Below are 57,124 nucleotides of genomic sequence, written 5' to 3'. Positions count from 1 at the left end.
GACACCTACCTGCGGCTCAAGGCCCTCGGTCAGCTCTGATCCGACCGGAGCACCCCGGGCCGGCCCGGACCCGGACCCGGACCGGCGAGCGGCTAACCGAGGACCTGGCCGGCCGCGAACGATCTCGATGTCGGATACTTGCTGATCACGCGCGCCGTCGTCGCCGCCGGGCGGTACGGCGCGTCCGACCGAGGGACCTGGGAATCATCGTGCGCAAGCTCGTGTACTACGTCGCCGCCACCATCGACGGTTTCATCGCCGGCCCGGACGGTGCCGATCCGACCGGCCCGGGTGGCTTCTGGCAGATCCCGGAGGACTACCTCCGCCATCTCGTCTCCGAGTACCCGGAGACGCTGCCGCAGGCGGCCCGTACCGCGCTGTCCGTCACCGCCGAGGGCACGCATTTCGACACCGTCCTTGAGGGACGGCTCAGCTACGAGATCGGCCTGCGGGTCGGCGTCACCGACGCCTTTCCGCACCTGCGCCACCTGGTGTTCTCCCGGACGCTGTCCGAGAGCCCGGACCCGGCCGTCGAGGTGGTGAGCGGTGACCCGGTCGCGAAGGTGCGGGAGCTGAAGCGCGAGGCGGGTAAGGACATCTGGCTCATCGGCGGCGGTGAGCTGGCCGGTGCGCTCTACCCGGAGATCGACCAACTGATCGTCAAGCTGGCCCCGTTGACGATCGGTACCGGAATTCCGCTGTTCGGTCGCCGGGCCGAGTTCGACCCGCGCAACTGGCAACTCACCGACCACGTCGTGCTGGGCAGCGGAGCGGCCTACCTCACCTACACCCGCACGCCCACCGAGTAGCCACCGCAGTTCACGATCAGGCACTCGATTCGGTGGCGGATTCCTCGGCTACGGCCGCGCGGTGGCCGAACCAGCAGACGTAGCCGAGGAAGCCGAGCCAGCCGAGTACGCCGATCCCGACCCGGATCCCGGTGGGTACCGCCGCCGGGGTGACGAAGGCCTCGATGAGCCCGGCGACCGCGAAGAGCCCCACCAGGCCGACCGCGACCAGGACGCCGGAGCGGCCGGCCCGGGCCACCGCCTGGCCCCGGGTCAGGTCGCGCGGCGGCGCGATCCAGGCCCAGCCGATCCGCAGGCCGACACCGGCCGCCACGAAGATCCCGGTCAGCTCCAGCAGGCCGTGCGGCGTGATCATGCTGAAGAAGACGTCGGTACGGTCGTAGGCGGCGAGTACCCCGCCGGTCACGCCGATGTTGAGGGCGTTGTGCCAGAGCAGGTAGAAGACCGGCAGGATCAGGATGCCGGAGGCGAGGCAGCGGGCGGCGACCCAGGCGTTGTGGGTCCACAGCTGGAACGCGAAGCTCGGTGCCGAGTATTCGCTGTAGTAGCCGACGAACCGGGCCTCGAACGCCTCGGCCGCCGCCTCCTCGCCGATCAGTGCCACGGCGTTCTCCGGATGCTCGGCGATCCAGTACATCAGGAAGCCCGCGACCAGGACGAACCCGACGCCGACGGCGGTCCACCACGGCCAGGCCCGGTAGACGGCCAGCGGGAAGCCGACGGAGAAGAACCGGCGGACGGTCGCCCAGGAGAAACCGGACCGGCCGGCGAGCCGGCCCCGGGCGGCCAGCACCAGCTGGGAGAGCTGGGCGACGAGTACCGGATCGGGCGACCGGCTGCGTACCACCGACAGGTGCGTGGCCACCCGCTGGTAGAGCGCGACCAGCTCGTCGGCCTCGTCCGCGCCGAGCCGTCGCCGCCCGGTCAGCTCGGCCAGCCGTCGCCATTCCCGGTCGTGCTCGGCCGTGTACGCGTCGAGATCCAACTCAGCTCCCCAGGGTTCGCGACCATAGTGTTCACTGTGCTGGTGACAGCGCAACCACCGAGGTCCGCTCCGGCCCGGCCGGCGCCCTCCGTCGGGTACGGTGCGGACGCCGGACTGGTCAGCGGCGAGGCGGTCGAGTTGGACGTCCGGGCCGCCCGGCTCGGCTCCCGGGTGCTGGCGCTGCTGATCGACATCCTGACGCAGCTCACCCTGGCGGTGGTGCTGCTGATGTGCGCGGGGATCCTGCTCACCTCGCTGGTCGGCCCCGGCGCCTTCGACGGGGCGACCCTGCGCGGCCTACAGACCGTCGGCGTGGTGCTGGTCCTGGTCGGCTACCCGGTGGCCTGCGAGACCCTCAACTCCGGCCGTACGGTCGGCAAGCTCGCCGTCGGGCTGCGGGTGGTACGCGCCGACGGTGGCCGGGTCGGCTTCCGGCAGGCGCTGACCCGCAGCCTGGTCGGCGTCGCGGTGGAGTGGCCGGGTCTGGTGCTGCCGCTGCTGACCTGGGCGGTGGGGGTGACCGTGATGCTCACCGATCCCCGGGGGCGGCGACTCGGTGACCTGGCCGCCGGCACGCTGGTGATCCACGACCGGAGTCCAGCCGGCACCGGGTACGTCCCGACCATGGTTCCGCCGCTGGCCGGCTGGGCGGCCACCCTGGACCTGACCCGGCTGGACGACGGCCTGGCGCTGGCCGTACGCCAACTGCTGAGCCGGACCTCGACGTTGACCCGGGAGGCGCGGCGCGGGCTGACCCGGTCACTCTGGGCGGAGGTGGCGGCGGTGACCTCGCCACCGCCCCCGCCGGGCCTGCCCGAGTGGGCGTACCTGGCCGCCGTACTGGCCGAGCGGCACATGCGGGCCCGGCAGCGGCTCGCGGCCACCCGGTCGGTGACCTCGACCCTCTGGCCGGAACTCGCCCCGCCGGCCGCCGAGCCCGCCGGGGCGGCACCGCTCCGGCCGGCGGTGCCGGCGCCCGCACAGCCGGCGGTGCCGCAGCCCGGGATGGTCCGCCCCGTGGTGGCCGGCTCCGGCACGCCGAACGGGTCGGCCCGGTGAAGGCGTTCCTGCCCTGGCTGCTGGTCCTGGCGGTGGTGATCGCCCTGAACGCGCTGCGGCTGCGGCCGCTCGCCACCGCGGTCGCGGTCGCCTGGCTCGGCTACTGCCTCTGGACCTGGTTCCGGCCCCGACCCCGATGACTTGACCGGCACCAGACGGGCGAGCCCGGAACGGCAGGGCTGCCGTCCCGGGCTCGTCGGTCGATGCTCAGCTCGTCGGTCGAGGGCTCAGCTCGTCGGTCGATGCTCAGTAGCGGTAGTGCTCGGGCTTGTACGGCCCCTCGACCGGGATGCCGAGGTAGCTGGCCTGCTCCTTGGTCAGCTCGGTCAGCTTGGCGCCGAGCGCGTCCAGGTGCAGCCGGGCGACCTTCTCGTCCAGGTGCTTCGGCAGGGTGTAGACGCCGACCGGGTACTCCTCACGCTTGGTGAAGAGTTCGATCTGCGCGATCGTCTGGTTGGCGAAGGAGTTCGACATCACGAAGCTCGGGTGACCGGTGGCGTTGCCCAGGTTGAGCAGCCGCCCCTCGGAGAGCACGATGATCGAGTGGCCGTCGTCGAACTGCCAGACGTCCACCTGCGGCTTGATGTTGATCCGCTGCACGTCGGAGCGCTTCGCCAGCCCGGCCATGTCGATCTCGTTGTCGAAGTGGCCGATGTTGCCGACGATCGCCTGGTGCTTCATCCGGGCCATGTGCTCGTTGCGGATGACGTCGAAGCAGCCGGTCGCGGTGATGAAGATGTCGGCGGTCTCCACCACGTCGTCCAGGGTGGCGACCTGGTAGCCGTCCATCGCCGCCTGGAGAGCGCAGATCGGGTCGACCTCGGTGACGATGACCCGGGCGCCCTGGCCGCGCAGCGACTCGGCGCAGCCCTTGCCGACGTCGCCGTAACCGAGCACGACAGCGGTCTTGCCGCCGATCAGCACGTCGGTGGCCCGGTTGATGCCGTCGATCAGCGAGTGGCGGCAGCCGTACTTGTTGTCGAACTTGCTCTTCGTCACCGAGTCGTTGACGTTGATCGCCGGGAAGAGCAGCGTGCCGTTCTGCTGCATCTCGTAGAGCCGGTGCACACCGGTGGTGGTCTCCTCGGTCACGCCCTTGATGCCGGCGGCGACCCGGGTCCAGCGCTGGCCGTCCACGGCGAGCGAGCGGTGCAGCAGGCCGAGGATGACCGCGTACTCCTCGGAGTCGGCGCTCTCCACCGGCGGTACCGCGCCGGCCTTCTCGAACTGGGCACCCCGGTGCACCAGCAGGGTGGCGTCGCCACCGTCGTCGAGGATCATGTTCGGCCCCTGGCCGTCCGGCCAGAGCAGCACCTGCTCGGTGCACCACCAGTACTCTTCGAGCGTCTCGCCCTTCCAGGCGTAGACCGGGACCCCGGACGGGGCGTCGGGGGTGCCGTCCGGCCCGACCACGATGGCGGCAGCGGCGTGGTCCTGGGTGGAGAAAATGTTGCACGAGGCCCAGCGGACCTGGGCGCCGAGCGCCACGAGGGTCTCGATGAGCACCGCGGTCTGGATCGTCATGTGCAGCGAGCCGGTGATCCGGGCACCGCGCAGCGGCTGCTCGGCGGCGTATTCGCGACGGATCGACATCAGGCCGGGCATCTCGTGCTCGGCGAGTCGGATCTCCTTGCGCCCGAACTCGGCGAGGGATAGGTCCGCCACCTTGTAGTCGCCCTCGGCGACGGTGCCGGGCCGGGGCGCGGCGGACGAACCACCCGTGGGTGCCGGGAGAGTGCTGGTCATGAAGGCTCCTGTCGTACGGGTCTGCGGCGCGACCCTCCACGTTACGCCCCGGGCCTACCGCGACGGATTCCGGCCGGGTCGCAATCCGGACAGTACGGGTCGGGTCGGGGGCTGCCCGAACCGGGCGGGACGTCGCCGGACCGACGGCCGGACAGCGCGCGGGGCGGTCGGTCCCGAACGGTTTCCCGCCCAGTCTCCGGCCGCCCCGCGCATCCCCCCGGTTTGGTTCCCCGCGCGTGTCTCGGACCTGCGTCGCGATAACGCTGCGTACCCATAGCGTCACACTGAGCAAAGGAGGTGTCAAGCCGATCCGCAAATTTCCGTTTCGTGCCGACTCGCGTTTGGCGGTGCACCGTGCCGGAACGCGGGGTGAAGCGTGCCGGAACGCGGGGCGAACCGTGCCGGAACGCGGGGACGGACGGCTCAGGAGAGTCCGACCGAGGCGACGTAGAGTTCGCCGTCGCCGCTGACCGTCAGCGGCCCGCCGTCGGCCCGGCCGATCGCCGCCGCACCGGGGCCGAGCAGCGCCGACCCGGCGCCGTCCGCCACGGTGACCTCCCCGGCCAGGCAGAGCGCGATCCGGGGCCCCCGCAGCTCCAGCCGGGCCGATCCGACCCGCCCGTCGAGGCGTACGCCGTGCAGGGCGAAGTCGTCCACCGGCACCGGCCAGGTGACCACCCCGGGACTCACCGGCACCGGGTTGACCACCGGATCGGCCAGTACCTCGAAGCGGAGCACCCGGAGCAGCTCGCGCACGTCCACGTGCTTCGGGGTCAACCCGCCCCGCAGCACGTTGTCGCTGGCCGCCAGGATCTCCACCCCGGCGCCGTAGAGATAGGCGTGCAGGTTGCCGGCCGGCATCCAGATCGCCTCGCCGGGGGCCAGGTTGACGTGGTTGAGCAGCAGCGCCACCAGTACGCCCGGATCCGCCGGATAGCGTCCGGCCAGCTCGCGGGCCAGCGCGGCCGAGGCGGCGAACTGCTCGCCGACCTCCGCCGCCACCACCGCCGCGACCAGCTCGGCACGCTCCGCCGACGGCCAGGTGAGCAGGGTACGCACCGCGTCCGGCAGCCCGTCGGTGCCGGCCCGCAGCGCGGCGACCACCGGATCGAGCACGGCCAGCCCGAACGCGTCGAGCAGGTCCGCCGAGTGCTTCGGATCGCGGAACCCGCAGAGCGCCCGGAACGGCGAGACCGCGACCAGCATCTCCGGCTTGTGGTACGGGTCGACGTAGTTGCGGTGGGTCAGCTCCGGGTCGGTCGTCTCCGCCGCGTACCCGGCCCGGGCCTGCTCGGCGTCCGGATGCGCCTGCAACGACAGCGGCGCCTCCGGGGCGAGCACCTTGAGCAGGAACGGCAGCCGCTGGCCGAACCGGTCGATCACGTCGGCGCCGAGCCAGCGCCCCGGATCCTCGGCGAAGGCGTCGACCAGGCTCAGCGGCGCCCCACCCCGGTGCAGCATGCTCGGGTCACCGGGATGGGCGCCCAGCCACAGCTCCGCCTCCGGTCCGTCGCTCGGCACGGGACGGCCCTGCAACTGCGCGAGGACGGTCCGCGACCCCCATGCGTAGTCGCGGATCCGGCCGTGCAGCGGTTCCACCGCTCAGGCCCCCTTCAGTTCCGGTACCCCGTCCGCGGGCTGCTCCACCTGGCGGTAGATGTCCGGCTCCAGATAGATCACCCGGGCGATCGGTACGGAGTTGCGGATCCGCGCTTCTACCGAGTTGATCCCCTCGGCCAGCTCGGCCGCCGTCTCGTACGGCCGCACCGCGACCTTCGCCGCGACCAGCAGCTCCTCCGGCCCCAGGTGCAGGGTCTTCATGTGGATGATCCGCTCGACCTCGGAACCCGAGGTGATCGCCTCCTCGATCTGCCGGACGTCCTCCGGAGTGGCCGACTCGCCGAGCAGCAGGCTCTTGGTCTCCAGCGCCAGGATCACCGCGATGGCCACCAGCAGGATGCCGATCGCCGCGGTGCCGGCCGCGTCCCAGTAGCCGTTGTCGGTGATCAGGGTCATCGAGACGCCGATCAGGGCGAAGACCAGACCGAGCAGCGCGCCCAGGTCCTCCAGCAGCACCACCGGCAGCTCCGGCGCCTTGGCCCGGCGGACGAACTCCTTCCAGGAGGCCTTGCCCCGGATCGCGTTCGACTCGACGATCGCGGTCCGGAAGGAGAACGACTCCAGGATGATCGCGACCACCAGCACGACGATCGGCAGCCACTGCCAGCTCTCGATCCCGCCCGGGTGCACCTGCTGCTCGTGCCACTTGTGGTACGCCTCGTAGAGCGCGAAGAGGCCACCGAGGCTGAACAGCACGATGGAGACGATGAACGCGAAGATGTAGCGCTCGCGGCCGTACCCGAAGGGGTGTTGCGGGGTCGCCCGGCGCCGCGCCCGACGCCCGCCGAGCAGCAGCAGCGCCTGGTTGCCGGAGTCGGCCACCGAGTGGATCGACTCGGCGAGCATCGACGACGACCCGCTCAGCGCGAACGCGACGAACTTGGTGACCGCGATGCCCAGGTTGGCCAGCAGGGCCGCGACGATCGCCCTGGTACCGCCACCCGCGCTCACGACCGGCCCTCCGCCGCGTCGGCCGGGGTCCGGGCCACGGCGGAGCCGCCCCGGGTGATCTGCTCGGTCACTGGTTGGACAGCTCCTTCATCTCGGTGATCGCCGGTACGGCCATCGGGTCGAGTCCGTGCGCCAGCGCCAGGTAGATCGAGGCGAAGTCGGGCACCGCGGTCAGCGAGGCGAGCCGTTCCAGCGCCGATCCGCCCTCGGCGGTCACCACGTCGCAGCGCACCCCGCGCCGCTCGGCGAGGGTCTGCACGGCGTCGGCCCGGCGCTCCTCCACCACCAGCGGCTCGTCGGTGTCGTCCTCGGCGTTCAGGCCGCCGTCCCGGAGCAGCACCAGCCGCAGCCGGGTACCGGTCGCCTCGTCCTCGGGGTCGGCGAAGATGTCCCGGCTCGACTCGCCGAGGCCGCCGAAGACGCCGTCGAGCAGGCCGACCCGGCCCCGCCCCGCCTCGCCGAGGGCACCGGCCACCACCGGGTAGCGGGCGTTCGCCGAGAGGGTGTCGCCGAACCGCCGGGCCGCCACGGTGGCCAGCGGCGACGAGCCCCAGACGATCGGCACCGAGCCGGCCAGGCCCAGCGCCAGCGACTTGGCCGGGTTGACGAAGGACTCGGCGGACGGGCGGCACCGGTCGGCCTCCGCGTCCAGCCGGGCCGCCGTCTCGGCCAGGTCCGCCTCGTTCACCTTGACCAGGCCGAGCGCGCGGGCGGCGAGCAGCACCGGCACGGTGAGCGCCCAGAGGCTGGCCCGGGCCGGCGCCCGGCGGGGCACCGGGACGAACGGCGCCCGGACCCCCTCGGCCACCGACTGGAGCTGCGAGTCCGGCGCACCGACCGCGACCAGCCGGGCGCCGCGCCGGGCGGCGGCCTCGGCCGCGCCGAGCGCCTCGGGGCTGCGCCCGGAGGCGCTGACCGCGATGACCACGTCCGCCGCGCCCACCCAGCCGGGCACCCCGGCGCTGCGGTGCTGGATCACGGGTACGGGGCAGCGCGGGCCGGCGACGGTGGCCAGCACCTCACCGGTACGCGCGGCGGTGCCGATGCCGGCGATCACGACCGCCCGGGGGCGGCCCTCGTCGGCCAGCACCCCGAGGTTGGCCTCGGCGGCCAGCGCGGCCGTCTCCCGGACCTGCGCACCGGCCGCGGCGGTGTGCCGGAGCATCCCGCCCGGATCGTTCTCGTTCATCGCGGCGACGTCGTCGAGCATCCCCTCGTCGGGGACCGGGCGGCCGCGCAGACCGGCCGTACCGTCCATCATCGCTGGTCCGCGCTGCCGCCGGGGGTCGCACCCGGACCGGCCGCCGGGCCGCCGCGCGCCTCGTCCAGCAGCAGGACCGGTACGTCGTCGCGCACCTCGAAGATCCGCGCGCACTCGGTGCAGGTCAGGGTCTGCGCCGCCGGGTCGTAGTCCAGCGGTGCGTGATGGGTGTCCGGGCAGGCCAGGATCTCCAGCAACTGCGGGTCGAGGGCCACGGTGCGGCTCCTTCCACTCCTCGTGCGGTAGGTCGGGTACGGCGGGTCTCCGACCAGCGCGATGGATCTTATCGGCGAACCAGTCCGAGCACCTCGTCGCGGAGTGCCACCATCCGTTCCGGGGTGGGCGCCTCGACGTTGAGCCGGAGCAGCGGCTCGGTGTTGGACGGGCGCAGGTTGACCCAGGCGCCGTCCGGGAAGCGCAGGGTCAGCCCGTCCAGCTCGTCGGTCTCGGCGTCCGGGTAGGCGGCCCGGACCTCGGCGAGCTTGGCCCGCTGGTCCGGTACGGTCGAGTTGATCTCGCCGGAGGAGGCGTACCGCTCGTACGCCCGGCCGAGTTCCGACAGCGGGCCGTCCTGCTCGCCGAGCGCCGCCAGCAGGTGCATCGCGGCGAGCATCCCGGTGTCGGCGAACCAGAAGTCCCGGAAGTAGTAGTGCGCCGAGTGCTCGCCGCCGAAGGCCGCGTTGGTGCGGGCCATCTCGGCCTTGATGAAGGAGTGGCCGACCCGGCTGCGCACCGGCTCGCCGCCGTGCTCACGGACGATCTCCGGCACGGCGCTCGACGTGATCAGGTTGTGGATGATCGCCGCGCCGGGGTGCTTGGCCAGCTCGCGTACGGCCACCAGGGCGGTGATCGCCGACGGGGAGACCGGTTCGCCCCGCTCGTCGACCACGAAGCAGCGGTCGGCGTCGCCGTCGAAGGCGAGCCCGAGGTCGGCCCGGTGCTCGCGTACGGCCGCCTGGAGGTCGACCAGGTTCGCCGGGTCCAGCGGGTTCGCCTCGTGGTTCGGGAACGAGCCGTCGAGTTCGAAATAGAGCGGCACGATCTCCAGCGGCAGCGCCGGCAGGGCGGCGTCGCCGAGCACGGCCGGTACGGTGTGCCCGCCCATGCCGTTGCCCGCGTCGATCACCACCTTGAGCGGGCGGATCCCGGTCAGGTCGACCAGGGTGCGCAGGTGGGCCGCGTACGCGGGCAGCAGGTCCCGGTGTTCCAGCGGCGGCAGCGGCTCGTCCAGCGGCCGGGTCTCGCCCTTGTCCAGCAGCGCCTGCGCCCGGTCACGCAGCTCGGTCAGCCCGGTGTCCTGGCCGATCGGCCGGGCCCCGCCGCGACACATCTTGATCCCGTTGTAGGCGGCCGGGTTGTGGCTGGCGGTGAACATCGCACCGGGCAGGTCGAGGCTGCCGGAGGCGTAGTAGAGCAGGTCGGTGCTGCCGAGGCCGAGGTGGAGCACGCCGAGCCCCTCGGAGCGGACCCCGGCGGTGAAGGCGGCGGCGAGGCCGGGTGACGACTCCCGCATGTCGTGGGCGACGGCTACGGTCCCGGCCGGCTCCCCGGAGGTACGGAGAAGCTGGGCGAAGGCCGCGCCCAACGCCTCGGCGGCCCGCTCGTCCCACTGCTCGGGAACGGTGCCCCGGACGTCGTACGCCTTGACGATAGCGGACAAATCAGACAAGATCTCGCCCCTCAGCCGGACATTCGGTCAACGGCCTGAGCGTATCGGAGCCGGACGCCACGCCCCGCCCCAAGGCGATCCACCGGCAAGCGAACAGCCGCTGTCAGCCCTGTTCGGCGAGGGCGGGCCGACCCCGACACGCCCGGCTGGCAGCGGCATCGGCGGACTACCGCTGGGGACGCCGGGACGGCGGCAGGATCAGGGTCGCGTCGGGTCCGCCGGCCGGGGGCTGCTCCGGCGGTACGGATCCGTCCGGCCGGGGCGGCACACCCTCCGGTCGGGCCGGCGCAGTCTCCGGTCGGGCCGGCGCAGTCTCCGGTCGGGCCGGCACCTCGCCGGGGGTCGCCGAACCGGTTCCGGCCGGCGGCACCACCTGGGCCGGGAGCGTTCCCGGCTGCCGGGGCGGCGTCGAGGTGGCCGGTCGCGGCAGAACCGCGCCGGAGGCGGGCAGGATCAGGGTCTGGTCACCGACCGCCGACACGCCACCCGGCGCCGCACCGACCCCGTCGACCGGCCCGACCCCGCCGACCGGCCCGACCCCGCCGACCGGCTGCGTGCCGGGCAGGGGTCCGGCGGCGCCGACCGGACCGGCACCGTCACCCGGGGCACGGCCGGCACCGGCAGCACTGCGGAAGACCGGGCCCACCGGCGCGTTCCGGGCCGTCGGGTCCGCCGGGGGAATCCGGGTGGTCCGCTCCGCGCCGAGCACGATGATCCGGGCGGTCTTCTCCGCATCGTCCCCGGACGCCACGGCCACCCGGCCACGCTCCGCCCGGCTCCGCCGGATCAGGAGCACCATCAGGGCGATCCCGATCCCGACCATCACGATGCCGACCACCATCACCATGCCGCCCAGCCCGAGCGACCCGCCGGACTCGTCCTCGGCGGCGACCGGCTGCGCCGGCAGGGCCGCCGCGACCTCCTCGGTGGCCGGTGCGGCCGGCTCCTCGGTGGCCTGCGGCGTCGCCGACGGGATCACCAGCTCGGGAGTACGCTGCGTCGCCGGGGCGTCTCCGGTCCGGCCGGTCAGCCGGGCCGAGTCGGTGTCCCGGCCGAGCAGCCGGCCACCCGCCCCGTACGCCTCGGCGAGCAGGGTCACCCGGCCGGCGGGCGCGCCCTCGGCCAGGCTCACCCGGTACCGGCTGGAGACGCTCTTCCGGGCGCAGAGTTCGGGCTTGTCCGGTGCGGTGCGCTCCCCGACGACCAGCCCGTTCGCGCCCTCCGAGACCGGCACCCGGCGCCAGTCACCGTCGGCGGCGACCCGCACCTCGACCCGGTCGGCGGTCAACCCCGGCAGGTGCACCCCGAGCACGGTACGGACGTTCACACAGCCGCCGCCGCGCATCGAGACGTTCACCGTCACCGAGGCCGGCGAGCCGCCCGCGCTGATCGAACTCGGCGCGCGGACGCGTACCGATTCGCCCTCGGCCACGGCCGGGGCGGCGGCGAGTGACACCGTCGTACCGACCAGCAGACCGACGGTTCCCAGCCAGGTCGCGCCACGCCGTACCGACATGATCACCTCGCTCGTCGCAGTGCAGATCCGGGCACAGGCTACCGGTGCAGCGGCAACCGTCCTCTCTCATGCCCGGCCGGCGCCGCGCCGAATCCTCCGGCTGCCGGAGCCGACCCCATCGGCACAGGAAGCGGGCGGACGGCTCCCGCCGTCACACCCCGGCGAACCTGCGCAGTTCGGCCCGGCAGAGCCGGTCCGCCTGCCGGGTGGTCTCCGGCAACCGGTAGGCCGGGGTGAGCCGGAGCACCTGGGCGCAGGCGTTGTCCAGGTCCATCCGGTGCCCCACCGAGACGAAGACCGGCCGCACGTCGTCCCGGGTCCGCAACACCCGGCCGACCTGCTCGGCACCGTCGACCAGCGGCGCCCAGGACCCGCGCCGCCGGTCCGGCCCGCTCCACGTCCCGACCAGCGGCGTCTTGCCGACGCCGATCGCCGGCCGGTCGGTGAGCACGCCCAGGTGACAGGCGAGCCCGAACCGGCGCGGGTGGGCGAGCCCGTGCCCGTCGCAGACCAGCAGCTCCGGCTCGACGGTCAGCCGGGCGAGCGCGGTCAGCAGGGCGGGCAGCTCCCGAAAGGCGAAGAGCCCGGGTACGTAGTCGAAGGCGGCCCGGCCGGTGGCCACCGCCGTGTCCAGCACCTCCAGGGTGGCCGGGTCCAGCACGGTCACCGCGGCGGCGAGCCGGTCGCCGTCCTCGGCGTACGCCACGTCGAGCCCGGCCACCGTGCGGGGTGCGGCCGGCCCCGGCCCGGTCAGGTCGACCAGCGGGCGCAGCCGGTCCTGCACCGCCTCCGCCTCGGCGACCGTGCCCGGGATCTCGATCGCGGCGGAGACGGTGGAGAACTCCGGCGGCCGCGCTACCACTCGATCCCGCCCAGCACCATCACCCGGGACTCGGTGTAGTCCTCCATCGCGCTGCGTACCCCCTCCCGGCCGACGCCGCTGCCCTTCACCCCGCCGTACGGCATCTGGTCGGCCCGGTACGACGGCACGTCGCCGACGATCACGCCACCTACCCGCAACGTCCGGTACGCCGCGAACGCGGTCCGCAGGTCGTGCGTGAAGACCCCGGCCTGCAACCCGTACGCCGAGTCGTTGACCGCGGCGAACGCGGCCGCGTCGTCCGGCACCGGCGCCACCACCAGGACCGGCCCGAAGACCTCCTCGGTGTTGACCCGGCACTCCGGTCGTACCCCGGTCAACACCGTCGGCGTGTAGTGCGGGCCGTCCCGGCGGCCGCCCAGCTCGACGGTGGCACCGGCCGCCACCGCCTCGTCCACCCAGCTCTCGACGCGCCGGGCCGCGGCCTCGTCGATCAGCGGCCCGACCTCGGTCGCCTCGTCGGCCGGATCCCCGGTGTGCAATGCGGCGACCGCCGCGACCAGCCGGGGCAGGAAGCCGTCGAGCAGCCACTCGTGCACGAAGACCCGCTGTACCGCGATGCAGCTCTGCCCCGCCTGGTAGTTGCCGAAGGTGGCGATCCGGCGCGCGGCGTGGTCGAGGTCGTCGGTGCTGGCCCAGTCCGCGCAGACCACCGCGGCGGCGTTGCCGCCCAGCTCCAGCGTGACGTGCTTCTCCGGCACCGACCGCCGGATCGCCGCACCGACCGGCCCGGAGCCGGTGAACGACACCACCGGCAGCCGGGGATCCCGGACCAGTTCACCGGCCCGGTCGTTCGGCAGCGGCAACACCGAGCACATCCCGGCCGGCAGGCCGCTGCCCGGGCCGTCCGGCTCGGTCACCTCGGCCAGCAGCTCGCCGAGGAGCAGCGCGGTCAGCGGGGTCGCCGGGGCCGGCTTGACCACGATCGGCGCCCCGACCGCGAGCGCGGGGGCGACCTTGTGCGCGACCAGGTTCAGCGGAAAGTTGAACGGCGTGATGCCGAGCACCGGGCCCCGGGGCAGCCGGCGGACAAGCGCGACCCGCCCCTCCCCGGCCGGCTCGGTGTCCAACCGCTGCAGCTCGCCGGACCAGCGCCGGGCCTCCTCGGCGCCCCACCGGAAGGTGGCGACCGCGCGGGCCACCTCGACCCGCGCCCACCTGACCGGCTTGCCGCTCTCGGCCGTGATCAGCCGGGCGATCTCCTCGGCCCGCTCGGCGAGCCGGCGCGACACGTGCGCCAGGGCGTCGGCCCGGACGTGCGCCGGCAGGGCGGCTGCCCGCTCCGCCACCTCGGCGGCGGCGGCCACCGCCGCCTCGACCTGCTCCGGGTCGGCGTGACTGGTCCGGCCGACCTCGCGACCGTCGGGATGCCGGACCACGAGCGGATCGCCGCCCCGGGTCGGCCGGCCGGCGACGAGGAACGGCACGGATTCCACGTCCGGCAGCCTAACCCTCCGGTACCGGCCGCCGGATCGCCGCTCGCCTCCTCTTACCCGGGCACGCTGCTCAGGTGGCTGGCTCGTCACTCTCGCCCTGTGCGATGCCCAGGTAGTCGTGCAGCCGGCTCGACCCCTCCAGCATCGCGGTGGCCCGCTCGGTCAGCTCCAGCCGGCGGCGCTGCACCGCGGCCCGCAGCGCCGCCGTACTCCCGGTGCGGCGCAGACCGTCGAGGATCGGCCGGATCTGCGGCAGCAGGTAGCGGCTCCGCCGGAGCATGCTGATCATCTGGGCGTCCCGGATCTCGGCCGGGCCGAACCGGCGGTACCCGGTACCCGGTTCCCGCTCCGGTACGAGCAGGCCGGCGGCCTCCCAGACCCGCAGCGCCGACGTACGCACACCCAGTCGGGCCGCCAGCTCGCCGATCCGCAGCGTCAGCCGGGACACCGTCGCCGGCTCGGTCTGCTGCCCGGCGACCGTCTCCAGCGCGGTGGCGGCCTCGGCGAGCGCACGGCGCTCCTCGTGCAGCCCGGCATGACTGGCGTCGACCAGGGCGAGCGCGGACGGCAGGTCCCCGGCGTGCACCGCGTGCATGATCGACCGGGCGACGTCCCAGCCGTACCCCCGGGCCAGCGCCCGGTAGGTCAGCAGCGCCCGGCGGTGCCGCTCGTCGAACTGGCGGTATCCCGAGGCGCTCCGGGGTGCCGGGGGCAGCACCCCGGCGTCGAGATAGTTGCGGACCTGCTGGGTGGAGATGCCGGCCAGCCGGGCGAGATCGACGGGGCGGAGCCTCCGTTCCGGCCGGCTCACCGGGCCGGGACCGCCGAGTTGAGGGTTGTCAGGCGCATCCGCCCAGGATAAGCCCGGAGGTGGCCACAACCCTCAAGGCGTTTCGGAGCAGCGCTGAAAGGCGGGCCGGCTGCTCGCCGGCCGTACCGTCGAGCGGTTTCCCGGGCGATGCGGACCTGCCGGCGAGGTTGTCCGGCAACAGCGCCCGGGTTCAGCCGGCGGCCTGGAACGCCCGGCCCACGGCCGTCGGCTGGTCGCCGCCGCGGAACAGCCCGGTGCGGTCCCGGTCGGTGGCGGGCAGCCCGAACCAGGCGTACCGGTGCAGATAGGAGAGCCCGCCGAGCATCCTGGTGGCGGCGGTCAGGAAGGCGGCCTGCTGCTGCTCGCCGGGGAACCGGGTACCGCCGTTGGAGAAGTCGATCAGGGCGAACTCGGTGAGCCAGATCGGCAACCGGTAACGCTGGTACACCGCCTGGAGATACTGCCTGAGCTGGTTCACCGCGTTCGCGGTGACGAAGTCTCCCCCGTACCAGTGCAGGGCGATGAAGTCGACCCGGTAGCCGCGCGCCCTGGCGCCGGAGATGAACCGGTCGAGCCAGCCGCCGGGGGTTGCCCCGCCGAAGGCGACCGCCGGGCTGCCCAGGGTGGCACCGGTCGCCTGCAACCTGGGCCAGAGCCGCAGCGCCTCGTCCACGCTCATGTCGGCCTGGCCGGCCATGTCCGGCTCGTTGAACCCCAGCAGGTACGGCCCGGCCGCCTTCGCCTGGGCCAGGGTGCCGCTGTCGACGTTGTCCCGACCCCAGATCATCGGTACGAACTCCGCGCCCCGGGGCGTCTCGACCCCCTGGTGGTGACTGGCCCAGGTGTAGTACCAGCTCGCCTTCGAGTTCGCCAGCGCCGGGCTGACGCCGGGGAAGTTCCAGACCGCCACGCCCTTCTTGTCGGAAGTGCGCGCCGGACCACCCGCCGGTGCGGCCGGCCGGATCGACGTACGCGGCTTCGGCGTCGGCGTGCCCCGGCGCGGCGTCGGGGTGCCCCCGGTGACCGTGGGCGTGACGGTGGCGGTGGTGGCGACGACAGGTGCTCCGGCGAGGTCGGCGGTGGCGACGTCCGGAGTGGATGGTTCGGCCTGTTCGGTCAGCCGCACCGCCACCAGCACCGCCGCCACCAGTACGGCGAGCGCCGCCGCGACCGCGACCGGCCCGACCAACCGCCGTGCTCCGGCCGCCGGGGACCGGCCCGACGAGCGGGCCGGAACGGCCGCCGGACGGTTCGAGCCGGCACCCGGACCGGCACCGGGAACGGCACCCGGAACGGCGGCGCGGCCCGGGCCGAGGCCACCGGTGTCGGCTCCACTGTGGCCGGTTCCGGACATACTGGCTTCCTCCCATCGGTCGGCGTACCCGTGCGAGGGCACCGGGGACGCCAGTCGCCCGCTCAGCAGACCGGGCCACTGCCAGCGGATTACGGATTTTTCCCGCCGTCGGTTCACCGGCGTTGACGGCGACGACCGAGGGCTTCTATGGTTCTTCGGTAGAGTAAAGAACCCAAGAAGCAGGTTGACATGTTCGACGACCGGAGCCCGATCTACCGCCAGATCGCCAGCCGGATCAAGGCCGACGTGCTCAGCGGCACGCTGAAGGCCGACGACCAGGTCATGTCGACCAACCAGTACGCCGCCTTCTACCGGATCAACCCCGCGACCGCCGCCAAGGCCTTCCAACAACTGGTCGAGGAGGGCGTCCTCTACAAGAAGCGAGGTATCGGCATGTTCGTCAGCCCGGACGCCCGGGACACGCTCCGGGCCCAGCGCCGCGAAGGGTTCTTCGCAGACGTGGTCGAACCGATGATCGCCGAGGCCAGGGCGATCGGCATCCCGCTGCGCGACGTGATCCGCCGCATCGAGGAGCGGGACGGGCGATGAGGATCGACGTCGAGGAGCTGGTGCTGCGCTACGGCCACACCACCGCGCTGGACGGTCTCACCTTCAGCCTGGCCGGCGGGAAGATCTACGGGCTGCTCGGCCGCAGCGGCTCGGGCAAGACGAGTCTGCTCTCCGTGCTGGCCGCCTTCCGCCGGGAGTCCGCCGGCCGGGTCCGGATCGACGGCCGGCCCGTCTTCGAGAACGCCGCCGTCACCCGACAGATCGTCATGATCCGGGACGGCGGCGAGACGACCCGGATCGGCACCGTGGCGGACGCGATCTACTTCGCCGAGTGGCTCCGCCCCACCTGGGACGGCGAGTACGCCCGCAGCCTGCTCGACCGGTTCGCACTGAAGCCGAAGGCGCGGGTCGGCGAGATGTCCAGGGGGCAGCGCTCGGCACTGGGCGTCGTCGTCGGGCTGGCCAGCCGGGCCCCGCTGACCATCTTCGACGAGTCGTACCTCGGCATGGACGTGCCGTCCCGGTACGCCTTCTACGAGGCGCTGCTCGCCGACTACATGCGGCATCCGCGCACCATCGTCCTCTCCGCGCACCTGATCGAGGAGGTCGCCCCGCTCCTGGAGGAGGTCGTCATCATCGACCGGGGCCGGCTGGTGGTGCACGAGGAGACCGAGAGCCTGCTCGCCCGGGGCAGCGCCGTCACCGGACCCGCCGGGCAGGTCGACACCTTCACCGCCGGACTGACCGTGCTCGGCAGCCGGGAACTCGGGCCGACCAAGTCGGCGATGGTCTACGGCGAACTGGACGAGACCCAGCGCCGCGCCGCCGCCGAAGCCGGGCTGGAACTCGAACCCATCGCCATGCAGGACCTGTTCGTGCACCTGACCGGAGGGCCCCGATGAGATTCCCCAGCCGCCTGCTGGCCAGCACCATGGTGCACGCCTCGATGCTCTGGGCAGGCTTCCTCGCCGTGGTCGCGGTGATCGTGCTGGGCATCGCCGTCTTCGGCCGGGTGACCGCAAGCGCCTGGGAGAAGGCCGCGGTGTTGCCGCGCTGGTACGTGCTCTTCGTCGGCATCGCGCTCATCCGCGAGTTCCTGCCGCTGTACGTGGCGCACGGGCAGACCCGACGCCGGTTCGGCGTACACGCGGCCGTCACGGTGACCCTGCTGGCCCCGTTCCTCTCCGCCCTGCTGGTGGTCGGCTACCTGATCGAGACCGGGGTCTACTCGCTCGCCGGCTGGGAGCAGGCGCTGGACCGGACCCACCTGTTCGGCGAGCCGACCCAACTGCACCTGGTCTTCCTGGAGTACGCCCTGGAGTTCCTGGTCTGGCTGGCCGGCGGGGCGTTCATCGGTGCCGCCTACTACCGGTGGGAGGCCGGCGGCCTGCTGATCGGCATCCCGGTGGGTGCCGGGCTGATCCTGCTCACCCAGGCCATGATCGGCGCCGACTTCGGGCTGCCGGTGGTCGGCCGGATCCTGGAGTCGAACCCGCCCGGGTCGCTGGCGCTGGCGGTCGCCGTCGGGCTGGCCTCCTTCGTCACCTGCCTGGCGCTGACCTGGTCGACGATCCGCGACATCCCGCTGCGCAACAACATCGGCTGACCGGGCCACGACGACGACGGGCGGCGGGCCCCGGGTCGGTGGCCCGGATATCGGGTACGCCCACGGCGCCGATCCGGTTAGCCTGGATCCGTGGCCAGTTCCGCCGGTAGCGCGTACCCCGACCTGCCCGGTCGGGTGGTGCCCGCGTCCGGGTCCGCCCCGACCGTGGACCGACGGCGTCCGGTGGCTCGTTCCCGAGCCCGCCGAGGCCGCCTGAGCTGACCACCTGATCACTGCCGGCGGACCGATCCGCCGGTATCCCCGTACGCCGATCAGTCCGCTCCGTCCCGTCCGCCACGCGGACCGGAGCCAGAGAGGCGTACCTGGATGAATCTCGAAAGGCTGCTCACCGACCGGCTGGCGCCGTCGTTCGCGGCGCTGGCCGGCGGCCCGGTGGACCCGGCGGTCCGGCGTTCCCGGCACGCCGACTTCCAGGCGGAGGCGGCGCTGCCGCTGGCCCGCCGGCTCGGCCGGCCGCCCCGGGAGATCGCCGCCGAGGTGGTCGAGCACGCCGCACTCGTCGACCTGTGCTCGTCGGTGACGATCTCCGGCCCCGGATTCGTCAACCTCACGGTCGCGGACGACCTGCTCGGCACGCTGCTGTCGAGGATGGCCGCCGACCCCCGGCTCGGCGTGCCGACCGTGACCACCCCGGAGACGGTGGTGGTGGACTACTCGGCGCCGAACGTGGCCAAGGAGATGCACGTCGGGCACCTCCGGTCGACCATCATCGGCGACGCCGTCGCCCGGCTGCTGGAGTGGCTCGGGCACCGGGTCGTCCGGGCCAACCACCTCGGCGACTGGGGCACCCCGTTCGGGATGCTGATCGAGCACCTGCTCGACCTCGGCGAGTCCACCGCCGTCGCCGAGTTGTCGATCGGCGACCTGGACTCGTTCTACAAGGGAGCGCGGGTCAAGTTCGACGCCGACGAGGCGTTCCGGCGGCGGGCCCGCGAGCGGGTGGTGGCGCTACAGGGCGGGGACGAGGCGACGCTGCGGCTGTGGCGGCTGCTGGTCGAGGAGTCGGAGTCGTACTTCCTGGCCGTCTACGACCGGCTCGACGTGCTGCTGACCCGGGCGGACTTCGTCGGCGAGAGCCACTACAACCCGATGCTCGGCCCGGTCACCGACGAACTGGACCGGCTCGGCCTGCTCGTCGACAGCGGCGACGCGGCCTGCGCCTTCCCACCCGGCTTCCCCGGCCGGGACGGCGAACCGGTGCCGCTCATCGTGCGCAAGCGGGACGGCGGGTACGGCTACGCCGCCACCGACCTCGCCGCGCTGCGGTACCGGACCCGGGAACTCGGCGCCACCCGGCTGCTCTACGTCGTCGGGCTGCCGCAGCGGCAGCACTTCGAGATGGTCTACGCGGTCGCCCGGCAGGCGGGCTGGCTGCGGCCACCGGCCCGGGCCGAACACGTCGGCTTCGGGCTGGTCCTCGGCCCGGACGGCCGGAAGCTGGCCAGCCGGGCCGGCGACTCGGTGAAGCTGGTCGAACTGCTCGACGAGGCCGTCGACCGGGCGGCGGCGCTGGTCCGGCAGAAGAACCCCGACCTGACTCCGGACGCGGTGCTCGAACTGGCCCGGGCGATCGGCATCGGCGCGGTGAAGTACGCCGACCTGGCCAGCGACCGGACCCGGGACTACGTCTTCGACTGGGACCGGATGCTCGGGCTCTCCGGCAACACCGCCCCCTACCTCCAGTACGCGCACGCGCGGATCCGCTCCATCTTCCGGCGGGCCGGCCGGGCGGCACCGGAGGGCGTACCGGTCAGGGTGGTCGAGCCGGCCGAGCGGGCGCTCGCGCTCGAACTGCTGGACTTCGGCGCGGTCGTCGACGCCGTGGACCGGACCCTGGAGTTCCACCGCCTCGCCGGTCACCTCCACGCGGTCGCGGTCGCGTTCAGCGGCTTCTTCGAGCACTGCCCGGTACTCCGCGCCGAGCCGGCCGTCCGGGAGAGCCGGCTGGTCCTCTGCGACCTGACCGCCCGGGTACTCCGGCAGGGCCTGCACCTGCTCGGCATCGCCACCCCGGACCGGATGTGACCGCACTCCGGTCGTAGGCGGTGTGGCCCGCCCCGGTTCGCCGCCCAAGGGAAGGTGGCGAACCGGGAGCGGGCCGGTCGGGTCACGGAGCGGAGCGGAGCGGTCAGCGACGGCGCGGGACCCAGTAGAGGATCTGGCCGGTGACCAGCGCCGGATGCGTGTCGGGCAGCGCTTCCAGCGCCCGGACGAGGTGCGCGGCCAGGTACATCAGCAGTCCCACCCGGTCACCCCGGAAACCGATCAGCAGCGCCAACCGGGCCGGCGCACACGGCCACGGGTCGGCACAGGTCCGGCAGCGGTACGCCGGCGCCGGCAGGTGCCGGCCGGTCGGGTACCGCCGCCGCATCCGTCGTGCAGCCCGGTACCAGCGTTCCTGCGGCCCGATCACCTGTCACACCCGCGTACCGTGCCGGGCACGCGTGACTCGTCCCGGCTCCAGCGCACCCGTGCGCCCGTTGCGCAGATGTACGCGGCTCGGCGTGTCCCGGCCGGGGCGGCGGTTGTCCCCCCGGTACCGGATCGGCGGGGCCGGCACGTCCTGGGGCGACGGCGCCCGGGCCTCGGCGCGACGAGCGGCCCGGTAGGTCGCGCCGGTCAACGGCGGCACCACCGGCGCGTACGGCATCGGCACCAGGTCGACCGAGTCCGGACACCGCCAGCGGAGGCCACACCGGCAGTACCGCCAGAGCCGACGCCAGTTCCGGCGGTGATACGGCTTCGTCCCGCGACCGATTCTCATGCTGCCCTGCCTTCCGAAGAAAAATCCGACGGTGGAATGTGCCGGAGCCGACGTGCTGGTTGGCCATTCCGCCACCACCACATCGGTCGGACTTTTCACGTCACCGCGACAGCCCGAGGACCGCGCGGAAATGTTCGGTTCCACCCTGGACGCATAGCCCCTACGCTGGGAAGATGGCGTGCGTCTATGGATAGCGCTGGCCAATCTCTCAGACGCCTGAATGCCATTGAATAGCCGTGAATAATTGATCTACATCCTGGGGAATTCTGATGATCGAAGTACCGGAACCACTGGCCGCCTTCATCGTTGTCGAGATCCGCCAGGGCAGGCAGGCGGCCAAGATGACCCAGGAGGCGTTCGGCCGGTTGGCGAACTTCTCCGCATCCCACGTCAGTGCCGTCGAGAACCGGACCCGCGCCCTGACGATGGACTTCATCGCCGGTGCCGACCGTGCCCTGAAGACCGGCGGGGTCTACGAACGCCTCGTCGCCAAACTCGGCGCGCCGACCTGGCTGCGCGAGTGGATCGACCACGAGCGCGAGGCGGTCGCCCTGCGCTCCTTCCAGAACGCCGTGCTACCCGGCCTGCTCCAGACCGAGGCCTACGCACGCGCGGTGCTCGCCGTCGGCCTACTCACCGCCGAGCAACTTCAGCAGAAGGTCAAGGAGCGGCTCGATCGACAGTCCATCCTGACCCGCGACGATCCGCCTCAGGTCATCTCGATCGTGGACGAATCCGTGATCCGTCGGGTCATTGGTAGCCGCGAGGTGATGCGGGAACAGATGGCGCATCTGCTCAAGCTGAGCACCACCCCTCTGGTGCAGATACAGGTAGTACCCGACAGCGTCGGGGCGTACCTTGGGCTCAGTGGACCGTTCGTGGTGGCGACCCTGCCCAGCAATGCAGACGTCGGTTACATCGACAGCCAGTTGCGCGGAAAGGTGGTCGAGCAGGCCGCCGAAGTGTTGCAGTTGCGTCGGGCATGGGATGCGATCCGGGGCGGTGCGTTGCCAGTTCCGCAGTCGACCGAGTTGATCACGAGGGTGATGGAGCAGCTATGAACCTGACCGCAGCCGAGTGGCGCAAGAGCACGCGCAGCAGTCCCAACGGCGGAGACTGCGTCGAGGTCGCCCGCAACCTCCCCGGCATCGTCGCCGTACGGGACAGCAAGGACACCACCGGCCCCGTACTCGCCTTCGCACCAGCCGCATGGCGGGCCTTCGTCAACGAGGTCACACACCGCCCGTAGGCAAGGATGGAACAGTTATGAACCTGACCGGCCCCGAGTGGCGGAAAAGCACGCGCAGCAGCACTAACGGCGGAGACTGCGTCGAGGTCGCCCGCAACCTGCCCGGCATCGTCGCCGTACGCGACAGCAAGGACACCACCGGCCCCATACTCGCCTTCGCACCAGCCGCATGGCGGACCTTCGTAAACGAGGTCACACACCGCCCGTAGGCAAGGATGGAACAGTTATGAACCTGACCGGCCCCGAGTGGCGGAAAAGCACGCGCAGCAGCACTAACGGCGGAGACTGCGTCGAGGTCGCCCGCAACCTCCCCGGCATCGTCGCCGTACGGGACAGCAAGGACACCACCGGCCCCGTACTCGCCTTCGCACCGACCGCATGGCGGGCCTTCGTGACCGAGGTCACACACCGTCCGTAGCCAGGGATGGGACGGCAAATGAACCTGACCGGCGCCCAATGGCGCAAGAGCACGCGCAGCAGCCCCAACGGCGGGAACTGCATCGAGGTCGCCCGCAACCTGCCCGGCATCGTCGCCGTACGCGACAGCAAGGACACCACCGGCCCCGTACTCGCCTTCGCACCAGCCGCATGGCGGACCTTCGTCACCGAGGTCACCCAGGGTTCTTAGCGTCGAACGACGGAAGTCCCGTGGAGAAACTTTCTGGCAGGGCGTCGGTTTCGGGACGGGTCGTTCGTAGCACAGGTGACGGTGGCCGGAGGAGGCCGCCGGAACAAGGGAGTTCTGGGATGACCCGATACCTGATCTCGTTCGACGACGGCGCGATGGACCACATCCCCGCCGGGGAGATGCCCGACGTGGGCAAGGCCGCGCACGCGGTGATGCAGGAGGCTGTGAACGCCGGCGTGTTCGTGTTCGGCGGCGGACTGGAGCGGCAGCGGGCGAGCATCGTGGCCACGGACGGGACGGTCACCAACGGGCCTTACCCGGAGACCAAGGCGGTCGTCGGCGGGTTCGTGGTCGTCGATGTGGTTGCACACGAAGAGGCGCTGACCTGGGCTGCCAAGATCGCCGCCGCCTGCCGCTGTGCCCAAGAGGTCCGGGAGATCATGCCCGACCCCGAGACCGACGCGATGCTCCGCGAGGCCGACAGGCGATGACGAACCCGTAGCGGATGATCCCGGGGGTCGGGCGTGCGACGACGCGCGATCCCCGGGCACTGGCCGGAGGTCAGGAGATCTCGGCGAGCATCCCCTCGCAGCTGCGTACCACGACCCGGGCGGCGCGCCGCTGGTCGACGCCGCGCAGCGGGTCCTCGGCCAGCTCCTGCCAGCGGCGTACCGCCGCCGAGCCGCGCGCCCACAGCTCGTCTCCGGTGACGTCGTGTTCCACGCCGAGCCGGGCCGCCAGGCTCGCCCCGTCCCCGCCGATCAGCCGGTTGGCCTCGGCGGCCAGCTCCGGGTCGAACCGGAGCTGCCCGCCGAGCAGCGCGGCCGAGAGCCGCAGCTCGCGGAACTCGTGCGCGCCGGCCAGTACCTGTTCCAGCCGGGCCAGCAGCTCGGCGGCGCCCGGCCGGGGTTCGGCCCGGAGCAGCGACTCCAGCGCCATCAGCACCGCCCGGGCCTTCAGCACCGGGGCGCGGTCGACGAAGTACCGGGCCATCGACTCGCGCAGCTCGGTCAGGCCGCTGCGCCGGACCAGCTCGGCGGCGAGCCGGGCCCGGCTGTCCGAGCCGGTCCGGACCAGCGTGGTCGACAGGCGTACCCCGAAGATGCCGAGCCGGTCGAGCAGCCGGCGCCGGATCTCCACGTCGAGCGGGATCGGGAATTCGGCGGCCAGGAAGCGGTCGGTGGAGAGCAGCAGCCGGTCCGTCTCCGCCCGGGGCAGCCCGGCCAGCGCGGCCAGCGCGGCGTACTCGGACTCGCTCAGCATCCGGCCGGCGAGCGCGACGAGCCCGCCGAGCGCGACCACGCTCAGGCAGTGGGCGTTGACCCTCGGGTCGCGGCGGTGCCGGCGGGCGAGCTGCCGGGCGGTGAGCAGCGCGTCGACCCGGCCGCCGCCGAGTTCGTCCACCCTGGACAGCACCAGGAGTACGTTCACCGGCGCGGCCCGGGCCACCGAGCCCGGCTGTGCCGCCTGGAACGGCCGCAGGTCGTCCCCGCTGCCGTCCCGGCTCAGATAGAGCACGGCGTCGGCCTCGTGCACGATCCGCTGCACGGTGGCCGCGCCGCCACCGGCACCGCCGACCAGTTCGGCGTCCCCACCGGCGGTCGGCCCCGCCGCGAGCGCCAGCCGCCCCCGCCCGCCCCCGGCATCCTCGCCGACCGTCCGATCGTCGGGTCGGTGGCTGACCGCCGGAGTGTCGATCAGTACGGCGTGCCGCAGCGCCCGGGTCGGCCACTGCACCACGATGTCGTCGACCTGGTCCCACCGCCCGCCGCCGAGGTCGACGCGCATCCCGCTGGCGGTACGGGTCACCGCGAGGTCCCGGGGCGCGCCCCCGGCCGGGTACGCGGTGACCCGGGGTTCCGGCCCGTCCTCGTACCAGGTGAAGACCTGGCGGCCGTCGGCCACCTCGACCGGTGCGACCGCCTCGCCCATCACGGCGTTGACCAGCGTCGACTTGCCGGATCGCCAGGGCCCGGCGACGGCGATCCGCAGCGGCTCCTCGAACCGGGCGAACTGCCGGTGCAACTGCTCCACCGCCCGGGGGTCGTTGCCGTAGACCTCCAGCGCCTCGTGCACCAACCCCCAGGCCGCCTCGTCCAGCCGGCCCACCCGGCTCACCCGAGCCCACCCCCGTTCGGGCTGACGGACCCGGACTCCAGGTTGCTGCGCGCGGCGCCGAGGGACTGCGCGCCGGCCAGCGCCTGCGCCTTCTCGTAGAGGTCGGCGAGGCGTTTCATCTCCAGCGCGATCCGGCGCTGTCGCTGGTCACGCTCGGCCGCGTCGGCCTCGGCCGCCTGCTTCGCGGTCCGGAACGACCGCACGATGCCCTCCTGCAACTCCTCGGTCAGCGCGGTGAAGTGGTCCCGGAGCATCCGCTGCACCTGCCGGGCGGTGTCCTTGCAGTCCTTGCTCAGCCGGAGGAAGAAGTCGTCGACGTGCCGCTGGGTCGCCGTCTTGACCGCCGCCTGCCGGCGTTTGAGCAGCGACTTTCCCTCGTCGCGGACGCTCTTGCCGCCGAAGAGCGCGCCGGCGCCGAGCGAGATCGGGTTGATCAGCGGCATCCCGGCCAGCGTGGTGGCCAGGCCGAACATCAGCACACCGCCGTACGAGCCGCGCAGGCCGGTGACGAGTTTCTGGGTCCGGGTGAACTTCTCCACCGTCGGCTGCTCCATGATCTGGATCCGGTCGCTGAGGTTCTCCGGTACCCGTACCGACCAGCTCGGCAGCGCGTCGAAGCCGTACCGGTCGAACTGGCTGGCGACCCGGTTGGCGATCCAGCCGCAGCGCTCGGCCAGCCAGGCGTAGTTCGCCTCCGCCGCGTCGGTGAGGTTCTCGGTCAGCCACTCCTGGAAGGTGTCCCAGCCGGTCAGCGGGTCGGCCTTGTCGAACGCCTCGTCCACCTTGCGCAGGATCTGCCGGGTACGGTCGCGCAGGTCGTACTCGACGTCGGAGATCAGGTCCGCCATCTCGTCGTTCAGGGTGTTCTGCCAGCGCACCGAGCAGCGGCGCAACTCGTCCACCTCGCGCTGGGCGGCGTGCAGCTTCGTGATCGGGCCGGACCGCTCGACGTCGATTTCCTTCGACACCGCGAGTTCGGCGCGGAGCGGCGCCGCGAGCTGCTCGAGTACGGTCCGGGCGCTGTGCGCCACCGCCGCCCGGGCCAGCGCGTCGGCCTTGCCGGCCTGGTCGCGCTTGATCCGGTTGAGCAGCTCCGGGAAGTGCGACTCGGCGTTGAGCTGCTTGTCGTTGCTCCGGGCCGCCTGTAGGCGCAGCGTCGCGGAGACCGGGATCAGCGCCGCCGGTACGCCCGCGTCGGCCAGGTGCTGCCGGTTGCGCTCGACCACCGTACGCCAGTGCGGCACCAGGTCGATCTTGCTCTGCACCACGGCCAGGTTGGCGTGCGACTGCGCGATGTGCAGCAGCAGATTCAGCTCGGCGACCGAGAGTTCCCGGGTCACGTCCGAGACCAGCAGCACCAGGTCGGCCTGGTTCGGGGTGGCGGCCGGACTGATCGCCCGACCCGGGTCCGTGCCGTCCACCCCCGGCGTGTCGACGAGGACGAGCCCGGAGGCGAGCAGCGCCCGGGGAATGCCGATCTCGGCGTGCTCCAGCCCACCGCCCGGGCGTCGGCGCAGCGTCCCGCCGCCGACCGTACGCCCACCGCCGTCCGCCGAGCCGGCCGGTACGTCGCCGATCCCGCCGCTGCGGCCGCTGATCCGCGCCACGATCTGCTCGATCGGTACGGCGATCCGCTGCGCCGGGCCGGGCACCGCCGTGCCGGGGCGCGCACCCGGCAGGGGCTGGCCGGCCGGACCGGTCCGCTCCGGTGGCCCCGGTGGGGCGTCTCGTCGCCGGCCGGCGGGGCGCTGCGGATCGGAGCCGTCCACCGGCCGCCCCAGCTGCTCCGGTGCCTGCGGGGGGCTCCAGACGAGCGCGGCGGTCGGCGCCTCGGCGTGCCCGACCACGGTCGGGATGGTGGTGCTGATCCCGTCTCCGACCGGGCAGACCGAGGCGTTGAGCAGGGCGTTGACGAGCTGGCTCTTGCCCTGCTTGGGTTCGCCCACGATCAGCACCCGCAGCCTCGGGTCCAGCAACTGGGCTCGTCGACGCCGAAGCCAGGAGATCAGGTCGCCCCGACCGTGCGCGCCGGAAACCCGCACGATCTCGTCGAGTACGTCAAGCCAACTGGGCGCCATCACCGCACCAAGTGTGCCGGTTGCGCCGGAATTATCAAGAGGACCGAAGGCCGGACCGTGGGACCACGGTCCGGCCTTCGGTGGGCCTCACGGACTTCCCGCGCTCAGAGAAGGTCGTCCGTGATTCCCAGGAGGCCGCCGGAGGTGGAGGCGTCTACTTCTCCGGCGGTGCCGCTGTCACCAATGACACCGGAGGTGGTGTCACTGAGCGTGTTGCCGAGGCTGCCGGTCAGGTCGGACACCGTGGAGGTGGTGTCCTCGAGCACCGGCGTGCCGGTGGAGCCGAGTGGTTCGAGGTCGAGTGCGTCGCCGACCCCGGTGACGGTGTCGGTCACGCCGCCGACGGTGTCCGTCACCCCGCCAACCGTGCCGGTGACGCCGAGCGAGTCGACGAGCCCGGTGACGTCGTCCAGCGTGCCCCGCACGGTGTCACCGGCGAAGTCGACCAGGCCGATCTGGCCGCCGTCGACGGCGTTTCCGGGCAGGCCCTCGGGGGTGCCGACCACGCCGGTGGTGTCGGTGAGCGTCGGCTCCACCACCTCGGAGTCGAGGGTGTCGGCGACGTCCACACCCGTCGGCACCAGCGGGTCGACCAGACCCAGCGGGTCGGAGAGCTGGTCGGTGCCGAGCCCCGGCAGGACGCCGCCGAGCGCACCCGGCGCGACGCTGATCGCACCCAGCGTCGCCGCGCTGACGTCCGAACCCGACGAGTGCGTGGAGACACCGAGCTGCGTGGCCACGCTCTGGAGTTGGCCGATGACACCGCCCGGGTCGAGCTGGAACTGACCGAGGCCCACGTCCTCGCCGACCGGCGCCAACGAGGTGAGGCCCTGCACCGGCGCGTAGTCCACGACCAGCGGCACCACGTCCTGGACGTCCGCGACGCTGATGTCCGCCAGCCCGGCGTCGCGCAGCGTGCCCTCCGGGTCGATCTCGAAGGCCGACCGGGCGTCCGGGTTGGTCAGCAGGTTCAGCACGAAGTCGTGCAGTGTCTGGGGCGAGCCCATGTGCCGGTCTCCTCGGTGCGGTCGCCGCCCGGCGCGGGTCCGGAGCGGTGTCGTGGCGGCGACGGATCCGCGTCCGGTGGGAGCGGACCCGTCTGAGGTGGCGCAGGTGGTGCGGGGTGTGGCACAGGTGGTGCGGGGGTGGAGCCTCCGGCGGCGGCGCGCTGCGTTGCACCGCCGCCGGATGTCTGAAGCAGACGCTAGACGGAATCGGCCGCGCCGGACATCGGGGACGACGCCGGGGTTGCCCGGCCGGTTCGCTAGGGCCGCGCCTTAGATCTGCGTTAGGGGCATAGGGGATGCGTTCCGGCAGAGTTAGGGTCCCGATGGCGGATAGATCTCTGGTACGAAAAGATGACTCCCTAACGGCCCACCGGGCGATCCCAGCCGCCCGGGGTCGTCCCCGGTGAGGCCACGAAACGGTACGCGCCGTCCCGGGGTCATGACTCGCGGTGAAGGAATGGTCGGATGCCCTACGTCCTCGGAATCGATATCGGCAGCACCGCCACGGCTGCCGCTGTCGCCCGGCTCCGGGGCAGCAACTGGGATCCCCCCGAACCCGTCCGGCTCGGGCCGGCCGGGCACACCGTGCCCTCCGTCCTGCTGATGTCGACCAACCGGTCGATCACCGTCGCCGACCCCGACGAGTACGACGGTCCCGTCGACAGCGGCTGGGTCGCCCGCGACTTCGGCAACCGGATCGGCGACGGCGTACCGCTGCTGGTCGGCGGCGAGGCGTGCTCGGCGCAGGCGCTCACCGCCATGCTCGCGATGTGGGTGGTCGAGCGGGTCGTCGACCAGAAGCGCGAGCGTCCGGAGTGGATCGTGCTCAGCCACCCGGCCGGCTGGGGCGACTACCGTCGACACCTGCTCGGCGAGGCGCTCTGGGACGTCGGTCTCGCCGACGTCTCCCTGCTGCCCGCACCGGTCCTCGCCGCCGCCAGCCACGCCGCACACGGCTTCTCCGGCCGTACCCTCGCCGTCTACACCCTCGGCGGGCAGACCTACTCCACCGCCGTCGTCGACCGGGCCCAGCCGCTCGGCTTCGACCTGCGCGGCGGGGTGGCCGACGCCGAACCGCCCGCCGGAGCCGACTTCGACGAGGCGCTGGTCGAGCACGTCCGCACCAGCCTCGCCAAGGAACTTGCCGACCCGACCGACCCGCTGGTCCGGCACGCCCTGCTCGGCCTGCGCCGGGAGTGCCGCCGGGCCAAGGCCGAACTGACCGTCGCCGACACCGCCGACGTGCTGGTCCGGCTCCCCGACCGGCAGACCCGGGTGCCGGTGAGCCGGACCGAGTTCGAAGACCTGATCCGGCCCGCCGTCACGCTGACCGTGGACGAGCTGACCCGTACGGTCCGGTCCTGCGGCCTGGCACCGCACCAGCTCGACGGGGTCCTGCTGGCCGGCGGCTCGGCCCGGATCCCGCTGGTGCGGGAACTGCTCGCGGCCCGGTTTCCGGTACCCGTCGAGGTCGAGGCCGACCCGCAGCTCACCGTCGCGGCCGGTGCGGCGGTGGCCGGCTGCCAGCTCCTCGACCGGCAGCGGGGCAACCGGCCGCCGCCGCGCCCGCCGGTGATGCGCCCGCCCCGACCCGGCGCCCGGCGCGGCGAACCACCGGCCCGCCGGCAACGCGGCCGCTCCGGCGACGGCCGCGAACCCGCCCGGTACGACGAGGAACGGCCCCCGCTGCCGCCCCGGCCACCGATCCGGATCACCCCGCTGGAACTGCCGATGCGAACACTGTCCGGACGGGTGGGCTCGGTGAGGACGACGTGATGCTGCGCACCGACACCGAAACCCCACTCGTACTCGACGAGCAGACCACCGCCTTCCTCAACCGGGTCGACGCCGACCCGCAGGCCCCGCTCTGCACCGCCGTACAGGCGGCCGGCGGGCACGGCAAGACGGCCGTACTCGCCCGGCTGCGTCGCGGTTACCGGCAGGCCGGCGTACCCGTGCTGGACTCCTGGCGGGAGCTGGCCGGTTCCGGCGACCCCGACTGCGTCGTACTCGTCGACGACGCCCACCTGCTCGACGCCGCCGCCCTGGCCGAGCTGCGCCGGCTGGCCGAGACCGGCCGGGCCCGGCTGGCGGTCGCGTTCCGGCCCTGGCCCCGCCCCGCCGGCCTGACCGAGCTGGCCGAGGTACTGCACCGGGGCGGTCCGCCGGTGCTGCCCGGCCCGTTCACCGAGGCGCGCACCGCGGCCTACCTCGGCACCACGTACGGGTCGACGGTGCCGCCGGGGGTCGCCCGGCTGGTGCAGGAACAGACCGGCGGCGTACCCCGGTTCGTCGAGTGGCTGGCCCGGGCGCTGCGCCTGGCCGACCGCCGGCCCACCCGCGCGGAGCGGCCGCCCACCGGTGCCGAGCGCCCGACGCCGACCCTGGAGGTGCCCCGCTCGGTGCTGCTCCAGTTCGCGCCCGAGCTGGAGAACCTCGACATCGAGGTACGCCGGCTGCTGCTCGCGATGGCGGCCGGCCCGGCACTCCCCACCGACCTGCTCGGCGCGCTGCTCTCCCGGCAGCCCGACGAGCTGGACGAGTTGCTGGCGGCGGCCCGCGCCGCCGGGCTGCTCGGGCCGGACGACCGGCTCGCCCCGATCGTCCGGCGCGCCATCGCCGCGCTCAGCCCGGCGAGCCAGCGGGCGGCGGTCTGGCAGCGCCTGGCCGAGTTGCAGCTACAGCGCGGCGGGCGGGTGCTCCCGCTGGTCCGGTCGATGCTCGACGGCGGTTTCGGCGGCAGTTGCCCGCCCGGCGTCGCGGAGGCCGCCGGTGACGAGGCGCTCGGCGACGACCCGGCGCTGGCGGCCCGGCTCTTCGCGGTCGCCGGAGCGGCCGGGCGGCCCGTCGCGGCCCGCCGGGCGATGGCGGCGGCGCTCTCCGCCGACCTCGACTCCGCGCTGCGGCTCGCCGACCGGCTGATCGCCACGCCGGACTCGCCGGACCGGGCCGACGGGGCGGCGGTCGCCGCGACCGCGCTGGTGCACCGGGGCCACACCGATCGCGCGGTCGAGCTGTACCGCTGGTCCGGCACCCCGTCGTCGCTGGCGTTCGCGGCTCTCGGCGCGGCCGGCACCGGCCGGGTCGACCAGCTCGACCGGATCCTCGCCGATCCGCCCGCCGACGGTCCGCCGACGCTGCTCGCCAGCGCGGCACTGCTGATGGCCCGGGGACTGAAGGAGACCCTCTCCGGCCCGCCGACCGCCGCGCTCTCCACCCTGGTGCAGGCGTCCGCGCTGCTCGAACCGGCCGGCCGGTCGGTCCTGCTGCCGGAGACCCCGGCGGCGCTGGCCGCCCTGGTGGCGCTGCACTGCGGTGAGCTGGACATCGGCGAGCGCGCCCTGGACCGGGCCGTCGCCGCCGGGCTCGGCGCGACGTTGACCGCCCGCCGGCACCGGCTGCTCCAGGCCTGGCTACTGATGGTCCGGGGCCGGGCCACCGAGGCCGCCGCGCAGTTGGCGACGGTCGCCACCGGCCCGGTACCGCTGGAGTCCCGCGACCTGATCTTCGCCGCCGCGCTGGAACTCGGCACCGCCCGCCGCAACAGCGACCTGCCGGCCTTGCAACGCGGCTGGGAACGCGCCCGGGAGGCGGTGGTACGCCACCCGGTGGACCTGTTCACGCTGCTGCCACTCGGCGAGTTCGCCATCGCCGCCGCCCGGCTCGGCGAACTCGACCGGCTCGCCCCCTATCTCGGCGAGGCCCGGGACCTGCTCGCCCGGCTCGGCAACCCAGCACTGTGGACGACTCCGCTGCACTGGAGCTGCCTGCACGCCGCGATCCTGGCCGACCGGCCGGCGGTGGCGGACGAGCACGTCGCCGCGCTGGCCGCCGCCACCGGCCACACCCGGTACGCCTCCGTGGTGGCCGCTGCCGGGCAGAGCTGGGTCGAGGTGCTGCGCGGCGTCGTCGACCCGGTCCGGGTGGAGGCCGCCGCCCGGGGCCTGCACGGCATCGGCCTCTGCTGGGACGGCGCCCGGCTCGCCGGTCAGGCCGCCATCCGCACCTCCGACCGGAAGGCGATGACCACCCTGCTGGACTGTGCGCGGATGCTCCAGGGCCGACCGGCCGGGGCGAAGGGCGGGACCCGGCCCACGGGTACCGGAGCCGCCCAGGTGGCGGACGCGATCGCCGTACCGGTGGAGAACCGGCTCAGCGAGCGCGAGCGGGAGGTCGCCGAGCTGGTACTCAGCGGCCTGACGTACAAGCAGATCGGCGACCGTTTGTTCATCTCGGCGAAGACCGTCGAACATCACGTGGCCCGGATGCGTCAGCGGCTGAACTGCGCCAACCGTGGCGAGCTGCTGGCCAGGCTGCGCACCATCGTCGAGGAGCGCTCCGGCGGTCGACCGGCCGGCTCGCCCTGGCCACAGCGGACGGCACGGTGAAGGGGGCGGCGCGCCGGGTAGCGGCGCTCGGCTCCGGGCTCCGGCGAGGGGGCGCGCTCCCTACCCCCGCCGACGCCGTGCCGGTGAACGGTCCGGTCGACCGGTCGGGTCCGGCGGACCAGCCGGCCGACCGGCCACGGCCGGCAGAACAGCACCCCGACCGGCCGCGCCCCACCGAGCAGCCGAGCGGCAGGCCACGGCCACCGGAGCAGTCGGCCGGCAGGCCACGGCCAGCAGAACAGCCGAGCGGCAGGCCGCGACCACCGGAACAACCGGGCAGCAGGCCACGACCACCGGAACAACCAGCCGGCAGGCCACGGCCAGCAGAACAGCCGAGCGGCAGGCCGCGACCACCGGAACAACCGGGCAGCAGGCCACGACCACCGGAACAACCAGCCGGCAGGCCGCGACCAGCAGAACAGCCGGGCAACAGGCCACGACCACCGGAACAGCCGGGCAGCGGGTCGCGGCCGCCGGAACAGCGCGGCAAGCGGCCCCCACCGGTGGCACGACCGGCAGACCCGAATCGGCCGGGAGAACAGCCGGGCAACAGGGTACGGCCGGTGGAGCACCCGGGTAACCGGCCTCGGCCGGCGGAGCGGCAGGTACCCGACGGCAAGCCCGACCCCGGACCGGGGCCTGCGCGCGGCGAGGCTGGGACGGTCGGACGCGGCGGGGCCGGGGCGCCCGAGCCACCATCCGTAGCGCCGCCAACGCCAACGCCGCCAACGCCGACGCCGACGCCGACGCCGAGTCGGATCATGGTCAAGGCCGCCGCCCTGCTGGTCGTGCTGACCGTGCTCTGGGGTTACGCCACCTTCCTGACCGCCCGGGACGCGATGGACCTGCTCGCGGTCCGTACCCTCGGCAGCCAGCTCGGCCAGCCGACCGACGCGCTCATCCTGGCCCTCCAGGCGGAACGCCGGCTCAGCATGGTCGAGCTGGCGGCACCGGGGCGGCACCGGGCCGCCCTGCTCGAACAGCGCAGCCGCACCGACGCGGCGGTCGGGGCGCTGCGGCGGTTCACCGGGGGAACGGATCTCCGGCTGATCACTGTTGGCGGGGTCCGGGAGCGGGCGGCGGAACTGGTCCGGCGGCTGGACGACCTCCGGCCGCTCCGCGACGACGTCGACGGCGGCCGGGTGGACCGGGCCAGCGCCGCCGCGTCGTACGGCAGCATCATCGACGCCGGCTTCGCCGTGTACGGCTCGCAGTGGGCCAGCCGGCGCAGCGACCTGATCGAGGAGACCCGTACCCTCCTCGCGCTCTCCCGCGCCGCCGAGCTGCTCTCCCGGGAGGACGCTCTGGTGGCCGGGGCGCTCGCCTCGCCCCGGCTGACCGAGGCGGAGCACGCCCGACTGGTCGACCTCGTCGCGGTGGCCCGGTTCGTCCGGGCCGAGGCGGGGGCCGGACTGCCCGAGGCGGGGCGGGCCGGCTACGAGCGACTGGTCACCGGTCCGGTCTTCGCGACCCTGCACGCCGCCGAGACGGAACTGCTGGAGGCCGACTGGGACGGCGGTAGCCCGCCGGTCCAGCCCGCCCGCTGGCAGGCGGCGACCGAACCGGCCCTGTCCGAGCTGCGGACCCTGGTCACCGTCGGGGTCCGGGACAGCGTCGACCGGGCCACCCGGGGCGCGGCCGGGGTGGCCGCCCGGGCCGGCCTGGTCGGCGGTCTCGGCCTGGTGGTACTCGTCGCCGCCGCCGTACTGACCCTGCGCGGCACCCGGCGGGTCGTCGCCCGGCTCGACGAGCTGGGCAGCGAGAACGCCGCGCTGGCCGGTGCCCGGGACGACCTGGCGACGGAACTGGCCGCCCAGCGGGACCGGGCCGCCAAGCTGACCGACCGGGCCGCCAAGCTGACCGACCGGGCGGCCGAGCTGGCCGCCCAACGCAAGCGGCTCGCCAGCCAGCGGGAACAGCTGGTGGCGCAGACCGGACGTCGGCAGGCGGAGACCGAGCGGGTGGCCGAACGGGCCGCGCAGATCTCGGCCCGGCTCGCCGCACACCAGCGGGCCAGGGAGGTCAACGTCTGGTTGACCCGGGAGAACCAGAGCCTGCTGCACCGGCAGATCGGTCTGCTCGACGCGATGGAGCGGCGGGAGACCGACACCGAGGAGCTGGCCGAGCTGTTCCGGCTCGACCACCTCGCCACCCGGATCCGGCGCAACGTGGAACAGTTGATCAGCCTCTCCGGCGGTACGCCCGGCCGGCGCTGGCGGCGACCGGTGCCGCTGGTCGACGTCGTCCGGGGCGCGGTGGCGGAGGTGTCGGACTATCCACGGGTACTCGTGGCGCCGAACTGGTCCGGTTCGGTCGCCGGGCGGGCCCTGCCCGACCTGATCCACCTGCTCGCCGAGGTCATCGAGGCCGCGCTCTCCGGGTCGGCCCCGACCACCACGGTCCGGATCGCCGGTGAGGTACGCGACGACGGTCGGGCGATCATCGTCAGCGACGACGGCGTGGGCCGGGGGGCCGCCGAGCTGGACGCCGTCAACGAGTTGATCAGGGATACGCCCAACACCGGGCCGCTCAACGGCGCCGTCGGGATGTACGTGGTCGGCCGGCTCGCCCGCCGGCACGGCGTCACCGTCGAATTGACGGCCGGGCCCCGGGGCGGTACGGCCGCGATCGTGCTGGTGCCGGCTACTCTGCTGGTCGAGACATCCGAGCCCGAACCGACTCCTGCCCCGGGCACCACCACCGCCTCGGGGCGGCCGACCGACAGCGGCGTCGTCGGACAGTCGACTGGTGCGCCCCGACCCGGGGCGGCCCCGGCTCTGCCGGTTCGGGTACGCCGTCCGGACCCGGACACCCCGGTCGGCACCCCGAGTCGGGCCGCCGGCCCCGCTCCGAACGGCGCGCCCGTCCGGCGTGCCGCAACCGACTGGTCGGCGACGATGGAGCTGCCGGTAGCGCTCCCGGCACCCGGTGCCGACCAACCCGAAAGCAGCGAGAGGACGACAGGTGACTCACGCAGTGGTCACGACGGATAACCTGGTCCGGATACTCGACGAATTCGTGGACCGGGTCTCGGCGGCCGAGCATGCCGTGGCACTCTCCCCCGACGGGCTGCTGCTCGGGGTCTCGCAGGGGGTCGGTGGCGAACTCGCCGACCAGCTCTCCAGTGTGGTCGCCGGTTTGCAGGCGTTGGCCCAGGCCGCCGCCCGGTATTCCGGCCCCGGTGGGGTGCGGCAGGTCATCGTGCAGATGCACCGCGCGTTCCTCTTCGTGGCCGCGACCCGGGGCGGCGCGATCCTGGCCGTGCGGTTCGCCGGGGACGCCGACGTCGACGAGATGGCGTACGAGGTGGCGTTGGCGGCCGGCCGGGCGGACTCGCACCTGCCCACCTTTCCGGTACCGGCCGATGACCTGACCGGGGGGTGACACGCGGTGCGCACCGGTGCAGGAGGTCGGCACGACGACGCCTGGTACGACCAGGACGCCGGGCCGGTGGTCCGCCCGTACGCGATGACGCGGGGCAGGACGCAGCCGATCCGGGGACAGTTCGATCTGATCTCGCTGGTGGTGGCCCGCTGGCCGGTGCCGCAGCGCGCCGAGCTGACGCCGGAACAGTCGGAGATCCTCACCAGTTGCCGCCGGCCGCTCTCGGTCGCGGAGATCGCCGCCGCGCTCGACCTGCCGGTCGGCACCGTACGGGTGCTGCTCGGCGATCTGCTGGACGCGGGTCTGATCGACACCCACGAGCCACCTGTGCTGGACGCGCCCTCGGAGGATCTGCTGGAGGCTGTGCTCGCCGGGCTGCGGGCGCTCTGACCCGCTCGGCCCAGGTCTGACGGGCGGGGGCGGCACGGCGTCGCCACCCGTGCAGCGAAAGGGAAGTCACGTGCGCAAAGTTCGACAACGTCCGGCGCGTACCCTGCCGGTCGCCGTCCTCGACGTGCTGCTCGCCGGGGTGGCGGCGCTGCGCGCCCTGGTCCGCCGGATGGCCCGGCTGCTGCCGGTGGGCCGGGGCGACCGGGTGACGGTGAGCCTGATCGTCGCCGCGGCGCTGGTCGCGGTCATCGGCACCGGGTTCTTCGTCGTCGCGCTGCTCCGGACGCCGGACCGGTTCGCGCCGCTGGGTGTGGCGCCGCCGCCGTCGGCCGAGATCGAGGTGGACCCGGACGGGACGGACGGCGCCAGCGGCAGCGCGACCCCGCCCGCGTCCTCGCCGCTGCCGCCCGCACCGACTCCGCCCCGGGCCGAGCCCCGGAGCAGGCCGGAGCGGTCCGCCTCCCCTTCTCCGACGCCCCCGCCGGTGCTGGCCGCCCGCTACGCCACCGAGGACGTCACGCTGCTCAACTACACCGCCTCGGTGACCATCACCAATCCCGGTCCCGGTCCGGCCAGCGGCTGGCGGCTGGTCATCACCCTGCCCCGGGCGACCCAGTCCGTCGGCGCGGTGGACGGCGCCGAGGCCAGCCGCGAGGGCGCGACCTGGACCTTCGTCCCGGACCGGGCGACGAATCGGGTACCGGCACGCGGCTCGGTGCAGGTGCGTTTCCGGGTCGACGGTGCGCTGATCGACGGCGAGCCGACGGCCTGCACGATCAACAACCGCCCCTGCCAGGCGTAGTACCGCCACCCGACGCCCCGGCCACCCGGATGCGACGGTCCGCCCCGGTGGCCACAATCCGGGGATGGATCAGACTTCGATCGAGATCGGGCCGGTCTTCTTCGCCGTCCTGGCGGCGCTCGCACTGCTCGGCGCCGGGGTCGTCGGCTGGGCCCGGCTCGGTCCGGGCCGGTCGGTACTGACCGCCTCCGGTCGGGCCGCGATCCAGCTCGCGGCGGTCTCCGCGATCATCGTGCTGGTCCTGCGCTTCTGGTGGTCGACGCTGCTCTTCGTCCTCGTGATGTACGTGGTCGCGGCCGGCACCTCCGCCCGCCGGGTCACCGGTGGACGCACCGGCTGGCTCACCCTCCTTCCCATCGGGCTCGGCGTCGCCCCGGCGTTGACCCTGCTCGTCGGCACCGGTGCCGTCCCGCCGACCCCGCTGGCCGTACTGCCGACGGCCGGGATCCTGATCGGGGGCGCGATGACCGCGACCAGTCTGGCCGGCCGGCGCGCCCTGGACGAGTTGCGCACCCGGCACGGCGAGTACGAGGCGGCGCTCGCCCTCGGCTTCACCGACCGGGACGCCGCGCTGGAGGTCTGCCGTACCTCGGCCGGCCAGGCCCTGGTGCCGGCCCTCGACCAGACCCGTACGGTCGGCCTCGTCACGCTCCCCGGCGCGTTCGTCGGGGTACTGCTCGGCGGTGCCGGGCCGGTGCAGGCGGGTGCCACCCAACTGCTCATCCTGGTCGCGCTGCTCGCCGTGGAGGCAGTCGCCATCGCCGGGACCGTCGAACTGGTGGCCCGGCACCTGCTGACCGCCGCACCGCAGCCGAACGGCTCCGACCCGACCCGCCCCTGACTGCCGTCGGCCGCTCTCCGATGCCGCTGCACGGATCGGCGGAAGCGCCGCCCGGCCGGGCGCTATCCGATCGTCCAGTCGAGCCGGCCCTCGGCGTCGACGGTCGGGCGGTAGCGCCCGGCGTACGGCTCACCGGTCTCCAGTGATCTCGCCACGCCGGCCAGCAGTTCGGTGACCGACGCCGGCCAGCGGTCGAAGCCGGTGCCGTCCTCGGGATAGAACTCGCCGACCCGGCCGTGCCCGCCCGGCCGCTGGTCGACCAGCAGGCTCCCGCCGTCGCCGGCCGACGCGAACGGTACGAAGGACGGGTGCCACCAGTCGTCGTCCATCGGCATGTCGCTGCGGACCTTGCAGTTCACCGCCCAGTCGGCGGCGATCTGGTCGAGCGAGAGCGGTCGGTAGAAGGGTGGCAGGTCGAAGTCGTTCGCCCCGTCGTGCCGGCGCAGCGAGGCGACCAGGTCGGCGGGGAACGGGACCGACATCCGGGTCTGGAGCGCGGAGATCCGGGCCGACGCGGCGGGCGGGCGCAGGCTCGCCCGGCTGCGCGGGGCGTGCCGGGCCAGCCAGCGTTCGATGCGGAGCCAGGCGGCGTCGACCCGGGCCGTGGTCGCCGCGTCCGGCACGGTCGCGGCCACCGGGCTGGCGTTGTGCGAGCAGACGCCGATGGACGGCGACCGGGTCGGGGTCGGGATCGAGGTCTGCACCGGCATCCGGAGCCGGGCGCTCGGCACCGGGTCGTCCGGCACGTCCCGCCGCTCGGTGATCCGGTATTCGCTGACGACCGCCGGACCGGTCGGTGCGATCAGGGTCAGACCGCAGAGCAGCAGGAGCGAGGCCAGGAAGGTCAGGAGCAGGGCGATCAGCACCCGCTTGCCGCTGAAGGTCCGGCGGGCGGGCACCCGGACCGCCCCGTGACCCGCCGGTCCCGCCACGACGGGGTTCGGCCTCCCCCGCTCGTCCCCCGGAACGGCCGCGCCTCCCGCATCGGTGACGGCCGCCCCGTCACCCGCCGACTCCGCCGGGTCGTCGACCGGCGCGGGGACCGGTGCGGCCTGCGGTGCCGGCGGGGCGGTGGTCCGGACCGGGCGACGGGTGGCGTGCAGCAGCGGGTCGAGCCAGCCCGGGGCCGCCGTCCGGAACGCCTCTGGCCGGTCGGCCGCGTCCGCCGGGATCCGGCCGGCCAGGCCGATCGGCAGCCCGGCGAGTTGGTCACCGTCGCCGACCGCGACGACCGTACCGGTGAGGTCGCGTCCGGCGAGCACGTCGAGGGCCAGCGTGGCGTGGTTGACCGCACCGGGTCCGGGGTCGACGACGAGCACCACCGGAGCGCCGAGCGCCCAGGCCAGGTCCGCGAGGGTCCAGCCGGCACGACCCAGCGGTACGGCGAGACCGGGTGCCCCGGTCACCAGGACCAGCCCGTGGGTACGGGAGAGCGCCCGGACGACCCCGACGAGGTCGTCCACCCCGATCGGGTCGGCGGCACCGGCGCGCACTTCCAGACAACTGGCGAGGCTGTCGGGCAACGGTATGGGCGGGGCACCGGAGGCGTCGGAAGCGCCGTGGACGATCCGCAGTACCGCCGGTCGTGCCGTCGACGCCGCGCAGAGGGCGGCCGTGACCACGGCCCAACTCGGGCTCGACGAGGTCGTGGCGACCACCCAGGGTCCACCGTCCGGCCAGGACATCGACGCCTCCCCAGGTCGCCCGCAGCCTATCGAAACCGCCCGGTACGCGGAGACCCCGCGCGTCGGCCGGAAGCCCGTCTGGCCGGAAGCGCGTCGGGCCGGAAGCGCGTCGGGCCGGAAGCCCGTCCGGGCCGGAAGCGCGTCGGGCCGGAAACTGCTCGCCGCGCCGCCGTGCCCTGTTTCGGCCGGGACACCGCCGGGCATTTATAGGCCGGCGAGGTGCGGAGAGCAGCTCGGCGAGAAACTGGAGGACACGATGGGCATGGGAGACAAGATCCGGCACAAGATCGAGGAAGTCGCCGGAGCGGCCAAGGAGAAGACCGGCGAGGCGACCGACAACGACCGGCTGCGTGCCGAGGGCGCCACCGAGCAGACCGAGGCGAACGTCAAGCAGGCCGGTGACCACGTGGTCGACGCCGCGCGGGACACCCGGGACGCGTTCCGGCCCTGATTTCCACCCGGGTCCGTCATGCTGCCGGCAGCCCCGCTGAGCTGCTGGTTAGGCGTGGCTTATCTTACTTAGGTGCCCCTAACCCTCCGCGTCCCGGCAGCACCGGGCGAGGCGCCACCGCGACCAGCCCGGAGTACGGCCGGTCGGCGTACCGGGTTGGTGCTGGTGCTGCTCGCCGTGGTCGCGCTGACCTGCCTGGCGAGCGTGCTGATCGGTTCCAAGCACGTACCGCCGGGCGAGGCGTTGCGGGCGCTGACCGGCGACCGGAGCGGGGACGCGCTGCTCGTCGCGGAACTGCGCTTCCCGCGTACGCTGCTCGGCCTGCTGGTCGGGATCGCGCTCGGGGTGGCCGGCACGCTGGCCCAGGAACTCACCCGCAATCCGCTCGGCGATCCCGGGCTGCTCGGCATCTCGGCCGGGGCCGCGCTGGCGGTGGCGACCAGCATCGGCGTCTTCGGCCTGACCTCGCCCTACCAGTACGTCTGGTTCGCCTTCCTCGGTGCCGCCCTGGCCGGCGCCCTCGTCTACGCCATCGGCGGTGCGGCCCGGGCGTCGGCGAGCCGGGGCGGCACCTCCCCGGTCAAGCTCGCCCTCGCCGGCGCGGCGGTCACCGCGCTGCTGATGAGCCTCACCAACGCGCTGGTGCTGCTGGACGTGCGCACGCTGGACCAGTACCGGTTCTGGGCGGTCGGTTCGCTCGCCGGCCGGGACGGCGACCTGGCCGGCCAACTGAGCCCGTTCGTCCTGGCCGGGCTGCTGCTGGTGGCGTTCATCACGCCGAGGCTGAACGCGCTCGCCCTCGGCGACGACCTCGCCGGTTCGCTCGGGGTGCGGGTCGGCACCACCCGGCTGCTCGGCGCGGTCGGGGTGATCCTGTTGACCGGCGCGGCGGTGGCCGCCGCCGGCCCGGTCACCTTCGTCGGGCTGGTCGTGCCGCACCTCGTGCGCACCTTCACCGGTCCGGACCTGCGCTGGCTGCTGCCCGGATCGGCGCTGGCCGGCGCGGCGCTGCTGCTCGGCGCCGACACCCTCGGCCGGCTGCTGGACCATCCCGGCGAGGTGCAGGCCGGGGTGGTGACCGCGATGATCGGCGCCCCCTTCCTGATCATGCTGGTGAAGCGCGGCAGGTTCCGGGAGCAGACCCGATGAGCCTCCGCAGCCTCCGCCTCCCCCGGCGGGGCCGGGTCGGCTGGGAGCTGGCCGGGCTCGGTGGGATCGTCCGTCCCCGGGTGCTCGGGGTGCTGCTGGTGGTGCTGGCGCTCGCCGCCGCCGGGCTGGTCGCCTCGGTCTCGGTCGGCGAGTTCCCGATTCCGGTCGGTGACGTCGTCGCCGCCCTCACCGGCACCGGCGGCGCGGACGCGATGCTGATCGTGCGCGAGCTTCGGCTGCCCCGGGCGCTGACCGCGCTGCTGGTCGGCTGCGCGTTCGGGCTGGCCGGCGCGCTGATGCAGGCGGTCACCCGCAACCCGCTGGCCAGCCCGGACCTGATCGGCGTGACCGCGGGGGCGAGCACTGGCGGGGTGGCGGCGGTGCTGATCGGCGGGGTGACCTCGGCCGGTGCCGGCTCGTACGTCAGTGTCCCGTTCGGCGCGCTGCTCGGTGCGCTGGTCGCGGCGAGCATCAGCTACGGGATGGCGTTCCGGGACGGGACCATCACCGGGTTCCGGTTCGTACTGGTCGGCCTCGGCGTGCAGGGGGCGCTCACCGCGCTGACGAGCTGGCTGCTGGCCCGGGCCGACATCGACGAGGCGTCCCGGGCGATGGTGTGGTTGACCGGCTCGCTGAACGGGCGCGGCTTCGAGCACGCCTGGTGGATCGGGCTGGCCCTGCTCGCGGTCGTGCCGGTGGTGCTGGGACTGGTCCGGCCGTACCAGTTGCTCCAGTACGGCGACGACACGGCGCGGGCGCTGGGCCTGCCGGTGGACCGGGCCCGGATCGTACTGCTGCTCGCCTCGGTGGTGCTGGCGGCGGTGGCGACGGCGGCGGCCGGCCCGATCGGTTTCGTCGCGCTCGCCTCGCCGCAGATCGCCCGCCGGCTCACCGGCACCGCGAACCTGCCACTGCTGGCCAGCGGCTGCGTCGGCGCCGCCCTGCTGCTCCTCGCCGACCTGGCGGCCCGGCTGGTACTCGCACCGATCGAGCTGCCGGTCGGCGTCGTCACCGGTGCGGTCGGGGCGCCGTACCTGATGTGGTTGCTGGCCCGGGCGAACCGGGTCGGCCGGGCCGGTTGAGTGACCGGCGGGGACGGCCCCGGCCGGCGGCGGCGACCGGCGAGGCTCGACGATCATGTGGAGGACGAGATGACCGCGCTGCTCGGCAGCGACCTTCGGCTGGGGTACGGCGACCGGATCGTGGCCGAGAGCCTCGACATCGAGCTGCCGGCCGGCAAGGTCAGCGCGCTGGTCGGGCCGAACGCCTGCGGCAAGTCGACGGCGCTGCGGGCGCTCTCCCGGCTGCTGGCACCGGCGGCCGGGGTGGTCTATCTCGACGGTGACCCGATCGCCAGCCTGTCGAACCGGGACCTCGCCCAGCGGTTGGCGCTGCTGCCGCAGTCGCCGATCGCCCCGGACGGGATCACCGTGCGGGACCTGGTGGCCCGGGGGCGTACCCCGCACCAGCACTGGTGGCGGCAGTGGTCCCGGGCCGACGAGCAGGTCGTCGACGCGGCGCTGGCCGCCACCGGTACCGCCGAGCTGGCCGAGCGGAGCGTGGACGAACTCTCCGGCGGCCAGCGGCAGCGGGTCTGGATCGCGCTGGCGCTGGCCCAGGACACCCCGGTACTGCTGCTGGACGAGCCGACCACCTATCTGGACCTGGCCTACCAGGTGGAGGTGCTGGAGCTGGTCGCCGAGTTGAACCAGCGGGACAGCACCACGGTGGTGATGGTGCTGCACGACCTGAACCAGGCGTGCCGGTACGCCGACCACCTGGTCGCGATGCGGGCCGGCCGGGTCGTCGCGGCCGGCCCGCCGACCGAGGTGGTGACGCCGGAACTGGTCCGGGAGGTGTTCGGCCTCGACTGCCGGATCATCTCCTGCCCGGTGGCCGGTACGCCGATCGTCGTACCGGAGGGTCGTGCACGCCGGATCACCGGCGTGGGAGGCACCGGGCAGCACGGTGACCAGGGGCGACCCGGGACGGCGTGACCGGCCTCGCAGTTTCCCTTCGGCGGTGAGCAAGGCTAACCTAACTGCGAAGTAGGCGAGCCTTACCTTAGTAAAGAGCTTCAGCTACACGCTTTAGTAACAGGAAGAAGGAACACTCCATGCGTCGATTCGCGCGCGGTCGCGGTGCAGCCCTCCGGCTCGCCGCCGGTCTGACCGGGCTGACCCTGGCCGTCGGACTGTCGGCCTGCGGCACCTCGGAGCCGGCGGGCGGGTCCGACACCGGTCAGGGGGCTGCCGCCACCGACGCCGGATTCCCCCGGACCATCACCCACGACAAGGGCAGCACCGAACTCAAGGCCAAGCCGCAGCGGATCGTGGCCCTGGACAACAGCCTGGTGGAGGCGGTCGTCCTGCTCGACCGGCCGCTGGTCGGCGGGATCGCCAGCTATCGCAACCAGAAGACCTTCCCGGACTACCTCGGCGACGCGGTCAAGGACACCAAGGACATCGGCCCGCTGGACAACCCCAACCTCGAACTGATCGCCTCGCTCCGGCCGGACCTGATCGTGTCGGCGACCGTCCGGCACGAGGCGCTCTACGACAAGCTCTCCGCGATCGCGCCCACCGTCTTCGTCAAGACCACCGGCCCGATCTGGAAGGACAACATCACCCTGCTCGGCAAGGCGCTCGGCGAGGAGGCCAAGGCCGCGCAGGAGCTGGCCGCGTACGAGGCGCGGGCCAAGAAGATCGGCGACGAGGTCAACACCAGGGCGAACAACCCCTCCGTCTCGGTCGTCCGGTTCGTGGACGGCCCGACCCGGCTGATGGCAAAGGCGTCGTTCATCGGCATCATCCTGGCCGACGCCGGGTTGAAGCGCCCCGCCTCGCAGAACGAGGAGACCTTCGCCACCGAGATCAGCGAGGAGCAGATCGAGCTGGCCGACGCGGACCACATCTTCGTCACCACCTACAGCGGCGGCGAGAGCTATCGGGACAGGTTCCAGGCCAACCCGCTGTGGAACCGGCTCGCCGGGGTGCAGGCCAAGCACGTGTACGAGGTCAAGGACGAACTCTGGATGACCTCGGTCTCGGTCCAGGGCGCCCACTTCGTCCTCGACGACATCGCGCAGACCTTCCAGGTCGACCCCGCGAAGTAACGCCGTGCGGCTCTACCTGACCGCGCTCAACCCGACCGACTCGGTACTCGACGGCTTCCTGCCGGCGGCCGCCCGGCTCGGGCTGCCGGTGACGGTCCTGACCGACCAGCCCGCCGCCTGGCCGACGAGTACCGAGCGGCGGTCCGGGGCGGAGGTGGTCGGCGCGGACGTCCGCGACGTGCGGGGCGTACTCGACGCGGTGCACCGGGGCGAGCCGCCGGTCGCGCTGCTCTCCAACAGCGACCACCTACAGACCCCCACCGCGCTCGCCGCCGCATACCTCGGACTGCCCGGCAAGGACTGGCGGGCGACGTTGCGGAGCAAGGACAAGCGGCTGACCCGGCGTACCGTCGCCGACGCGTGCCTGGACCGGGTGGCCGCGGTGGCGCTCGGCCCGCAGGACGCTGCGGAGCGGGCCGCGACCGTGCCCTTCCCGGCGGTGGTGAAGCCCCGGGAGGGTGTGGCCAGCGAGGACGTCTACCTGGTCGACGGTCTGCCCGAGCTGCGCCGCCGGGTCGCCGAGATCCGCGCCCGCCGCCCCGGCCAGGACCTGCTGGTCGAGGAATACCTGACCGGCGACCTGTACACCCTGGAGACCCTCGGCGACGGCACCCGCACCGCCGTGCTCGGCGGCTGGCGGACCAGCCTCGGGCCGCCGCCGACCTTCACCGAGGAGGCCGTCGACTGGGCCCCGGACCTGCCGGCGCCGGTACTGGCCCAGGTGCTCGCCCAACTCGACGCGCTCGGCGTCGGCTTTGGCGCCTGCCACACCGAGTTCGTCGTCGCCGACGGCCGGGCCCGGCTGGTCGAGGTCAACTACCGGCTGATCGGCGACCGGGTCGACCTGGTGATGGCCGAACTGCTCGACCTGCCGCTCTTCGCGTACGTCATCCGGCTGCACGCCGGTGACCCGCTGCCGGCGCTGCCCGACCCGGTGACGCTGGACCGGTACGCCCGGGTGGAGTGGGTCTGCGCCGACCGCTCCGGGCGCCTGGTCGCCGCGCCGGGCCCGGTGGACGCGACCGGGCCGGCCGGGGTCCTGCTCGGCTGCCGTCCACTCCGGACCGTCGGGACGACCGCGCCGCTGACCGGCACGAACCGGGACTACCTGGCCGCGCTGCACGCGATCGGCCCCGATCCGGAGTCGGTGCGCGAGGCGCTGCGTGACTTCCGGGCGGCCCACCGTTGGAAGATCGAAGCATGACCACGCGACGGCGATCGGAACAACGGGCCGCACCCGGCGGCGGCGCCCACCGGCTCTCCCGGGCGGTGCGGTGACCGGGGCCGGCGCCGACGCCGCCGAGCGGCAGCTCTTCCAGCGGGTACTGGACGCGCTGCTCCGGGAGGACCACCTCGGCCTGACCGGCAACGGGTACCGCAGCGGGCACTGGTGGCTGACCCGGATCCCCGGCGCCCGGCTGCGGCTCCCGGTCCGACCCGACGGCTTCCAGCACGACCTGCGCACCGCCCGCCCCGAACTCGTGGCACTCCCCGACGCCGAGCCGACAGGGGTCGCGGCGCTGCCCGACGCCGAGCCGCCGCAGACCGTGGCGCTGCCCGACGGTGAGCCGGCCACGGGGTGGGTGGTGCGGCGCCTCGACGAGTTGCTGGATCTTCTCGCCCCGGTGGACGATCCGGACGCCGAGGCGGGCTGGGAGGCGTTCCGGGCCGAATGCCGGGACGATCTCGTCGCCCGCCGGCTCGCCGCCGAGACCCGCTCCCGGGTGCACGCCGATCTGCTCGCCGCCCGCGCCGTGACCCCGGACGGGATGGCCGGGGCGCTGCTCGACGACGTACTGGCGGCCCGGACCGATCATCCCGTCTATCCGACCAGCCGGGCCCGGATCGGCCTGGACCGCGGCGCCCTGCTCGGGTACGCCCCGGAGCACGCCCCGACCTTCGCGCTGCGCTGGCTGCCGGTGACCCGCGCCGAGCTGACCCTCAGCGGCACGCTGCCGCACTGGTGGCCGCCGTCCGGTGAGCCGGAGACCGTACTGCTGCCGGTGCATCCGGTCACCGCCGACCGGCTCCAGTTGCCGGTCCGCGCCGACGTGCCCGAGGTGCTCGTCCGGCCGACCCTGTCGACCCGGACGGTGGCGCTGCTCGCCGACCCGTACACGCATCTGAAGTTGCCGCTGGCCACGGCGACGCTCGGGGCCCGGAACATCCGTACCATCGCACCGGGCACCCTGGTCGACGGCGCGGAACTGCACCGGCTGCTGGCCCGGATCGCCGCCGCCGAGCCGGCGTTCGCCGGCCGGATCCTGCACGCCGACGAGGGCTGCTACGGCCATGCCGGCGACCCGGTCCGGTCCTTCCTGGTCCGCCGCTTCCCGACCGCCGAGCTGGCCGGGCGGGTCGCGGTACCGGCCGCCGCGCTGGCCGCCGAGGACCCGGCCGGCGGTACGGTCGCGCAGCGGGTGGGTGGGCCGGACCCGCGCCCGCTGCTGGAGTCCTATCTGGACCTGTTGGTCGACTGGCACGTCTTCCTGTGGCTGCGGCACGGCATCGCGCTGGAGGCGCACCAGCAGAACATCCACCTCGTCCTCGACCCGCCCGGTGCCGCCGTCCAGGGCAGCCCCGGCCTCCGGCTGCTCTACAAGGACAACGACGGCGCCCGGCTGGCCCGGCGCGCCGGGCCCGGGCTGCGGGACGAGCGGATGTGGGTGGCGGATCCCGGCGAGCTGGCCGACGTCTTCACCACGATCACCCTGCACCTGGCCGCGACCGCGCCGCTGCGCTCCCTGGCCGAGCGGGGCGTGCCGGTGCCGGCTCCCGGCCCGGCGCTGCGGCACCGGCTGCGCGCCGCCCGGGACCGCTGGACCGCCGCCCCGGCCCGCACGCCCCCGGACGGCCCGGCCGGCTGGGACACCGCCGCCGCCGGGCGGCTGCTCACCGAGCGCGTCCTGACCGCCGACCGGCTGCCGGTCAAGGCGATGCTCACCGCCGGAACGCTGCTGCCGAAGCAGCGCACCGGCTGTGCCGACATCAACAAGTACTACCTGCGTACCGGCCCCAACTACCTGCGGTCCGATCGGTGACCGCGGTCGGGCGCGGGCCGCGTCGCGACGAGGAGCTGTCGATGACCGCCGCTGTGTCCCGGCGTACCGCCGACGTCGCCAGCACGCACACGCTGCTCGGCTGCGTCGCCCGGGAGGTCGCCGGCCCGGAACGGCAGACGACGCTGGCCGACGGGCACGCCGTGGTACGGCTGCCGCGCAGCGCCGTACTGCTGCGCTGTGCGGTGGCCCGGGTCTCCGAGGTGGGGGCGCACCGCTACGAGGGTCCGGTGCAGCGGTTCTCCGCCGGTGCCTGGTCACCGGTTGACGCGGCCGGGCTCGCCGCCCTGGTCGCCGACGAGCTGACCCTGCGCACCGGGGTACGCAACGACGAGTTCACCGGGCAGGTGGTGGCGAGCCGGGACGCGCTGGACCGGGTACTCCGGCTGCGCCCGCCCAGCGACCCGGACCCGACCGGCGACCCGGTCATCGACTCCTATGTGGACTCTGAGCAGTCACTTGTGCACGGTCATCCTCGGCACCCGGCCCCGAAGTGGCGCAGCGGTGACGTCGAGGCGTGGAACGCGTACGCCCCCGAACTGCGCACCAGCCTGCGGCTGCGCTGGATCGCCGTACCGGAGGCACTGCTCGGCTCGGAGGGACCCTTCGACGAGCTGATCGGGGCACTCGATCCGCCGGTACCGCCGGCCGGGCACGCCGTACTGCCGGTGCACCCCTGGCAGTACGAGCTCTCCGGGCCGCTCGACCCCCGGCTGCGCGACCTCGGCACCGCCGGTGCGGTACTCCGCCCGACCGCCAGTGTCCGGACCCTCTACGCGCCCCGGGCCGACCTCTTCGTCAAGACCAGCCTGCACATCCGGATCACCAACTGCGTACGCAAGAACGCCCGCTACGAGTTGACCGGTGCGGTGGCGCTGACCCGGCTCCTCGCCGAGCTGCCCCTGCCGGCCGGGGTGGCGCTGCTGCCCGAGCCGGCGTACCGGACGGTGGAGCTGCCGGGGCTGGACGAGACGTACGGGGTGATCCTGCGCGGCGGGTTGCGCCCGCACCTGGCCGAGGGCGAGACCCCGCTGATCGCCGCCGCCCTGGCCGCCGCCCCGCTGGCGGTGGCCGATCCGGTCGGCTGGTGGGACGCGTACGTCCGGCTGCTCGTCCCGGCCGTGCTCGAACTCTGGTGGCGGCACGGGGTGGTGCACGAGGCCCACTTGCAAAATGTGGTGGTGGTACTGGACGCCGACCGGTGGCCGGTGCGGATGCTGTTGCGCGACCTGGAGGGCGTCAAACTCGACACCGAACGCCGGGCCGACTGGCTCGCACACCTGCCGGCCCCGATCGGGTACGACCCCGAGCAGGCGTTCAACCGGGTCAGCTACTGCCTCTTCGTCAACCACCTGGTGGAGCTGGCCGGTGCGCTGGCCGACGCGCACCCCGGGGTCGAGGCGCGACTCTGGGCGGCGCTGCGCGAGGTGGTCCGGGAAACCTCCAGCCAACTCGGCGACCCGCCCCGGCTGCGTGCCCTGCTGTCCGGGGTTCCGCTGCCGGTCAAGGCCAACCTGCTGGTGCGCTGGCAGCGCGCCGCCGACCGGAACGCCGGCTACCTGCCGTTCCCCAACCCCATCGGAGAGCGCTGGTGAGCGCGAACGAAAGGCAGGCCCGTGAGCGCGAGGAGTGAGCCGGGGTTGCGAGCCCCACAGCGCGAGCGAAAGGCATCGTGGTGACCGAGCACGTCAAGCCGAGTTACTGGTACGACCTGGCCGGGCTGGACGCTTCGGCGGCAGCGATCCGGGCCGCGCTGCCGCCCGGGGTCGAACTTCTCTACGCGATGAAGGCGAACCCCGATCCGGGGATCCTGCGCACCCTGGCGCCGCACGTCGACGGTTTCGAGGCGGCCAGCGGCGGCGAGCTGCGGCACCTGGCCGAGGTCTTCCCGGGCACTCCCCCGGCGGCGTTCGGCGGACCGGGCAAGACGGATGCGGAGCTGATGGCCGGGCTGGCCGCCGGGGTGCGCCGGTTTCACGTCGAGTCTCCGACCGAGCTGCGTCGGCTCGCTCGGCTGGCCGTGGACCGGGGTACGGTCGTCGACGTCCTGCTCCGGGTCAACCTGCCGGTACCGGTCGGCCAGGCGGTACTCGTGATGGGCGGTCGGCCCAGCCCGTTCGGGATGTCGCCGGAAGATGCCCGGGCCTGTGCCCGGCTCGACCTGCCGGGAATCCGGATCCGGGGCGTGCACGCCCACCTCGGCAGCGGGCTCGGCGCACCCGGTGCCGCCGCCGTGGCCCGGACGGTGGTCGAGTGGGCGGTGGCCGAACTCGACGCCCGCGAGGTGAACGTCGGTGGCGGCATGGCGGTCGACTACACCGATCCGGCGGCCCGGTTCGACTGGCCGGCGTACGGCGCCGCGCTGGCCCGGCTGCTCGCCGAGTATCCGGGCCGGACACTGCGGATCGAGCCGGGCCGGGCGATGACCGTCTACTGTGGTCGTTATCGGGTCGAGGTGCTGGACGTGAAACGCTCCGGTGCCGAGTGGTTCGTGGTGGTGACCGGCGGCACGCACCAGCTCCGTACCCCGGCCGCGAAGTCGCACTCCCAGCCGTTCTCGGTGCTGCCCCGCCCCGAGTGGGGGTACCCGTTTCCCCGGCCGGTCACCGGGAGCGGGCCGGTGACGATCGTCGGGCAGCTCTGCACCCCGAAGGACGTACTGGCCCGGGTGGCCGACGCGGCCGAACTGCCGCCGCCGGGCCGGATCGCGGCCGGCGACACCATCGTCTTCGGCATGGCCGGCGCGTACGCCTGGAACATCAGTCACCGGGACTTCCTGATGCACGACCCGCCAGAGTTCCGGACCGGAGTCCCGGAGGCTTAACCGCCGCGAGACCTCCACCTACAGGGCGTCTCCAAGATTCTTGGAGAAATGTGGTTCGTCGGGAACCACAGATCGCCAAGAATCTTGATTGCCATTCCACACCGTGGGCGGTGCGGGACCGTCCCGGCCGGCCGCCGCCGACGTCGCAGCGGCCGGCACTGCGCTTCTCCACCTGTCGTCGCGGCGCCGCCGCAGGACTGACCGCCGAAAGATCTCTGACTATAGTCAGAGAATGACCGGGATTTCTGCCCAGGGGACGATGCTCGACCAGGCGCGGTCGGTCCGCGACTTCAACCGCTACTATTCGCAGCGGATCGGGCTGCTCACCGACCGCTACCTCGGGCAGGATCGGCCGCTCAGCGAGGCCCGACTGCTCTACGAGATCGGCACCGGCGCCACCGTCCGCGACCTGCGCAGCCGGCTCGGCTGGGACTCCGGCTACCTGAGCCGGTCGCTCCGTTCCCTGGAAGGGCAGGGCCTGGTCCAGCTTCGGGCACACGAGACGGACGGCCGGGTCCGGGTGGCCGAACCGACCGACGCCGGCAGCGCCGAACTCACCGAGCTGGAGCGCCGCTCGACCGCCGCCGCCGGCCAACTGCTGGCCCCGCTCACCGCCGCCCAACGGGCGGAACTGATCACCGCCCAGCAGCGGGTCCGCCGGCTGCTCCGGCTGGCCGCCGTCACCGTCGAGCCGACCGACGCCGGCTCGGCCACCGCCCGGGAGTGCCTGACCGGGTACGCCGCCGAGCTGTCCACCAGGTTTCCCGAGGGGTACGACAGCCGGGCGCTGGCAGACCCGGCCGAACTCGGCGGGACCGGCGGCGCCTTCCTGGTCGCGTACGAGCAGGGGCACCCGATCGGCTGCGGCGGAATCCGTACCCTCGCCCCGGGCGTCGCGGAACTCTGCCATCTCTGGGTGCACGGCGACGCCCGTGGCCTGGGGCTCGGCCGCCGACTCCTCGCCGAGCTGGAAGGAGAGGCGGCGGCCCGTGGCCTGCACACCGTGCGGCTGGGCACCCACCGATCGCTGCCGGAGGCGGCGGCGCTCTACCGCTCGGCCGGCTACCGGCAGATCCCGGTGTACGGCGACAGCCCGTACAACCAGCTCTGCTTCGAGCGGAGGATCGCCGGCGACGTACCGGAAGGTCCGCTGCCGTCGCTCGACGGCCGGCGGTTCCGCGCGGTGGCCGAGGTCGACGGCGGCGAGGTCGGGGCCGCGACCGTCTTCGACTACCGCGAGCGCGGTGGGGAGATCTCGGCGGTGTACTCCGGCGGCAACATCCGGAGCGGCCACCTGGTCGGCACCCGGGACGGCGACAGCCTCGACTTCCGCTACGTGCAGCTGAACACCGTCGGTCACACCTCCACCGGCCACTGCCGCAGCCGGATCTCGACGCTGCCCGACGGCCGCCTACGCCTACACGAAACCTGGACCTGGGAATCCCGCGAAGGCTCCGGCACCAGCACCGTCGAGGAAATCCCCTACCGGTGACCCACTTCAGACGACCCGCGCATGTCACACCCCCGACGGGTACGTCTCCAGCTCGCCCGGGGCGGTGGGTGCGGGGAGCGGGTGCAGGGCGGTGGTGTGGTCGCACCAGATGAAGGCGTCGTACCGGTCGCCGAGCCGGGTCGGCACGTAGTTGCCCCACGCCTCGAAGGACGGGTCGTAGACCACCCCGATCGCCCGGTGGTCGGCCTCCTCGTCCAGCCAGTCCGGCCGGTCGCCGGAGTCGAAGACCAGCAGCGCGCGCTCGGGCAGCAGGTGGTGCAGCCGCTCCTCGATCGACCCGGCCCGGGCCACCGGCACCGTCATCACCTCGGCCGGCGCGCCCCACCGGTTGGCGGCGACCACACTGCCCTGATAGCTGCCGAAGCCGACCAGCACCACGTCGTCGGTGCCGTGCCGCTCGCGGGCGAGCTGGCCGATGTTGACCATCCCACCGGCGGCCATGTCGGTGGCCCGGGCATCCCCGACGTGCGTGTTGTGCGCCCAGACCACCGCCCGGGCCTGCGGGCCGTACCGGTCCAGCAGCCGATCGAGGGTGTCGACCATGTGCCTGTCCCGGACGTTCCAGGACTGCGGACCGCCGCCGACCATCGCCCGGTAGTACTTCTCCGCGCCGGCCACCACCTCCGCGTTCTGCCAGGCGGAGAAGGCGTCGGCACCGTCGGCGGCGGCCCGTTCCCGGGTACGCGCCAGCAGCCGTACCACCTCTTCCTCGCAGCGGGCCGAGACGAACCGGCTCGCCAGCCCGTACTCCTCGATCCGGGTGCCGTACGGCTCGAAGCACCGGTACGCCTCCTGGGCGGTCTCCAGCGACGCCGGATCCTCCTCGCCCAGGTAGTCCAGGATCGCCTGCATCGAGTCCCACAGGCTGTAGACGTCGAGCCCGTGGAAGCCGGCCCGCTGCCCGTCCGGCCGGTCCAGGTTCCAGGCCCGCAGCCAGCGGCAGAACCGGGACACCTCGGCGTTCGCCCACATCCAGGTCGGCCACCGCTCGAACCGTTCCAGCGCGCGCTGCGGGTCGTCGTCCCCGCTCGGGGCGCCGGTCACGGAGCGGTGCGCCAGGTCGCAGTCCGGCCAGTCGCCCTCGACGGCGACGAACGAGAAGCCGCACTCGGCGATCAGCCGCCGGGTCAACTGCTCGCGCAGCCGGTAGTAGTCGTACGTGCCGTGGCTCGCCTCGCCGAGCATCACCACCCGGGCCGAGCCGATACGCTCCAACAGCGGGTCGAAGTCGTCCGGGGCCCCGAGCCGGTGAACCTGCATGGGCGGCGGCTACCCGGCGGACCGGCCGGGTAAACGCCGGGTGTGGCGGGGCCGGGATCGGGTATTCGACCAGCATGCGAGCTAACGCGATGCAGTTGCAGGAGTCGCTCGCCGGTCTGGACTACCCGGTGTCGAAGGAGGACCTGGTGCGCTGGGCCCAGGAGACCGGCGTCGACACCCAGACCCTGAAGTTGCTCCAGTCGCTGCCGGCCGAGCAGTTCCAGACCCCCGCCGACATCGGCGACGCGATCATCGAACTCTCCTGACGGACCGGCTTCAGCCGCCGGCGGCGCCGTTCAGGTACGCCAGCACGGCGAGTACCCGACGGTTGTCGTCGTCCGACTGTGCCAGGTCGAGCTTGCCGAAGATGCTGGCGGTGTGCTTGCCGACCGCGCTCTCGCTGAGGAAGAGCCGCTGCCCGATCGCGCTGTTCGAGCGTCCCTCCGCCATCAGCTCCAGCACCTCCCGCTCCCGGGGCGTCAACCGGGCCATCGGGGCGTCCCGGCTGCTCCGGGCGACCAGCTTGGCGATCACGTCCGGGTCCATCGCCATGCCGCCGCCGGCCACCCGGCGTACCGCGTCGACGAACTGCTCCGCGTTGAAGACCCGGTCCTTGAGCAGGTAGCCGACCCCGCCGGTGCCGTCGGCGAGCAGTTCCCGGGCGTAGAGCTGCTCGACGTGCTGGGAGAGGACCAGCACCGGCAGTCCGGGCACCTCCCGACGGGCCGCCAACGCCGCCTGGAGACCCTCGTCGGTCTGGGTCGGCGGCAGGCGTACGTCCACCACGGCGACGTCGGGGCGCAGCTCCAGCAGCGCCGCCAGCAGCTCCGGACCGGTCTCCACCGCCGCCACCACGTCGAAGCCGTGCGCGGTCAGCATCCGGGCCAGGCCGTCCCTCAGGAGATAGAGGTCCTCGGCGAGGACAACGCGCACGGCACCTCCAGTTTCACCGCCGTCGGGCCGCCCGGCGGACTGCTCAGGTCGACGACGCCGTCGAATGTACCGAGCCGGCGGGCGATGCCGCGCAGCCCACTACCCCGCGCCTCGTCCGCGCCGCCCCGCCCGTCGTCGGCGACCACGACCCGCAGCCGGCCGTCGGCGTACCCGAGATCGACGGTGATCCGGGCGGCGCGGGCGTGCTTCACCGCGTTGGTGAGCAGTTCGCTCACCGCGAAGTAGACCGCCGACTCGATCGGCGGCTCCGGCCGGCCGGGCAGCTCGACGGTGACGTCGGTCCGGACCGGGGTGTCCAGGGCGAGCGCCCGAACGGCGTCGACGAGCCCGCGCTCGGCGAGTACCGGCGGATGGATTCCCCGGACCAGGTCGCGCAGCTCGATGAGCGCCTTGGCCGACGCCTGCCGCGTCTCGGCCAGCAGCGCCCGGGCGGCCTCCGGATCCTTGTCCAGCAGGTATTCGACGTTGCCGAGGTTGATGCCCATCGCCACCAGCCGGGCCTGGGCGCCGTCGTGCAGGTCGCGTTCGATCCGGCGCAGCTCGGCCGCCTGGGTCTCGGTGGCGTCGGCCCGGGTCTCGGTGAGCCGCTGCACCCGCAGCGCCAGCCTGGCCTTGGCGGTCGGGGCGAGCAGCAGCGCGGCCCACCGGCCGTTGAGCCGGAGCATCGCCGGGGCGGCCAGCAGGCCGAGCGCGGCCAGGGCCAGCCCGACCGGGATCGCCGCCGCCTCGGAGCCGGCGACCGAGGCGTACCAGTCGGTGCCGCCGTCGGCCCGCAGCCCGACCAGCATCCAGAGCCTCGGCATGGCCAGCCCGAAGATCCCGTAGCCGATCGCGGCCAGCGGGGCGGCCAGGGAGAGCCCGCCGACGACCGGGTCGAGCAGCAGCCAGCCGAAGTCCCGCCAGCTCGCCGGGTCCCGGGTGAGCCAGCGCAGCCGCAGGCCGTACGCCGCCCACCGCTCGGTCTGGTAGAGGTTGTTGCCGACCTGGTAGCGGCCGTCCGGGCGAGGGTCCGGCACCGCCGGCCGGGGCAGGTACGGCGACTCCACGGCCACCCCGCTCCACTGCCCGGCCAGCCGTCGGCGCAGTTCCGGCAGCGGGCGGATGTTCTCGATCACGGGTGGCAGCACCGGCACGACGCCGAGGCCGTAGGTCAGCACCAGGGCGACGACGGAGATCGCGGCCAGCGGCAGGGCGAGCAGGCTCAGCCCGAGCAGGGAGAGGAGCCGGAGCAGCAGCAGGAGTTGTCGGCCGTACCAGACCCGGAGGCGGCCGGGCTGCCGCTGCGTCGGCGCCAGCCACCAGCGGGTCCACGCCAGGTGCAGGGTACGCAGCCACGGGGCCAGCGCCAGCCCGGCGGCGGCGAGGGCGAGTCCGGCCGGTACCGCCCACCAGTGCCGGTCGGCGGCGGTCACCGCGTACCAGCCACCGGCGCCGACCAGCGCGACCGGCAGGCCGCCGAGCAGCAGCCCGGCCGCCGGGGTGAGGGCCATCCAGGCCAGGTCCCGATAGGTGGCCGGGTCGCCGAGCAGCCAGTCCAGCAGGCGGAGGAACGCCGGGACCCAGGGCCGCCGGTAGAGCCGGTTCTCGTGCGGATAGCGCCCGTCCGCCTCCGGCTGCGGCGGCGCCGGTCGGGGCCGGTACGGCGAGCCGACCGGCTCGGAGTTGGCGCCGGCCAGCCGCCGGACCAGGTTGGTCAGGTGCCGCCCGGCCAGGATCGGCAGCGGCAGCAGGAAGAGCAGGCCGAGCCCGAATCCCGGCACGAAGAAGACCAGGTGCACCAGGAGCGCCACCGCCCCGGCCAGGCCCAGCCCGGCCAGCGCCGCCCCGTGCAGCAGGGCGAGCCCGGCGGCGCGTACCGCTCCGGTTTTCATGTGGTCAAGTCTGGCGGGTCGCGGCCGGCGGCGGCAGTGCGGTAACGCGCCGGCCGGGGGTGGGGTTAGCTACACCTCCGTCCGGCGTCCGGCCCCATTCCGGCGACCACCGGATATTCCTAGCGTTCCTGGCAGGAACAACCCGGCGTAGCGGGCGGACGGAGCTGCTCCGGCCCGAGCACCGTCCCCTCCCGGTGGCTCGCCCGTCCCGCCGCGCCGGCCCCCGGGGTCGGGCCGTCACGGGGCGGCCCGACCCCGGCGGACGGGTCGTGCTCGCCGGCTCGGGCCGGCCGGCGGCGGACAGCGTCGGCGCCGGGATCAGGACGGCAGGGTGACGGTGCGGCGCTGCTCGCGGGCGGTCTGCGCGGCGGCGAGCACCGACACCACGTCCCGGCCGAACCGCACGTCGCACTGCTGGTCGCGGGTGCCGCTGTCGACCTCGGTGCAGAGCTGCTCGATCGCCAGCCGGAGCGCGTCCACCGGCGTGCTGTCCCGCTCCGGCAGCACCGCGATGCCGTCGTCGCCGTAGAAGGCGAACTCGACGGTGGTCGAGGCGGGTGGGGCGTCCAGGGCCAGCGACAGGGTGCTGGTCGCGCTCTCGCCGTGCGCCAGCGTCAGGTGCACGCTGTTGCGGGGGCCGCTCATCGCGGCGACCTCGGTCACCTCGCCGAGCACCGGCAGGACCAGCGAGAGCGCGTGCGGGCCGACGTCCCAGAGCGCGCCCTCGGTGCGCCGCCAGGCCGATCCGCCGTACGGGTTGCCGGGCTGGAAGATCGACGCGTAGTGCACGCCCCGGGCGCTCTGCCAGCCTCCGGTCGCCGCCGCGCTGGCCAGGAAGGTGGAGATGGCCGGCTGGAAGCGGTTGGTGAAGAAGACCACCGAGGCGACCCCGCTCTGCGCGGCGGCCGCCACCACCCGGTCGGCGTCGGGCAGGCTCAGCGCCAGCGGCTTGTCCAGCAGCAGGTGCCGGCCGGCGGTGGCGGCCCGTACCGCCAGATCGGCCTGCACGTCCGGCGGCAGCGCCACCGAGACCGCCTGCACGTCCTCGATCAGCGCGTCGGCGTCGGCGTAGGCCGGCACGCCGTAGCGGTCGGCCAGCGCCTCGGCCTTGGCCGGGTCCCGGCCCCAGACTCCGGCGAGGCGGGCCCGGGGATGCCCGGCGAGCGCGGCCGCGTGCACCTCCGCCGCCCAGTGACCGGTGCCGAACAGTCCGAACGTGAGCACGGGTAACCCCTCTTCGCGCCGCTTTGAGCAGGGAATTCTTCCTAACACACCGGACCGGGGCGCGACCGGCCGACCTAGCCGGCCCGCCGTCGGCGCCGCCGTCGGGTCCGGCCGCGCCGCTGCTCGAACCGCTGGA

At 73.6% G+C, this 57,124-nt stretch carries 54 protein-coding genes (2 of these 54 cut by a window edge); 32 read left to right on the top strand and 22 right to left on the bottom strand.

Features of this window, described 5'->3' with window-relative positions:
• Positions 1-39, top strand: partial view of a DUF58 domain-containing protein gene (locus tag C6W10_RS11390; protein WP_107258040.1) — the end only. The gene continues 1,272 nt to the left of window position 1, outside the view; only the last 39 of its 1,311 coding nucleotides appear in the window; its start codon lies off the left edge, out of view; its stop codon occupies positions 37-39.
• Between the two features lie 170 nt (positions 40-209).
• Complete coding sequence (locus C6W10_RS11385) at positions 210-809, top strand: dihydrofolate reductase family protein (RefSeq protein WP_107258039.1); 600 nt, start codon at positions 210-212, stop codon at positions 807-809.
• A 16-nt stretch (positions 810-825) separates the two neighbouring features.
• On the opposite strand, the gene C6W10_RS11380 is transcribed toward C6W10_RS11385, so the two are convergent.
• Positions 826-1,794 (bottom strand): stage II sporulation protein M, encoded by a 969-nt coding sequence (locus tag C6W10_RS11380; protein ID WP_107263860.1) that lies wholly within the window; start codon positions 1,792-1,794, stop codon positions 826-828.
• 42 nt (positions 1,795-1,836) lie between these two features.
• Here C6W10_RS11380 and C6W10_RS11375 point away from each other — a divergent pair, with 42 nt between their 5' ends.
• Together C6W10_RS11375 and C6W10_RS37950 are read left to right on the top strand one after the other, a co-directional pair.
• A complete protein-coding gene (locus C6W10_RS11375) occupies positions 1,837-2,853 on the top strand; it encodes an RDD family protein (RefSeq protein WP_234361703.1) in 1,017 nt (338 codons plus the stop codon).
• On the top strand, positions 2,850-2,993 hold the full coding sequence (locus tag C6W10_RS37950; protein WP_159079320.1) for a hypothetical protein: 144 nt from the start codon (positions 2,850-2,852) through the stop codon (positions 2,991-2,993). Before C6W10_RS11375 ends, C6W10_RS37950 begins: the two co-directional genes overlap by 4 nt.
• 106 nt (positions 2,994-3,099) lie before the next feature.
• Here the strand turns inward: C6W10_RS37950 and ahcY are convergent, their stop codons facing one another.
• The 11 genes from ahcY to C6W10_RS11320 form a co-directional block, all read right to left on the bottom strand.
• Positions 3,100-4,599, bottom strand: a complete 1,500-nt coding sequence (gene ahcY / locus C6W10_RS11370) for an adenosylhomocysteinase (RefSeq protein ID WP_107258038.1) — start codon at positions 4,597-4,599, stop codon at positions 3,100-3,102.
• Between the two features lie 423 nt (positions 4,600-5,022).
• Entirely contained in the window at positions 5,023-6,198 is a 1,176-nt protein-coding gene (gene manA / locus C6W10_RS11365; RefSeq protein ID WP_107258037.1) for a mannose-6-phosphate isomerase, class I, read from the bottom strand.
• Between the two features lie 3 nt (positions 6,199-6,201).
• Entirely contained in the window at positions 6,202-7,170 is a 969-nt protein-coding gene (locus C6W10_RS11360) for a cation diffusion facilitator family transporter (RefSeq protein ID WP_107258036.1), read from the bottom strand.
• Between the two features lie 67 nt (positions 7,171-7,237).
• A complete protein-coding gene (locus C6W10_RS11355; protein ID WP_107258035.1) occupies positions 7,238-8,431 on the bottom strand; it encodes an SIS domain-containing protein in 1,194 nt (397 codons plus the stop codon).
• On the bottom strand, positions 8,428-8,646 hold the full coding sequence (locus C6W10_RS11350) for a Trm112 family protein (RefSeq protein ID WP_107258034.1): 219 nt from the start codon (positions 8,644-8,646) through the stop codon (positions 8,428-8,430). Before C6W10_RS11350 ends, C6W10_RS11355 begins: the two co-directional genes overlap by 4 nt.
• Positions 8,647-8,714: 68 nt before the next feature.
• Positions 8,715-10,100: a phosphomannomutase/phosphoglucomutase gene (locus C6W10_RS11345; protein ID WP_107258033.1), complete on the bottom strand. Its 1,386-nt coding sequence runs from the start codon at positions 10,098-10,100 to the stop codon at positions 8,715-8,717.
• Positions 10,101-10,266: 166 nt separating this feature from the next.
• Entirely contained in the window at positions 10,267-11,616 is a 1,350-nt protein-coding gene (locus C6W10_RS11340; protein ID WP_159104543.1) for a hypothetical protein, read from the bottom strand.
• A gap of 151 nt (positions 11,617-11,767) precedes the next feature.
• Positions 11,768-12,430, bottom strand: a complete 663-nt coding sequence (gene nfi / locus C6W10_RS11335) for a deoxyribonuclease V (protein WP_199853482.1) — start codon at positions 12,428-12,430, stop codon at positions 11,768-11,770.
• 41 nt (positions 12,431-12,471) lie between these two features.
• Positions 12,472-13,932 carry an aldehyde dehydrogenase family protein gene (locus C6W10_RS11330; protein ID WP_107258031.1) on the bottom strand — a complete coding sequence of 487 codons (1,461 nt, stop codon included), beginning with the start codon at positions 13,930-13,932 and terminating at the stop codon, positions 12,472-12,474.
• Positions 13,933-14,002: 70 nt separating this feature from the next.
• Complete coding sequence (locus tag C6W10_RS11325; RefSeq protein WP_107258030.1) at positions 14,003-14,743, bottom strand: MerR family transcriptional regulator; 741 nt, start codon at positions 14,741-14,743, stop codon at positions 14,003-14,005.
• Between the two features lie 190 nt (positions 14,744-14,933).
• On the bottom strand, positions 14,934-16,097 hold the full coding sequence (locus C6W10_RS11320; protein ID WP_107258029.1) for a glycoside hydrolase family protein: 1,164 nt from the start codon (positions 16,095-16,097) through the stop codon (positions 14,934-14,936).
• 189 nt (positions 16,098-16,286) lie between these two features.
• Here C6W10_RS11320 and C6W10_RS11315 point away from each other — a divergent pair, with 189 nt between their 5' ends.
• From C6W10_RS11315 to argS, 4 genes are all read left to right on the top strand, one after another.
• On the top strand, positions 16,287-16,646 hold the full coding sequence (locus C6W10_RS11315) for a GntR family transcriptional regulator (protein WP_107258028.1): 360 nt from the start codon (positions 16,287-16,289) through the stop codon (positions 16,644-16,646).
• Positions 16,643-17,509 (top strand): ATP-binding cassette domain-containing protein, encoded by an 867-nt coding sequence (locus C6W10_RS11310; protein WP_107258027.1) that lies wholly within the window; start codon positions 16,643-16,645, stop codon positions 17,507-17,509. The genes C6W10_RS11315 and C6W10_RS11310 overlap by 4 nt, the downstream gene beginning before the upstream one ends.
• Positions 17,506-18,213 carry a hypothetical protein gene (locus C6W10_RS11305; RefSeq protein WP_107258026.1) on the top strand — a complete coding sequence of 236 codons (708 nt, stop codon included), beginning with the start codon at positions 17,506-17,508 and terminating at the stop codon, positions 18,211-18,213. Before C6W10_RS11310 ends, C6W10_RS11305 begins: the two co-directional genes overlap by 4 nt.
• 327 nt (positions 18,214-18,540) lie before the next feature.
• Complete coding sequence (argS, locus tag C6W10_RS11300; RefSeq protein WP_107258025.1) at positions 18,541-20,259, top strand: arginine--tRNA ligase; 1,719 nt, start codon at positions 18,541-18,543, stop codon at positions 20,257-20,259.
• 103 nt (positions 20,260-20,362) lie between these two features.
• On the opposite strand, the gene C6W10_RS11295 is transcribed toward argS, so the two are convergent.
• A complete protein-coding gene (locus C6W10_RS11295) occupies positions 20,363-20,647 on the bottom strand; it encodes a hypothetical protein (RefSeq protein WP_234361702.1) in 285 nt (94 codons plus the stop codon).
• Between the two features lie 620 nt (positions 20,648-21,267).
• On the opposite strand from C6W10_RS11295, the gene C6W10_RS11285 reads away from it, so the two are divergent.
• The 6 genes from C6W10_RS11285 (at position 21,268) to C6W10_RS11260 (ending at position 23,366) form a co-directional block, all read left to right on the top strand.
• Positions 21,268-22,059, top strand: a complete 792-nt coding sequence (locus C6W10_RS11285) for a helix-turn-helix transcriptional regulator (RefSeq protein ID WP_107258022.1) — start codon at positions 21,268-21,270, stop codon at positions 22,057-22,059.
• A complete protein-coding gene (locus tag C6W10_RS11280; RefSeq protein ID WP_107258021.1) occupies positions 22,056-22,247 on the top strand; it encodes a DUF397 domain-containing protein in 192 nt (63 codons plus the stop codon). Before C6W10_RS11285 ends, C6W10_RS11280 begins: the two co-directional genes overlap by 4 nt.
• Before the next feature lie 17 nt (positions 22,248-22,264).
• Positions 22,265-22,456, top strand: a complete 192-nt coding sequence (locus C6W10_RS11275) for a DUF397 domain-containing protein (protein ID WP_107258020.1) — start codon at positions 22,265-22,267, stop codon at positions 22,454-22,456.
• A gap of 17 nt (positions 22,457-22,473) precedes the next feature.
• Positions 22,474-22,665, top strand: coding sequence for a DUF397 domain-containing protein (locus C6W10_RS11270; RefSeq protein WP_107258019.1), 192 nt, complete (start codon positions 22,474-22,476; stop codon positions 22,663-22,665).
• A gap of 18 nt (positions 22,666-22,683) precedes the next feature.
• On the top strand, positions 22,684-22,875 hold the full coding sequence (locus C6W10_RS11265) for a DUF397 domain-containing protein (protein ID WP_107258018.1): 192 nt from the start codon (positions 22,684-22,686) through the stop codon (positions 22,873-22,875).
• A 119-nt stretch (positions 22,876-22,994) separates the two neighbouring features.
• On the top strand, positions 22,995-23,366 hold the full coding sequence (locus C6W10_RS11260; protein ID WP_107258017.1) for a YciI family protein: 372 nt from the start codon (positions 22,995-22,997) through the stop codon (positions 23,364-23,366).
• A 70-nt stretch (positions 23,367-23,436) separates the two neighbouring features.
• Here the strand turns inward: C6W10_RS11260 and C6W10_RS11255 are convergent, their stop codons facing one another.
• From C6W10_RS11255 to C6W10_RS11245, 3 genes are all read right to left on the bottom strand, one after another.
• Positions 23,437-24,993 carry a hypothetical protein gene (locus C6W10_RS11255; RefSeq protein WP_107258016.1) on the bottom strand — a complete coding sequence of 519 codons (1,557 nt, stop codon included), beginning with the start codon at positions 24,991-24,993 and terminating at the stop codon, positions 23,437-23,439.
• Positions 24,990-27,071, bottom strand: coding sequence for a GTPase (locus C6W10_RS11250; protein WP_107258015.1), 2,082 nt, complete (start codon positions 27,069-27,071; stop codon positions 24,990-24,992). Before C6W10_RS11250 ends, C6W10_RS11255 begins: the two co-directional genes overlap by 4 nt.
• 104 nt (positions 27,072-27,175) lie before the next feature.
• Positions 27,176-28,078, bottom strand: coding sequence for an IniB N-terminal domain-containing protein (locus C6W10_RS11245; protein ID WP_107258014.1), 903 nt, complete (start codon positions 28,076-28,078; stop codon positions 27,176-27,178).
• Positions 28,079-28,543: 465 nt separating this feature from the next.
• Between C6W10_RS11245 and C6W10_RS11240 the strand changes: the two genes are divergently transcribed.
• From C6W10_RS11240 to C6W10_RS11210, 7 genes are all read left to right on the top strand, one after another.
• Positions 28,544-29,854, top strand: coding sequence for an Hsp70 family protein (locus tag C6W10_RS11240; RefSeq protein WP_107258013.1), 1,311 nt, complete (start codon positions 28,544-28,546; stop codon positions 29,852-29,854).
• Positions 29,854-32,466: a helix-turn-helix transcriptional regulator gene (locus C6W10_RS11235; RefSeq protein ID WP_107258012.1), complete on the top strand. Its 2,613-nt coding sequence runs from the start codon at positions 29,854-29,856 to the stop codon at positions 32,464-32,466. The genes C6W10_RS11240 and C6W10_RS11235 overlap by 1 nt, the downstream gene beginning before the upstream one ends.
• 761 nt (positions 32,467-33,227) lie before the next feature.
• On the top strand, positions 33,228-35,459 hold the full coding sequence (locus C6W10_RS11230; RefSeq protein WP_107258011.1) for a nitrate- and nitrite sensing domain-containing protein: 2,232 nt from the start codon (positions 33,228-33,230) through the stop codon (positions 35,457-35,459).
• The gene (locus C6W10_RS11225) at positions 35,443-35,850 is read left to right on the top strand and encodes a roadblock/LC7 domain-containing protein (protein WP_234359483.1); all 408 of its coding nucleotides are present in this window, start codon (positions 35,443-35,445) and stop codon (positions 35,848-35,850) included. The genes C6W10_RS11230 and C6W10_RS11225 overlap by 17 nt, the downstream gene beginning before the upstream one ends.
• A 6-nt stretch (positions 35,851-35,856) precedes the next feature.
• Complete coding sequence (locus C6W10_RS11220; RefSeq protein ID WP_304598537.1) at positions 35,857-36,240, top strand: DUF742 domain-containing protein; 384 nt, start codon at positions 35,857-35,859, stop codon at positions 36,238-36,240.
• A gap of 70 nt (positions 36,241-36,310) precedes the next feature.
• Positions 36,311-37,042: a cellulose binding domain-containing protein gene (locus C6W10_RS11215; protein WP_159079323.1), complete on the top strand. Its 732-nt coding sequence runs from the start codon at positions 36,311-36,313 to the stop codon at positions 37,040-37,042.
• Positions 37,043-37,106: 64 nt separating this feature from the next.
• The gene (locus C6W10_RS11210; RefSeq protein ID WP_107258008.1) at positions 37,107-37,883 is read left to right on the top strand and encodes an ABC transporter permease; all 777 of its coding nucleotides are present in this window, start codon (positions 37,107-37,109) and stop codon (positions 37,881-37,883) included.
• Positions 37,884-37,945: 62 nt separating this feature from the next.
• On the opposite strand, the gene C6W10_RS11205 is transcribed toward C6W10_RS11210, so the two are convergent.
• Positions 37,946-39,568, bottom strand: coding sequence for an SMI1/KNR4 family protein (locus tag C6W10_RS11205; protein ID WP_107258007.1), 1,623 nt, complete (start codon positions 39,566-39,568; stop codon positions 37,946-37,948).
• Between the two features lie 256 nt (positions 39,569-39,824).
• On the opposite strand from C6W10_RS11205, the gene C6W10_RS11200 reads away from it, so the two are divergent.
• The 10 genes from C6W10_RS11200 (at position 39,825) to C6W10_RS11155 (ending at position 51,658) form a co-directional block, all read left to right on the top strand.
• Complete coding sequence (locus C6W10_RS11200; RefSeq protein WP_107258006.1) at positions 39,825-40,019, top strand: CsbD family protein; 195 nt, start codon at positions 39,825-39,827, stop codon at positions 40,017-40,019.
• 72 nt (positions 40,020-40,091) lie between these two features.
• On the top strand, positions 40,092-41,168 hold the full coding sequence (locus C6W10_RS11195; protein ID WP_234361701.1) for an iron ABC transporter permease: 1,077 nt from the start codon (positions 40,092-40,094) through the stop codon (positions 41,166-41,168).
• A complete protein-coding gene (locus C6W10_RS11190) occupies positions 41,165-42,250 on the top strand; it encodes an iron chelate uptake ABC transporter family permease subunit (RefSeq protein WP_107258005.1) in 1,086 nt (361 codons plus the stop codon). The genes C6W10_RS11195 and C6W10_RS11190 overlap by 4 nt, the downstream gene beginning before the upstream one ends.
• Before the next feature lie 69 nt (positions 42,251-42,319).
• On the top strand, positions 42,320-43,165 hold the full coding sequence (locus C6W10_RS11185) for an ABC transporter ATP-binding protein (protein ID WP_107263855.1): 846 nt from the start codon (positions 42,320-42,322) through the stop codon (positions 43,163-43,165).
• Positions 43,166-43,284: 119 nt separating this feature from the next.
• Positions 43,285-44,283 (top strand): ABC transporter substrate-binding protein, encoded by a 999-nt coding sequence (locus C6W10_RS11180; protein WP_107258004.1) that lies wholly within the window; start codon positions 43,285-43,287, stop codon positions 44,281-44,283.
• 4 nt (positions 44,284-44,287) lie between these two features.
• Positions 44,288-45,487 carry an acetyl-CoA carboxylase biotin carboxylase subunit family protein gene (locus tag C6W10_RS11175; protein ID WP_107258003.1) on the top strand — a complete coding sequence of 400 codons (1,200 nt, stop codon included), beginning with the start codon at positions 44,288-44,290 and terminating at the stop codon, positions 45,485-45,487.
• A gap of 70 nt (positions 45,488-45,557) precedes the next feature.
• Positions 45,558-47,324 carry an IucA/IucC family protein gene (locus tag C6W10_RS11170; RefSeq protein WP_107258002.1) on the top strand — a complete coding sequence of 589 codons (1,767 nt, stop codon included), beginning with the start codon at positions 45,558-45,560 and terminating at the stop codon, positions 47,322-47,324.
• A 41-nt stretch (positions 47,325-47,365) separates the two neighbouring features.
• Positions 47,366-48,937 carry an IucA/IucC family siderophore biosynthesis protein gene (locus C6W10_RS11165; RefSeq protein ID WP_107263854.1) on the top strand — a complete coding sequence of 524 codons (1,572 nt, stop codon included), beginning with the start codon at positions 47,366-47,368 and terminating at the stop codon, positions 48,935-48,937.
• An 80-nt stretch (positions 48,938-49,017) separates the two neighbouring features.
• Positions 49,018-50,166: a type III PLP-dependent enzyme gene (locus C6W10_RS11160; RefSeq protein WP_107263853.1), complete on the top strand. Its 1,149-nt coding sequence runs from the start codon at positions 49,018-49,020 to the stop codon at positions 50,164-50,166.
• Positions 50,167-50,398: 232 nt separating this feature from the next.
• A complete protein-coding gene (locus tag C6W10_RS11155) occupies positions 50,399-51,658 on the top strand; it encodes a bifunctional helix-turn-helix transcriptional regulator/GNAT family N-acetyltransferase (protein ID WP_234361700.1) in 1,260 nt (419 codons plus the stop codon).
• Positions 51,659-51,682: 24 nt separating this feature from the next.
• Here C6W10_RS11155 and C6W10_RS11150 read toward each other — a convergent pair whose 3' ends face one another.
• Positions 51,683-52,939 carry an erythromycin esterase family protein gene (locus C6W10_RS11150; RefSeq protein ID WP_107258000.1) on the bottom strand — a complete coding sequence of 419 codons (1,257 nt, stop codon included), beginning with the start codon at positions 52,937-52,939 and terminating at the stop codon, positions 51,683-51,685.
• Between the two features lie 74 nt (positions 52,940-53,013).
• Here C6W10_RS11150 and C6W10_RS11145 point away from each other — a divergent pair, with 74 nt between their 5' ends.
• The gene (locus tag C6W10_RS11145; RefSeq protein WP_107257999.1) at positions 53,014-53,205 is read left to right on the top strand and encodes a DUF2795 domain-containing protein; all 192 of its coding nucleotides are present in this window, start codon (positions 53,014-53,016) and stop codon (positions 53,203-53,205) included.
• A 10-nt stretch (positions 53,206-53,215) separates the two neighbouring features.
• Here C6W10_RS11145 and C6W10_RS11140 read toward each other — a convergent pair whose 3' ends face one another.
• The 4 genes from C6W10_RS11140 to C6W10_RS11125 all read right to left on the bottom strand — a co-directional run.
• The gene (locus C6W10_RS11140) at positions 53,216-53,872 is read right to left on the bottom strand and encodes a response regulator transcription factor (RefSeq protein ID WP_107257998.1); all 657 of its coding nucleotides are present in this window, start codon (positions 53,870-53,872) and stop codon (positions 53,216-53,218) included.
• Positions 53,836-55,764, bottom strand: coding sequence for a sensor histidine kinase (locus tag C6W10_RS11135; protein ID WP_234361699.1), 1,929 nt, complete (start codon positions 55,762-55,764; stop codon positions 53,836-53,838). Before C6W10_RS11135 ends, C6W10_RS11140 begins: the two co-directional genes overlap by 37 nt.
• 318 nt (positions 55,765-56,082) lie before the next feature.
• Positions 56,083-56,988, bottom strand: a complete 906-nt coding sequence (locus C6W10_RS11130; protein ID WP_107257997.1) for a Gfo/Idh/MocA family protein — start codon at positions 56,986-56,988, stop codon at positions 56,083-56,085.
• Between the two features lie 74 nt (positions 56,989-57,062).
• Positions 57,063-57,124 carry the end of a hypothetical protein gene (locus C6W10_RS11125; protein WP_107257996.1) on the bottom strand. It continues 667 nt past the right edge of the window, so the window shows 62 of its 729 coding nt (coding positions 668-729); its start codon lies beyond the right edge, outside the window; its stop codon occupies positions 57,063-57,065.

It is taken from the genome of Plantactinospora sp. BB1 (assembly GCF_003030385.1).
Classification (GTDB): domain Bacteria; phylum Actinomycetota; class Actinomycetes; order Mycobacteriales; family Micromonosporaceae; genus Plantactinospora.
The sequence above is the reverse complement of the archived record's forward strand: the minus strand, read 5'-3'. Positions and strand labels throughout refer to the sequence as shown.

Bases quoted from the DNA above. Each gene is read 5' to 3' on its own strand.
- ahcY (WP_107258038.1), bottom strand. From the start codon at position 4,599: ATGACCAGCACTCTCCCGGCACCCACGGGTGGTTCGTCCGCCGCGCCC.
- C6W10_RS11355 (WP_107258035.1), bottom strand. From the start codon at position 8,431: ATGATGGACGGTACGGCCGGTCTGCGCGGCCGCCCGGTCCCCGACGAG.
- C6W10_RS11340 (WP_159104543.1), bottom strand. From the start codon at position 11,616: ATGTCGGTACGGCGTGGCGCGACCTGGCTGGGAACCGTCGGTCTGCTG.
- C6W10_RS11320 (WP_107258029.1), bottom strand. From the start codon at position 16,097: ATGTCCGGAACCGGCCACAGTGGAGCCGACACCGGTGGCCTCGGCCCG.
- C6W10_RS11315 (WP_107258028.1), top strand. From the start codon at position 16,287: ATGTTCGACGACCGGAGCCCGATCTACCGCCAGATCGCCAGCCGGATC.
- C6W10_RS11310 (WP_107258027.1), top strand. From the start codon at position 16,643: ATGAGGATCGACGTCGAGGAGCTGGTGCTGCGCTACGGCCACACCACC.
- C6W10_RS11305 (WP_107258026.1), top strand. From the start codon at position 17,506: ATGAGATTCCCCAGCCGCCTGCTGGCCAGCACCATGGTGCACGCCTCG.
- argS (WP_107258025.1), top strand. From the start codon at position 18,541: ATGAATCTCGAAAGGCTGCTCACCGACCGGCTGGCGCCGTCGTTCGCG.
- C6W10_RS11285 (WP_107258022.1), top strand. From the start codon at position 21,268: ATGATCGAAGTACCGGAACCACTGGCCGCCTTCATCGTTGTCGAGATC.
- C6W10_RS11280 (WP_107258021.1), top strand. From the start codon at position 22,056: ATGAACCTGACCGCAGCCGAGTGGCGCAAGAGCACGCGCAGCAGTCCC.
- C6W10_RS11275 (WP_107258020.1), top strand. From the start codon at position 22,265: ATGAACCTGACCGGCCCCGAGTGGCGGAAAAGCACGCGCAGCAGCACT.
- C6W10_RS11270 (WP_107258019.1), top strand. From the start codon at position 22,474: ATGAACCTGACCGGCCCCGAGTGGCGGAAAAGCACGCGCAGCAGCACT.
- C6W10_RS11265 (WP_107258018.1), top strand. From the start codon at position 22,684: ATGAACCTGACCGGCGCCCAATGGCGCAAGAGCACGCGCAGCAGCCCC.
- C6W10_RS11260 (WP_107258017.1), top strand. From the start codon at position 22,995: ATGACCCGATACCTGATCTCGTTCGACGACGGCGCGATGGACCACATC.
- C6W10_RS11250 (WP_107258015.1), bottom strand. From the start codon at position 27,071: ATGGCGCCCAGTTGGCTTGACGTACTCGACGAGATCGTGCGGGTTTCC.
- C6W10_RS11245 (WP_107258014.1), bottom strand. From the start codon at position 28,078: ATGGGCTCGCCCCAGACACTGCACGACTTCGTGCTGAACCTGCTGACC.
- C6W10_RS11240 (WP_107258013.1), top strand. From the start codon at position 28,544: ATGCCCTACGTCCTCGGAATCGATATCGGCAGCACCGCCACGGCTGCC.
- C6W10_RS11235 (WP_107258012.1), top strand. From the start codon at position 29,854: ATGCTGCGCACCGACACCGAAACCCCACTCGTACTCGACGAGCAGACC.
- C6W10_RS11230 (WP_107258011.1), top strand. From the start codon at position 33,228: ATGGTCAAGGCCGCCGCCCTGCTGGTCGTGCTGACCGTGCTCTGGGGT.
- C6W10_RS11210 (WP_107258008.1), top strand. From the start codon at position 37,107: ATGGATCAGACTTCGATCGAGATCGGGCCGGTCTTCTTCGCCGTCCTG.
- C6W10_RS11205 (WP_107258007.1), bottom strand. From the start codon at position 39,568: ATGTCCTGGCCGGACGGTGGACCCTGGGTGGTCGCCACGACCTCGTCG.
- C6W10_RS11200 (WP_107258006.1), top strand. From the start codon at position 39,825: ATGGGCATGGGAGACAAGATCCGGCACAAGATCGAGGAAGTCGCCGGA.
- C6W10_RS11190 (WP_107258005.1), top strand. From the start codon at position 41,165: ATGAGCCTCCGCAGCCTCCGCCTCCCCCGGCGGGGCCGGGTCGGCTGG.
- C6W10_RS11185 (WP_107263855.1), top strand. From the start codon at position 42,320: ATGACCGCGCTGCTCGGCAGCGACCTTCGGCTGGGGTACGGCGACCGG.
- C6W10_RS11180 (WP_107258004.1), top strand. From the start codon at position 43,285: ATGCGTCGATTCGCGCGCGGTCGCGGTGCAGCCCTCCGGCTCGCCGCC.
- C6W10_RS11165 (WP_107263854.1), top strand. From the start codon at position 47,366: ATGACCGCCGCTGTGTCCCGGCGTACCGCCGACGTCGCCAGCACGCAC.
- C6W10_RS11155 (WP_234361700.1), top strand. From the start codon at position 50,399: ATGACCGGGATTTCTGCCCAGGGGACGATGCTCGACCAGGCGCGGTCG.
- C6W10_RS11150 (WP_107258000.1), bottom strand. From the start codon at position 52,939: ATGCAGGTTCACCGGCTCGGGGCCCCGGACGACTTCGACCCGCTGTTG.
- C6W10_RS11145 (WP_107257999.1), top strand. From the start codon at position 53,014: ATGCGAGCTAACGCGATGCAGTTGCAGGAGTCGCTCGCCGGTCTGGAC.
- C6W10_RS11135 (WP_234361699.1), bottom strand. From the start codon at position 55,764: ATGAAAACCGGAGCGGTACGCGCCGCCGGGCTCGCCCTGCTGCACGGG.